At 66.6% G+C, this 57,671-nt stretch carries 47 protein-coding genes (2 of these 47 only partly in view); 21 read left to right on the top strand and 26 right to left on the bottom strand.

The window, feature by feature from the left end:
- From K7G82_RS04755 to K7G82_RS04740, 4 genes are all read right to left on the bottom strand, one after another.
- Nucleotides 1-1,156: the 5' portion of a TonB-dependent receptor gene (locus K7G82_RS04755; RefSeq protein WP_246623270.1), read on the bottom strand. 1,223 nt of this gene lie to the left of the window's left edge; 1,156 of the gene's 2,379 nt are visible here — the first part of the coding sequence; the start codon lies at nucleotides 1,154-1,156; its stop codon lies off the left edge, out of view.
- A 91-nt stretch (nucleotides 1,157-1,247) separates the two neighbouring features.
- Nucleotides 1,248-2,195 carry a FecR family protein gene (locus tag K7G82_RS04750; protein WP_222988695.1) on the bottom strand — a complete coding sequence of 316 codons (948 nt, stop codon included), beginning with the start codon at nucleotides 2,193-2,195 and terminating at the stop codon, nucleotides 1,248-1,250.
- 37 nt (nucleotides 2,196-2,232) lie between these two features.
- Complete coding sequence (locus K7G82_RS04745) at nucleotides 2,233-2,742, bottom strand: sigma-70 family RNA polymerase sigma factor (protein ID WP_222988694.1); 510 nt, start codon at nucleotides 2,740-2,742, stop codon at nucleotides 2,233-2,235.
- A gap of 101 nt (nucleotides 2,743-2,843) precedes the next feature.
- Entirely contained in the window at nucleotides 2,844-3,209 is a 366-nt protein-coding gene (locus tag K7G82_RS04740; protein ID WP_222988693.1) for a hypothetical protein, read from the bottom strand.
- 234 nt (nucleotides 3,210-3,443) lie between these two features.
- On the opposite strand from K7G82_RS04740, the gene K7G82_RS04735 reads away from it, so the two are divergent.
- The 3 genes from K7G82_RS04735 to bchE all read left to right on the top strand — a co-directional run bounded on the left by K7G82_RS04735 (nucleotide 3,444) and on the right by bchE (nucleotide 8,421).
- Nucleotides 3,444-3,980, top strand: a complete 537-nt coding sequence (locus tag K7G82_RS04735; RefSeq protein ID WP_222988692.1) for a carboxymuconolactone decarboxylase family protein — start codon at nucleotides 3,444-3,446, stop codon at nucleotides 3,978-3,980.
- Between the two features lie 90 nt (nucleotides 3,981-4,070).
- Nucleotides 4,071-6,626: a S9 family peptidase gene (locus K7G82_RS04730; protein ID WP_222988691.1), complete on the top strand. Its 2,556-nt coding sequence runs from the start codon at nucleotides 4,071-4,073 to the stop codon at nucleotides 6,624-6,626.
- Between the two features lie 253 nt (nucleotides 6,627-6,879).
- On the top strand, nucleotides 6,880-8,421 hold the full coding sequence (bchE, locus tag K7G82_RS04725; RefSeq protein ID WP_222988690.1) for a magnesium-protoporphyrin IX monomethyl ester anaerobic oxidative cyclase: 1,542 nt from the start codon (nucleotides 6,880-6,882) through the stop codon (nucleotides 8,419-8,421).
- On the opposite strand, the gene K7G82_RS04720 is transcribed toward bchE, so the two are convergent.
- Both K7G82_RS04720 and K7G82_RS04715 read right to left on the bottom strand, forming a co-directional pair.
- Complete coding sequence (locus K7G82_RS04720; protein ID WP_222988689.1) at nucleotides 8,409-8,876, bottom strand: SRPBCC family protein; 468 nt, start codon at nucleotides 8,874-8,876, stop codon at nucleotides 8,409-8,411. The two genes, bchE and K7G82_RS04720, sit on opposite strands and share 13 nt — an antisense overlap.
- Nucleotides 8,869-9,570: a DUF899 family protein gene (locus K7G82_RS04715; RefSeq protein ID WP_222988688.1), complete on the bottom strand. Its 702-nt coding sequence runs from the start codon at nucleotides 9,568-9,570 to the stop codon at nucleotides 8,869-8,871. The genes K7G82_RS04720 and K7G82_RS04715 overlap by 8 nt, the downstream gene beginning before the upstream one ends.
- Nucleotides 9,571-9,785: 215 nt before the next feature.
- Between K7G82_RS04715 and K7G82_RS04710 the strand changes: the two genes are divergently transcribed.
- Complete coding sequence (locus tag K7G82_RS04710) at nucleotides 9,786-11,081, top strand: O-acetylhomoserine aminocarboxypropyltransferase/cysteine synthase family protein (RefSeq protein WP_222988687.1); 1,296 nt, start codon at nucleotides 9,786-9,788, stop codon at nucleotides 11,079-11,081.
- A gap of 20 nt (nucleotides 11,082-11,101) precedes the next feature.
- Here the strand turns inward: K7G82_RS04710 and K7G82_RS04705 are convergent, their stop codons facing one another.
- From K7G82_RS04705 to K7G82_RS04665, 9 genes are all read right to left on the bottom strand, one after another.
- Nucleotides 11,102-12,133 (bottom strand): copper resistance protein B, encoded by a 1,032-nt coding sequence (locus tag K7G82_RS04705; protein WP_222988686.1) that lies wholly within the window; start codon nucleotides 12,131-12,133, stop codon nucleotides 11,102-11,104.
- A complete protein-coding gene (locus tag K7G82_RS04700; protein WP_222988685.1) occupies nucleotides 12,130-13,929 on the bottom strand; it encodes a copper resistance system multicopper oxidase in 1,800 nt (599 codons plus the stop codon). Before K7G82_RS04700 ends, K7G82_RS04705 begins: the two co-directional genes overlap by 4 nt.
- A 59-nt stretch (nucleotides 13,930-13,988) precedes the next feature.
- The gene (locus tag K7G82_RS04695) at nucleotides 13,989-14,552 is read right to left on the bottom strand and encodes an RNA polymerase sigma factor (RefSeq protein WP_425517246.1); all 564 of its coding nucleotides are present in this window, start codon (nucleotides 14,550-14,552) and stop codon (nucleotides 13,989-13,991) included.
- Nucleotides 14,549-14,989, bottom strand: a complete 441-nt coding sequence (locus K7G82_RS04690) for a periplasmic heavy metal sensor (RefSeq protein WP_222988684.1) — start codon at nucleotides 14,987-14,989, stop codon at nucleotides 14,549-14,551. Before K7G82_RS04690 ends, K7G82_RS04695 begins: the two co-directional genes overlap by 4 nt.
- The gene (locus K7G82_RS04685) at nucleotides 14,986-15,264 is read right to left on the bottom strand and encodes a hypothetical protein (protein ID WP_222988683.1); all 279 of its coding nucleotides are present in this window, start codon (nucleotides 15,262-15,264) and stop codon (nucleotides 14,986-14,988) included. Before K7G82_RS04685 ends, K7G82_RS04690 begins: the two co-directional genes overlap by 4 nt.
- A 92-nt stretch (nucleotides 15,265-15,356) precedes the next feature.
- Nucleotides 15,357-16,244, bottom strand: a complete 888-nt coding sequence (locus tag K7G82_RS04680) for a DUF6999 family protein (protein ID WP_222988682.1) — start codon at nucleotides 16,242-16,244, stop codon at nucleotides 15,357-15,359.
- Nucleotides 16,237-16,932: an iron-containing redox enzyme family protein gene (locus tag K7G82_RS04675; RefSeq protein ID WP_222988681.1), complete on the bottom strand. Its 696-nt coding sequence runs from the start codon at nucleotides 16,930-16,932 to the stop codon at nucleotides 16,237-16,239. The genes K7G82_RS04680 and K7G82_RS04675 overlap by 8 nt, the downstream gene beginning before the upstream one ends.
- Complete coding sequence (locus K7G82_RS04670) at nucleotides 16,929-18,068, bottom strand: thiolase family protein (RefSeq protein ID WP_222988680.1); 1,140 nt, start codon at nucleotides 18,066-18,068, stop codon at nucleotides 16,929-16,931. Before K7G82_RS04670 ends, K7G82_RS04675 begins: the two co-directional genes overlap by 4 nt.
- A 95-nt stretch (nucleotides 18,069-18,163) precedes the next feature.
- The gene (locus tag K7G82_RS04665) at nucleotides 18,164-19,387 is read right to left on the bottom strand and encodes a serine hydrolase domain-containing protein (RefSeq protein ID WP_222988679.1); all 1,224 of its coding nucleotides are present in this window, start codon (nucleotides 19,385-19,387) and stop codon (nucleotides 18,164-18,166) included.
- A 479-nt stretch (nucleotides 19,388-19,866) separates the two neighbouring features.
- Between K7G82_RS04665 and K7G82_RS04660 the strand changes: the two genes are divergently transcribed.
- From K7G82_RS04660 to K7G82_RS04645, 4 genes are read left to right on the top strand one after another with little or no spacing between them, the layout of a single operon-like run.
- Nucleotides 19,867-21,393, top strand: a complete 1,527-nt coding sequence (locus K7G82_RS04660; protein ID WP_246623268.1) for an MFS transporter — start codon at nucleotides 19,867-19,869, stop codon at nucleotides 21,391-21,393.
- Nucleotides 21,390-22,397, top strand: coding sequence for a serine hydrolase domain-containing protein (locus tag K7G82_RS04655; protein ID WP_222988678.1), 1,008 nt, complete (start codon nucleotides 21,390-21,392; stop codon nucleotides 22,395-22,397). Before K7G82_RS04660 ends, K7G82_RS04655 begins: the two co-directional genes overlap by 4 nt.
- On the top strand, nucleotides 22,397-22,894 hold the full coding sequence (locus tag K7G82_RS04650) for a GNAT family N-acetyltransferase (RefSeq protein ID WP_222988677.1): 498 nt from the start codon (nucleotides 22,397-22,399) through the stop codon (nucleotides 22,892-22,894). The genes K7G82_RS04655 and K7G82_RS04650 overlap by 1 nt, the downstream gene beginning before the upstream one ends.
- A 29-nt stretch (nucleotides 22,895-22,923) precedes the next feature.
- Complete coding sequence (locus K7G82_RS04645; protein ID WP_222988676.1) at nucleotides 22,924-23,277, top strand: hypothetical protein; 354 nt, start codon at nucleotides 22,924-22,926, stop codon at nucleotides 23,275-23,277.
- 153 nt (nucleotides 23,278-23,430) lie between these two features.
- Here the strand turns inward: K7G82_RS04645 and dacB are convergent, their stop codons facing one another.
- The gene (dacB, locus tag K7G82_RS04640; RefSeq protein ID WP_222988675.1) at nucleotides 23,431-24,906 is read right to left on the bottom strand and encodes a D-alanyl-D-alanine carboxypeptidase/D-alanyl-D-alanine endopeptidase; all 1,476 of its coding nucleotides are present in this window, start codon (nucleotides 24,904-24,906) and stop codon (nucleotides 23,431-23,433) included.
- Between the two features lie 195 nt (nucleotides 24,907-25,101).
- On the opposite strand from dacB, the gene K7G82_RS04635 reads away from it, so the two are divergent.
- The 4 genes from K7G82_RS04635 (at nucleotide 25,102) to K7G82_RS04620 (ending at nucleotide 31,937) form a co-directional block, all read left to right on the top strand.
- On the top strand, nucleotides 25,102-26,922 hold the full coding sequence (locus K7G82_RS04635; RefSeq protein WP_425517245.1) for an amidohydrolase family protein: 1,821 nt from the start codon (nucleotides 25,102-25,104) through the stop codon (nucleotides 26,920-26,922).
- Between the two features lie 77 nt (nucleotides 26,923-26,999).
- Nucleotides 27,000-28,913 carry a M28 family peptidase gene (locus K7G82_RS04630; protein ID WP_222989019.1) on the top strand — a complete coding sequence of 638 codons (1,914 nt, stop codon included), beginning with the start codon at nucleotides 27,000-27,002 and terminating at the stop codon, nucleotides 28,911-28,913.
- A gap of 182 nt (nucleotides 28,914-29,095) precedes the next feature.
- Complete coding sequence (locus tag K7G82_RS04625) at nucleotides 29,096-29,767, top strand: spermine/spermidine synthase domain-containing protein (RefSeq protein WP_222988673.1); 672 nt, start codon at nucleotides 29,096-29,098, stop codon at nucleotides 29,765-29,767.
- Between the two features lie 373 nt (nucleotides 29,768-30,140).
- On the top strand, nucleotides 30,141-31,937 hold the full coding sequence (locus K7G82_RS04620; RefSeq protein ID WP_222988672.1) for an ABC transporter ATP-binding protein: 1,797 nt from the start codon (nucleotides 30,141-30,143) through the stop codon (nucleotides 31,935-31,937).
- A gap of 18 nt (nucleotides 31,938-31,955) precedes the next feature.
- Here the strand turns inward: K7G82_RS04620 and K7G82_RS04615 are convergent, their stop codons facing one another.
- Both K7G82_RS04615 and K7G82_RS04610 read right to left on the bottom strand, forming a co-directional pair.
- Entirely contained in the window at nucleotides 31,956-32,648 is a 693-nt protein-coding gene (locus tag K7G82_RS04615; protein WP_222988671.1) for a pentapeptide repeat-containing protein, read from the bottom strand.
- 96 nt (nucleotides 32,649-32,744) lie between these two features.
- Nucleotides 32,745-33,893 (bottom strand): serine hydrolase domain-containing protein, encoded by a 1,149-nt coding sequence (locus tag K7G82_RS04610; protein ID WP_222988670.1) that lies wholly within the window; start codon nucleotides 33,891-33,893, stop codon nucleotides 32,745-32,747.
- Nucleotides 33,894-34,158: 265 nt separating this feature from the next.
- Between K7G82_RS04610 and K7G82_RS04605 the strand changes: the two genes are divergently transcribed.
- Nucleotides 34,159-36,084 (top strand): N-acyl-D-amino-acid deacylase family protein, encoded by a 1,926-nt coding sequence (locus K7G82_RS04605; RefSeq protein WP_222988669.1) that lies wholly within the window; start codon nucleotides 34,159-34,161, stop codon nucleotides 36,082-36,084.
- A 145-nt stretch (nucleotides 36,085-36,229) separates the two neighbouring features.
- On the opposite strand, the gene K7G82_RS04600 is transcribed toward K7G82_RS04605, so the two are convergent.
- The 5 genes from K7G82_RS04600 to K7G82_RS04580 form a co-directional block, all read right to left on the bottom strand.
- A complete protein-coding gene (locus tag K7G82_RS04600) occupies nucleotides 36,230-37,807 on the bottom strand; it encodes an ABC-F family ATP-binding cassette domain-containing protein (protein ID WP_222988668.1) in 1,578 nt (525 codons plus the stop codon).
- Nucleotides 37,808-37,931: 124 nt separating this feature from the next.
- A complete protein-coding gene (locus K7G82_RS04595) occupies nucleotides 37,932-39,029 on the bottom strand; it encodes an acyltransferase family protein (protein ID WP_222988667.1) in 1,098 nt (365 codons plus the stop codon).
- A 126-nt stretch (nucleotides 39,030-39,155) separates the two neighbouring features.
- Nucleotides 39,156-39,359 (bottom strand): hypothetical protein, encoded by a 204-nt coding sequence (locus K7G82_RS04590; protein ID WP_222988666.1) that lies wholly within the window; start codon nucleotides 39,357-39,359, stop codon nucleotides 39,156-39,158.
- 42 nt (nucleotides 39,360-39,401) lie between these two features.
- Complete coding sequence (locus K7G82_RS04585; protein WP_222988665.1) at nucleotides 39,402-40,508, bottom strand: NADH:flavin oxidoreductase/NADH oxidase; 1,107 nt, start codon at nucleotides 40,506-40,508, stop codon at nucleotides 39,402-39,404.
- Nucleotides 40,509-40,794: 286 nt separating this feature from the next.
- Entirely contained in the window at nucleotides 40,795-42,108 is a 1,314-nt protein-coding gene (locus K7G82_RS04580) for an SLC13 family permease (RefSeq protein ID WP_222988664.1), read from the bottom strand.
- A gap of 121 nt (nucleotides 42,109-42,229) precedes the next feature.
- Between K7G82_RS04580 and K7G82_RS04575 the strand changes: the two genes are divergently transcribed.
- A complete protein-coding gene (locus tag K7G82_RS04575; RefSeq protein WP_222988663.1) occupies nucleotides 42,230-43,108 on the top strand; it encodes a hypothetical protein in 879 nt (292 codons plus the stop codon).
- A gap of 12 nt (nucleotides 43,109-43,120) precedes the next feature.
- On the opposite strand, the gene K7G82_RS04570 is transcribed toward K7G82_RS04575, so the two are convergent.
- On the bottom strand, nucleotides 43,121-44,221 hold the full coding sequence (locus K7G82_RS04570) for an FAD-dependent oxidoreductase (protein ID WP_222988662.1): 1,101 nt from the start codon (nucleotides 44,219-44,221) through the stop codon (nucleotides 43,121-43,123).
- 153 nt (nucleotides 44,222-44,374) lie between these two features.
- On the opposite strand from K7G82_RS04570, the gene K7G82_RS04565 reads away from it, so the two are divergent.
- The 6 genes from K7G82_RS04565 to K7G82_RS04540 all read left to right on the top strand — a co-directional run bounded on the left by K7G82_RS04565 (nucleotide 44,375) and on the right by K7G82_RS04540 (nucleotide 54,986).
- Complete coding sequence (locus K7G82_RS04565) at nucleotides 44,375-44,941, top strand: RNA polymerase sigma factor (RefSeq protein ID WP_246623267.1); 567 nt, start codon at nucleotides 44,375-44,377, stop codon at nucleotides 44,939-44,941.
- 4 nt (nucleotides 44,942-44,945) lie between these two features.
- Nucleotides 44,946-45,926, top strand: a complete 981-nt coding sequence (locus K7G82_RS04560; RefSeq protein ID WP_222988661.1) for a FecR family protein — start codon at nucleotides 44,946-44,948, stop codon at nucleotides 45,924-45,926.
- A gap of 103 nt (nucleotides 45,927-46,029) precedes the next feature.
- Nucleotides 46,030-48,642 carry a TonB-dependent receptor gene (locus tag K7G82_RS04555; RefSeq protein WP_222988660.1) on the top strand — a complete coding sequence of 871 codons (2,613 nt, stop codon included), beginning with the start codon at nucleotides 46,030-46,032 and terminating at the stop codon, nucleotides 48,640-48,642.
- Nucleotides 48,643-48,682: 40 nt separating this feature from the next.
- Nucleotides 48,683-51,151, top strand: coding sequence for a S9 family peptidase (locus K7G82_RS04550; RefSeq protein WP_222988659.1), 2,469 nt, complete (start codon nucleotides 48,683-48,685; stop codon nucleotides 51,149-51,151).
- Nucleotides 51,152-51,270: 119 nt separating this feature from the next.
- The gene (locus K7G82_RS04545; RefSeq protein WP_425517244.1) at nucleotides 51,271-54,063 is read left to right on the top strand and encodes a TonB-dependent receptor; all 2,793 of its coding nucleotides are present in this window, start codon (nucleotides 51,271-51,273) and stop codon (nucleotides 54,061-54,063) included.
- 62 nt (nucleotides 54,064-54,125) lie between these two features.
- Nucleotides 54,126-54,986: a glucosamine kinase nucleotide-binding domain-containing protein gene (locus tag K7G82_RS04540; protein WP_222988658.1), complete on the top strand. Its 861-nt coding sequence runs from the start codon at nucleotides 54,126-54,128 to the stop codon at nucleotides 54,984-54,986.
- Between the two features lie 189 nt (nucleotides 54,987-55,175).
- Here the strand turns inward: K7G82_RS04540 and nagA are convergent, their stop codons facing one another.
- Together nagA and K7G82_RS04530 are read right to left on the bottom strand one after the other, a co-directional pair.
- Nucleotides 55,176-56,327, bottom strand: a complete 1,152-nt coding sequence (gene nagA / locus K7G82_RS04535; protein WP_222988657.1) for an N-acetylglucosamine-6-phosphate deacetylase — start codon at nucleotides 56,325-56,327, stop codon at nucleotides 55,176-55,178.
- A complete protein-coding gene (locus tag K7G82_RS04530) occupies nucleotides 56,324-57,364 on the bottom strand; it encodes an SIS domain-containing protein (RefSeq protein WP_246623266.1) in 1,041 nt (346 codons plus the stop codon). The genes nagA and K7G82_RS04530 overlap by 4 nt, the downstream gene beginning before the upstream one ends.
- A gap of 70 nt (nucleotides 57,365-57,434) precedes the next feature.
- On the opposite strand from K7G82_RS04530, the gene K7G82_RS04525 reads away from it, so the two are divergent.
- Nucleotides 57,435-57,671, top strand: the start of a protein-coding gene (locus K7G82_RS04525; protein WP_222988656.1) for an N-acetylmuramic acid 6-phosphate etherase. It continues 645 nt past the right edge of the window; only the first 237 of its 882 coding nucleotides appear in the window; it begins with the start codon at nucleotides 57,435-57,437; the stop codon falls past the right edge of the window.

The following is a 57,671-nucleotide window of genomic DNA, read 5'->3' as shown; positions in this document are numbered from 1 at the left end:
CGTAATTGAGGATCGCTGTCTGTCGCTTCGCCTTGGCGGGAAACAGCGGATCGCTTGCCAGAACCGGCCAGTTGGGTCGCTGGCCGAACGATGCCTGTTCGTTGCGCTGTTCGTAGCTTGCCGAGAAGCGGTGGCGCCCGCCCAATGTGCCGCCCAGCTTGACGAAGCCGAGCTTCTGCGTGGCGGCGGTGCCGTAGAGCGTCTCTCCGCCGCCATCCTTCATATTGTCGCGATCGACATGCGCACAGGATGCGATGATGCCGAGATCCTCGGTCAGCCGGCCGAACACCGTTGCGGAGAGCTTGTAGCCGTCATTGCTGAACCAGCCCGCCTTGGCGATCGCGCCTATGGATTGGCCGGGCTTCAGCAGATCGTCCGCATCGCGCGTGCGGAAGCGGATCGCGCCGCCGATGGCGCCGAAACCGGATGTCGCTTCGCCGGCGCCGGCCTTCACATCGACGGTGGCGAGCAGTTCGGGTTCGATCGAGACGCGGCCGATATGGTGGAACAGGGTGCCGCGCTGCGGTGCGCCGTCCACCGTGACGTTGAGCATATTGTCCTCGAGCCCGCGCACATAGATTTTCTGCGCGATCCCGACCGAGCCGCCGACCGCGACCGAGGGCACCTGACGGAACAGATCGCCCAGGTCGTTGGCCTGGCGGAACTCGATCTGCTCGCGATCGATCTCGACATCGGTCAACGCGCCGACGACGACGATCTGCTCGTCCGCGCCGCCGGTGTCGCTCTCCATGGGCGCGTCGATCGCACCGGCCAGCGGGGTGGGGGCCGCACGCGTCGCGGCGGGGCGGGGGGCGAGCCGAGGCGCCGGCGTTTGCGCGATGATGCGATAGCCGCCGCGTCCGTCGGACCGGGCCGAAAGCCCGGTGGATGCGAGCATGCGGGCGAGCGCCGCCGGGGTCGTGAAGTCCCCGCGCAATCCGGCGCTGTGCTTGCCCCGTACCAGCGCGGGATCGACCGAGACCACGGTGCCCGCCTGACGGCCGAGCCGCGCGAGCGCCGATCCGAGCGATCCCGCCGGAATGTCGAATGCGCGCGATGCCTGCGCCGCCTGCGCCGTGGCGGGGGCGCCTGCCGCCGCAAGAGAAGCGCTGGCGATCGCGGCCAGTGCCGCGCCGCGCATCGAGATCGAAACCATGGAAATCCCCTTGAAAACAGACCCGTTCGCAAGGTGGGACGGGCGAGCGCGGAAAAGGGGACAGGCGGCCGGCCAAAAAGACGAAAAAAGATCAGCGGGCACTCACGAACACGTCGCCATCGGGCCCTTGCGACACCGCGATGCCGGCAGTGCCGGCAATCGCCGACAGCGCGCGCGGGGCGTCGGCGAGCGGATAGCTGCCGGTGACGCGGATATGTGCAAGTGCTCGCGCATCGAACCGGATCGGGCGAGCGCGGTAACGATTGAGTTCGGTCAGCACATCGGCGAGCGGACGATCATCGGCTTCCAGCCATCCGCGCGTCCAGGCGGAGGCCTGGTCGGCATCGACCGCGCCGAGGCGGATGACGCGTTCCCCGCCTATCGCCGCGCGCTGCCCGGGGGCGAGCCGGATGCAATCGGCCATGGTCTCCCGCGAAGCGGGGCAGGCGCGGACATGCGATTCCACCACCGTCACCAATGTGCGATCGCTCTCGCGCTCGACGATGAAGGCGGTGCCGAGCGCGGTCACGCTGCCGTCGCGCGTTTCGACCTGGAAGGGGCGAGCGGCATCGGCGGCGACCGTCGCCATGATCCGTCCCCGGAACAGCCGGACATGGCGGGACGCTCCGGCTTCGTCGATGTCGATCGCACTGTTGGTATCGAGCATCACCGCCGATCCATCGGCCATGGCGACGTTGCGCTGTTCGCCCGGCGCGGTCCGGTGATCGGGGAAGAATGCACGTCCGGTGAAGCTGGTCGCGCCGAACCAGCCCGCCAAGATGATCGCGCCCAGCCCCAGCAGTCCGCCGGCCAGCCGCCGCCTCGGCCCTTTTCCCCGGGATTGTCCCGCCGCGCGGGTGAGGGCGATGCGCTCGATCGGATCCAGCCCGTCGAACCGGCTGTCGAATCCGCGCATGCGATCGAATGCCAGACGATGGCTGGCATGCTCCGCGCACCAGGCCTCGCATGCATCGCGCCGTTCGGCGGTCACGGCATCGGCGTCCAGTTCGGCCGCCCAGCGCGCGGCCTCGCGGATCACGGCCGCACTGGGCCTTTCGGTCGCGGCGTGCTGCATGTCAGGCGGGATAGGCGAATTCGTAGCAGGCGGCATAGGCCCGCGCGATGTGGCGCTTCACCGTGCGCTCCGAAATCTCCAGTTCCGCCGCGATCTCCGCATGGGACAGTCCATCCACGCGGCGCAGCAGGAACGCGACGCGCACCTGCGTCGAAAGTCCGCCGAGCAGCAGCATGATGCCGTCGAGAAGCTGGGTCGCGGCGGCGATACGCTCCGGCGTCAGTTCGTCTGTGTCGCCGTGCAGTTCGGCATGGGTGTCCAGATAGGCGCGCTCGATCTCGCGGCGGCGAACATCGTCGATCAGCAGCCGTCGCGCGATCACCGCGAGATAGCGGCGCGGATCGGCGAGCGCCTCGGCGGGGCGCCGCTCGATGATCCTGCAGAAGGTATCCTGCGCCAGATCCGATGCGCGATGCGGACAGCGCGTCCGCCGCCGCAGCCAGCTTTGCAGCCAATGTCCATGCGCCGCATAGACGCCGCCGATATCCAGCGCCGCAGCCCGATCAGTCATTCGCCAAAGCCGTCGCCATGTTGAGCATCACATGGCGCTGGTAACGAAATTGCGAGTCGTTAGCAATTCCCTGTGGAGACGTGTCCCGCCTTCAGGCCATGTTAGCTCCGCCTGACGCGCAGCAGCGCTAGAAGGGCGGTGGCGGCGATCACGATCGCGGCGCCCGCGAACATGCCGATCGATCCCCAGGGGTGAAAGGCATCGCCGGGATCGATCGGCCCGAAAAGCCAGTCCGGGGCGACGACGATCATCGGAAGCGCGCAGAGTATCGCCCAGCCGAAAAGCCATCCGCGCAGCACCGCGGCGACGCAGAGCGCCGCCCAGGCGAGGAAGGCGAAGAGGCCGGGGTGAAGGCCGACGAGCCAGGCGAGGTCGGGCGCGATGAAGGGAAGCGCCAGCAGGGCGGCGAGCCATGTCGTCATGGTCGCGCCGCGTGTCGAACCGGCTCGGGCGTCGGAACCAGCCATCCTGTCCCTCCTGCGGAGAACCTAGAGCGATTTGCAGTTCGATGGAATCATCGAACGACTCGAAAATCGCGGCAGAACAAAAAATCTGGAACATGCTGCGATCCGCTTCCGGCGGATCACAGCATGTTCAAGCGCCGACGCATATTTTCGCAACCATATGACAATGTGGGGAGGGGTGATTGAACTATGCGCCGCGCGGCGCATAGTGAATGTCGACCCGACGCAGGAGGTGTCATGCCGAGCATAGGCTATCGCGACGATTATGATGCCGATGCGGAGCCGATCGCGGCGGCGATCCGGGCCAGGCGCGGCGGGCGATTGCTCAATCTGGACCGGATGCTGTTGCACAGCCCCGGCATCGCCGCGGGCTGGAATGCGCTGATGGGGCAGGTCCGCGCCAGCCCGGCTATTTCGCCCCGCCATCGCGAACTGGCGATCTGCGCGGTCGCACGCATCAATGGCGCCGATTACGAGTTCCATCACCATCGCGGGCCGTTTCTGGATGCCGGCGGCCGCCAGGCGCAACTCGATGCGCTCGATGACGTGGCGAAGGCGGCCGCGAACCACATCGTGTTCGATGAGGCCGAGCGTGCGGTGCTTGCACTGGCCTGTGAGAGCAGCCGCCATGTCGGGATCGATGCGGAGACCATGGATGCGGTGCGGCTTCATTTTCCGGAGCCTGCCGCCACCTTCGAACTGATGATGGTGGTCGCCTCTTACAACATGGTGTCGCGGCTGCTGGTCGGGCTCGGGATCGAACCCGAAAACTGAGGCCGCGCAGGCATTTCTCCGATCATCAAATCATTGACGGCCGAGGTCCGCTCGGGCCTAATCGGGCGAAAGGCAAGGGCGGGGGATTTCATGCATCGCAGCTTTGTTTGGCCCATGGCGTCGGCGCTGCTGTTCGCGCCGGCCGCAGCCCAGGCCGCACCGGGCAATCAGGCGACCGCCGGCATCGCGGTGCCGGCGCATGCGCTGCGCGCGCCGGGCGGGGACCGCGCGGTCTGGATCAACGAGGAGCGCAATGGCCTCTGGCTCGTCGAGCGCGATGCCGCGAGCGGCGGATGGAGCGCGCCCCGGATCGCCTTCACCATCCGGGGCGGCGTCCGTAACCCCGTCTTCTCACCCGACGGCACGACGGTGGCGTTCGAGAATCCGCGCGGCGGCCATGTCACCGGCGGTTATGTTTCGGCGCGCCAGACGGAATGGAGCTATATCGCGACCTTCGATTTCCGCAGCCGTCGCATCGCGTATCTGGAACCCGCTTTTGCGCGAGACCTGGATCCGCGCTGGTCGGTGGATGGCCGGCAGATCTCGTTCACGCGCAAGGCGGCGGGACGGGCCGAGGCCCGGCTGACCGTCGCACGGCCCGGCGTGGAACCGCCGGCCGCCAGGCCGTCGCGCCATCCCGGCAGCTTCGCGATCGAAGCGGTGCTGGGCGCGCCGCTGGTCTATCAGCCCCAGGCCTCGGGCGACGGGCGCTCGATCGCCTATGTCGCGCGCGAAGGCCGCAAACGCGCGATCTATTTCAAGCGTCTCGGCGAACCGGCACGCGCGGTTGCGGTCTATCCCGACGATGACGGGCAGGAATTGTCGGACGTCGCGCTCAGTCGCGACGGCGGCGTGCTCGTCTATGTGCGCGGCGGTCCGGTCAACAACAAGGGGGAGGTGCCCAATCCCCGATCGACGACGCAAGCACCGTCGCGCCAGATCTGGCGTGTCCGCACCTATGGCGGGGCATCGCCCGAGCTTCTGGGAACGGGTGAGGATCCGCAAATCTCTCCCGACGACACACGCATCGTCTGGAGTGCCGAACGCGGGCTGGTAAGCGCGTCGTTGACGGGGGCTCTCGGGACGGGTGAGTTGCTGTTGTCCGGCACGGTCGCCAATCCGCGTTTCTCGCCCGATGGCCGGCGACTGGTCTTCGAGCGTGCCGGCCATATCGAATTGTTCGACCTGACGACGCGCGACCGGCGGACCGTGTCGAAACCCGCCGATGCGGTCGATGCCGGTCCGGTCTGGTCGCCCGATGGCGCCAATGTCGCTTTTCGCCGCGTGGTGGGCAAGCAGCCGACCTTTCTCGGCATCGGCTATGAAGGACCTTATGTTTCGGCCGAACCCTGGTCGATCTGGAGCAGCAGCGGCGATGCTGGCGGGGAAGATCTGGCGCCGCGCCGGCTGTGGCAGGCGCAGCCCGGCATGGGCTCTGCCTTTTACGGGCTGACCCAGGATGCGACCAACACCGGCATTCGCGCCGATCAGCTTTTCTGGTCGCGGAGCGGCCGGATCGGCTTTGTCTGGGAACGCGATGGCTGGCGCCATCTTTACGCGATCCCCGAACGCGGCGGCGATGCGGTGCTGCTGACGCCGGGGGAGGGAGAGGTCGAATCCGCCGCGCTGTCGCACGACGGTCGCAGCCTGGTCTACAGCCACAATATCGGCGATCTCGACCGCCGGCACTTGTCATCGGTGTTGCTGGATGGTGGCGCCCCCCAGCCGCTCACGACCGGCACCGCCAGCCAATGGGGCGCGACGCCACTGGCGGAAGGGCGGCTGGCCTATGTCCATGGCGGTTGGGCCGATCCGCCGCGCGTGACGATCCGCGACGTTGACGGCCAGAGCGCGGCGGAGGCGTCGCCCGCCATTCCGGCCGGCTATCCCGCGAAAGCGATGGTCGAACCGCAGGCGGTGAGTTTTCCGGGCACCGATGGCGAGATGGCCCATGGCCAGCTTTTCGTGCCACGCAAACCGCGCGGCTGCGGTGTCGTCTATGTCCATGGCGGCATCCGGCGGCAGATGCTGCTCGGCTATCACTATATCGACGCCTATTCGAACCTGTACGAGATGAACCAGTATTTCGCGGATCGCGGCTGCGCGGTGCTCTCGGTCGAATATCGCAGCAGTATCATGCGCGGCCATGCCTTCCGCAACGCGCCCGGCTGGGGCGATGCCGGCGCCAGCGAATATAAGGATGTGCTGGGCGGCGCGAACTATCTGAAGTCGCGCGCCGATCTGAAAGTGGGCAAGATCGGCATCTACGGCCTGTCCTGGGGCGGTTACCTGACCGCGCAGGCGCTGGCGCGCAATTCGGACGTGTTCGCGGTGGGGTTCGACATGGCCGGCGTGCATGATTTCCTGAAAGGCGGATATCCGCATTCGCCGATGGCCCATGCCGGCAAATGGACCTCGCCCGTCTATATCGCGGCGGGCGACGACGACCGGAACGTCGATTTCAACCAGTCGATGGTGCTGGCGGACATGCTTCGCGCCAAACGGCCGGACGTGAAGATGGTCGAACGCGTCATCCCCAATGAGACGCACGACATGTACCTGACCTTCGAGACGCTGACCGACCTCTATCGCGAAGGCGGCGAGTTCATGCTCGACGAACTGATCGTGGCGAAGGGGAAGAAGTGACGGGCTCGAACGAGCACGAGTGCAAGCGTCTTATCGTTCGCCTCTCCAGCTCATTGTCATTGCGAGGAGCGTAGCGACGGGCCGAAGGCGGCCGCAGGCCAACCAATCCAGCGGTTGATGCATCCCTGGATTGCTTCGCTCCGCTCGCAATGACGAAGCACGCCCGCACCTGCACAATCTCTCCACATCGCGCACATCACCGCTCGACCACCACCTGACATTCCCGTCGCGTCGCGGCTCAGGGAGGTCGGCAATGCGTATCGTGCTGGTCAATGTACCCCATCCCGCGATCGGCAGCCGCATTCCGCGCGAACAGCTCCCGCCTCTCGGGCTGCTGAGCGTGGGCGGGCCGCTTATCGACGACGGCCATTGCGTGACGCTGATCGACGGTGAGTTCGGCCCCATGCCGATCGCGGACCTGGCAAGGGCGGTGACGCGGCTCGCGCCCGACGCCGTGCTGTTCGGCCATTCCGGCTCATCGTCCGGCCATCCCGTCATCGCGCGCGTCGCGGCGATGGTGGCACGGGCGCTGCCCGCCGCGCGCATCGTCTATGGCGGCGTCCATCCCACCTATTTCTGGCGGGAGGTGCTGCGCGACGAACCCCATGTCCATGCGGTGGTACGCGGCGAGGGGGAGGAGACGGCGCGCCGGCTGATGCGTGCGCTGGAACGGGGCGAAACGCTGGGCGCGATCCCGGGCATCGCCTTCCGCAAGGGCGGCGTGCCCGTCGCGACCCCGGCCGCGCCGGTGATCGTCGATCTCGATGCCTATCGGGTCGGCTGGGAACTGATCGATCATGCGCGCTACAGCTATTGGGGCGGCAAGCGCGCCGTCGTCATCCAGTTTTCGCGCGGTTGCCCGCACCTGTGCACCTATTGCGGCCAGCGTGGTTTCTGGACGCGCTGGCGCCACCGCGATCCGGTGAAGCTGGCGGCGGAGATCGCCTATCTCCACCGCGTGCATGGCGTGGAGGTGTTCAACTTCGCCGACGAGAATCCCAGCGCCGGCCGCAAGGCCTGGCGCGCCTTTCTCGAAGCGCTGATCGCCGAGAATGTCAGCGTGACTTTGGTCGGCTCGACCCGTGCCGACGATATCGTGCGCGACGCCGATATCCTGCATCTCTACAAGAAAGCGGGTTTCGAGCGGTTCCTGCTCGGCATGGAGAATACCGACGAAGCCACGCTGAAACTGATCCGCAAGGGCGGCGCCACCTCAACCGATCGCGAGGCGATCCGGCTGCTCCGCCGACACAATATCCTGTCGATGGCGACATGGGTCGCGGGGTTCAGCGACCAGACCGACGCCGATCTGTGGCGCGGGCTGTGCCAGTTGATCTCCTATGATCCGGATCAGATTCAGGCGCTGTACGTGACGCCGCATCGCTGGACACCATATTATCGCGAGGCGAAGGATCGCCGCGTCGTTCAGCCCGACCGCACGCGCTGGGATTACAAGCATCAGGTGCTGGCGATGGAGCGGATGCCGTCATGGCGTCTGTTCCTGTGGGTGAAGGCGATCGAGGCGATCGCCCAGCTCCGCCCGCGTTCGTTGCGGCGATGGATATGGAATCCCGATCCGAAGATCCGTCACGCGATCCGCTGGTATTACCGGATGGGCCGGCGCGTCTGGATCCACGAGATCATCGGTTTCCTGTTCCGCGACGCGCGCCGTGACGACGGCCGCACCGTCGAGGATCATTTCGGCGAGACCCAGGATCATGAGGAGGAGGCATCCTCGGTGCCCCGGCGTGCGCGTCCGGCTCCGGCCACCGGCGCGCCGTTTCACTCGACATAGGCGGCGAGGTTGGCGAGCGTCGAGCACATCCCGGCCTCGTGATCCTCGGGGCTGATGCCGCCGGGTACATTTTCGCAGGCGATCGCGACTTCGGTGCCGCCGGGCACCCGTGTCAGGCTGGTCGTGATCTTCATCGTACCCGCGAAAGCGGCGTCATCGGACTCGAACATGACCAGTTCGACGACGCGCGCATTCGGCACGAGTTCGACAAAGCGCCCATCGACAATGTCGGCATCATTCGAACTCTTGCCATGCGCCGATCCGGCATCGTCGTAGGTCAGCGTCATGCGATAGCTGCCGCCTTCCCGCGCGTCGAAGTTGTCGAACCGGCCGGTCATGCCCGCGGGCGGCCGCCAAACCGTCAGCGCCGCCGGATCGACAAGTGCCCGCCAGATCGCCTCGGGCGTCGCGTGGATGATGCAGGATGCGCGGTCGATCCGCTGCAAATCAGTCATAGTCGAGCTTCGGATACCAGTCGCCGCCGCGCCCCTCCGGGGTGGTGTCGAGCAAGGTCCAGAGCGGATCGAGATCGGGGGCGCCGCGAGGATCCTGCCCCGGATCGGCCATGTCTCCGCCGATCTCGCCGCTCCAGAAATGACGGATCGTGCCGTCGCGTCGCGTGAAGACGGTATAGCCGGGCATGTCGGCATCCTCCGCGCTCACATAGGCGCGCGTGAAGTCACCGTCGCCGTCCGAATAGACTTTGAGCTGGTTCCAGCCGCGTTCCCGCTTGGCGGTCACCAGCCGTTCAATCGGCGAGCGCGCCACCATCGCCAGCGCGACGCGTTGCTCGATATCGGGCACCTTGCCTTCCAGCGAAGCCATGAACGACGTGCACATGGGGCAGGGGCGCTGGCGCTGGGGACCGAACATATAGCTGTAGATGATCAGGCTATCCTTGTTCCCGAACAGGTCGCTCAGCGTCACCGGCCCGGCCTCGCCGACGAAGCGGTAATCGCTGGGCACCTCGCCACCGGCGGGAAGCCGCCGCCTTTGTTCGGCGACCCGCTCGATATGGCGGCGCAGCTCGATCTCCTCGGCGAGCAGAGCATTGCGGGCCGCGCGATATTCCGCGCTTTCGTTGGGAAATTGCGCGGTGTTGCGCGCCGCCAGCTCTCTGGCCGGGATCAGCGAAGGCTCTGTCGACATCATCCGCTCCTGCAATCTGTTCTCATATAAGTTGATATCAACGTGATTTCCTGGTGTCAAAAGCGACCGGCGGCACGATGCGATCATCGGTACCGGCAATGCGGCCGGCGACGGATATAACGCCCGACTTCGGTTGAGGTGCCGGTGCTCCCTCTGGCGCCGCCGATCGTCTCGGGCTAACCCGATGCTTCGATCGATCAGCAGGAGAATGGATTGTGGCTGGAGGGAAATATCGCGCGGAAACGCTGGCCTTGCACGCAGGCTGGCGCGCCGATCCGACGACGGGCGCGGTGGCGCCGCCGATCTTCCAGACGACATCCTATCAGTTCCAGAGCGCGGAGCATGCCGCCAACTTGTTCGCGCTCAAGGAACTCGGCAATATCTACACCCGTATCGGCAATCCGACGATCGACATCCTCGAACAGCGCATCGCCGCGCTGGAGGGCGGCGCCGCGGCGCTGGCGGTTTCGTCGGGCCAGGCGGCATCCGCCTATTCCATCCAGAATCTGGCGCGGGCCGGCGACAATATCGTCAGCGGTACCGATCTTTACGGCGGCACCTACAACCTCTTCGCCAACACGCTGCGCGACATGGGGATCGAGGTCCGTTTCGTCGATCCCGCCGATCCCGATGCTTTCGCCCGCGCCACCGACGATCGCACGCGCGCCTATTATGTCGAGACCTTGCCCAATCCCAAGCTGGTTGTCTGCCCGATCGCGGAGATCGCGGCCATCGGCCGGCCGCTCGGCATTCCGCTGATCGTCGACAACACCGCCGCGCCGCTATTGGCCCGGCCGCTCGATCATGGCGCGGCGATCGTCGTCTACTCCACCACCAAATATATCGGCGGCCATGGCACCTCGATCGGCGGCATGATCGTCGATGGCGGCAATTTCGACTGGGAAGCCTTTCCCGATCGCCAGCCGCTGCTCAACACGCCCGATCCCAGCTATCACGGCGCGGTCTGGGCGCAGGCGGCCAAGCCGCTCGGCCCGATCGCCTATATCCTGCGCGCGCGCACCGTGCTGCTGCGCGATCTCGGTTCGGCGCTGTCGCCATTCAATGCCTTTCAGTTGATCCAGGGCGTCGAGACGCTGGCGCTGCGCATGCCGCGCCATTGCGAGAACGCGCTCAAGGTCGTCGCGTATCTCGCCGGGCGCAGCGACGTGACGCGGGTGATCCATCCCTCGCAGCAGACCGGCGAGCAGCGGGCGCGGGCCGATCGCTATCTGACTGGCGGGCTGGGTGCGTTGCTCGGCTTCGAGCTGGCGGGCGGCGTCGAAGCGGGGCGCAAGTTCATCGATGCGCTGAAACTCTTCTACCATGTCGCCAATATCGGCGATGCGCGCAGCCTGGCGATTCATCCGGCGTCGACCACCCACTCGCAGCTCTCGGCCGAGGATCAGGTCGCGACCGGGGTTTCACCCGGCTATGTGCGGCTGTCGATCGGGCTCGAGCATATCGACGATATCCTCGAGGATCTGGCGCAGGCGCTCGACGCGGCTGCGTGATGCCGGGTGAACGGGCCTGGTCAGAACCAGGCCCGTACGCCGACAACGAAACTGGTGTTCTCGACATCCTCGCCCGCCAGCCGCGCATAACGCGCGGTGCCGCCGACACGACGATCCCATGACACGCCGATATAGGGTGCGAATTCGCGGACGATCTCGTAGCGCAGCCGCAGGCCCAGCTCGACATCGCTCAACCCCGAGCCGACGCCGCTTGTAGGTACGTCCTGCAGCGCGAAATTGAATTCTGCTCGGGGCTGGAGGATCAGCCGCTGGGTGATGCGCTGGTCGTAATTGCCTTCGAGCCGGGCGAACAGGTCACCCTTGTCGGACAGGAACAGCGCGCCTTCCACCTCGAACCAATAGGGGGCCAGCCCCTCGAACCCGATCGCGGCGTGGGTGCGCGACGGGCCGGGGCCGATATCCTGGCGGACGCCGGCCTGGAGGTTGAAATAGGGGCCGATCGCGCGGCTATAGAGCGCCTGCACCTCGGCATCCTCCACGCCGTCGCCGAACGCGCCTTCGCCCTCGGTCTTGACGACCAGCCGGTTGATATCGCCGCCGAACCAGGCTTCGCCGCTCCAGCGGAAACCGTCCTTGCCGCCGCGTATCTGATATTCGGCGAGATCGATCATCACCTGCGAGAAGCTGCCGCCGCCATGCTCTTTCCTCAGTGCCGTGCGCGATCCCGTCATCGCCTCGGCGCCCCAGACGCTGTCGGCATAGTTGGGATCGGGCGCCGCGGGCGCCGGCGCGTTGCCGGCGGGAAGCGCGGTGCCGCCGTCGCCATGGCCGGGCATGGCTTCGCCCGCCGCCGGCTGCATGGCAGACATATCGTGCCCGGCATGCGGATCCGCAGCCGCCGGTGGCTGGGCCGTCATATCATGCCCGGCATGGGGATCGGCCGGGGCGAGGGGGCTGGCTGACTGCGCGTCGGGCTGCTTGCTATGATCCGCATGGGCGGACATGTCGTGCGCGCTATGATCCATCTGCGCGGCGGCCGGCGTCGCGGCGATCGCCAGCACGGCGGCGGAAAGCAGGAGGAGCGGCTTCATGCCGCGTCTCCCGTGCGGGGCCGCACCGTCACGACCTGCATCATGCCGGCATGCATGTGGTAGAGCATATGGCAGTGGAACGCCCAGTCGCCGACCGCGTCGGTGGTGACGTCGAACGTCACCTTGCCGCCGGGCTGGACCTGTACCGTATGCTTCCTGGGGGCGTATTCGCCATGCCCGGTCACCAGCTCGAAGAAGTGGCCGTGAAGATGGATGGGGTGGCCCATCATCGTGTCGTTGACCAGCGTCACGCGGACGCGCTCGTCCTTGGTGAAGGGGATCGGCGCCTTGACCTCGCTCAGCTTTTCCCCATCGAACGCCCACATATAGCGTTCCATATTGCCGGTCAGATGGATCTCCATCGCGCGATCGGGCGCGCGCAGGTCCGGGTTGCGCTCCACCGCCATCAGGTCGCGATAGACGAGCACGCGGTGCCCGACATCGGCGAGGCCCTGGCCGGGTTCGCCCGTGCGATCGATCGGCATCGGCGAGATCGACTGGACGGTCGGCGTGTCCTTGACCGTCGGCGCCAGCGACATGTCGCGCATCGAATGCTTCATCGCGGTGCCGCCCTGGCCGGTCGCGGCATTCGTCGGCGTGCAATGGCCCATCTCGGCATGTTCGGGCGGGCAGGCGTCGTCGCCGGCGGGCTGCGCGCCCATCGCGCCGTGATCCATGCCGCCCATGCCCATATCGGTCATGGTGGCGAGCGGACGCTTCCTGAGCGCGGGCATTTCCGTCGCCATGCCCGCGCGGGGCGCGAGCGTGGCACGCGCCAGGCCAGACCGGTCGATCGCCTCGCCGATCAGCGTATAGGCGCGATCCTCGGTGGGCTCGATGATGACGTCATAGGTTTCGGCGATCGCGATCTGGAATTCGTCGACGGCGACGGGACGGACATTGAGCCCGTCGGCCTGGACGATGGTGAGCTTCAGCCCCGGGATCCGGACGTTGAACGTCGTCATCGCGGAGGCGTTGACGAAGCGTAGCCGGACGCGCTCGCCCGGGCTGAACAGCGCGGTCCAGTTGTCGCGGGGGCCGTGGCCATTGACCAGATAGGTATAGGTCGATCCGGTGACGTCGCTGATATCGGTGGGGTCCATCCGCATCCGGCCCCAGGCCGTTCGTTCGGAGGCGGGCTGGTCCTGGCCCCTGATCAGTCCGGCAAGCGTCTGCTTCCGGTAATTGAAATAGCCGCCTTGCTGCTTGAGCTTGCGGAATATCAGATGGGGGTGGAGCGGGCTGTGATCGGAAAGCACGATCACATGCTCGCGATCGGACCGGATCGGATCCGGGCCGGCGGGATCGATGACGATCGGCCCGTAATGGCCCATCTGCTCCTGCAGACCGGAATGGCTGTGATACCAATAGGTGCCGGCCTGGACGATCGGGAACTCATAGGTGAAGGTCGATCGCGGCTTGATGCCGGGAAAGCTGACGCCAGGCACGCCGTCCATATGGAAGGGCACGAGCAGGCCGTGCCAGTGGATCGAGCTGTCCTCGTCGAGATCGTTGACCACCGACAGGCGGACATTGGTGCCCTCGCGCAGGCGGACCAGCGGGGCGGGGATCGTGCCGTTGATGCCGATGCCATGGCTTTCGCGGCCGTCGACCGTGATCATCTGGTGCGCGATGCGCAGCGCAATCTCGGTTCCCGATACGGTGGGAAGCGGGCGGACGATGCCCGCCGAAACCGGTTGCGCCCATGCCGGAAACCAGCCGGCAAGCGCGGCGGTGCCGCCGGAGATGGCCGCGCCGCGCAACAGCGTGCGGCGATCGATACTCGTGACTGTCATTGATCCTGCTTATGTTGTGAAACCGATTGGCGTCTGCGTGATGATACGCGCCCGGCGCCCTAACCCCTCAATATTTCCGACAATTTCGTGCGCGCGCGATAGACCCGCATTTCCACGGCCTTTTCGCTGATGCCGAGGATCCGCGCGGTCTCCGCCTGGCTCATATCCTCGATCATCCGCAGGATCAGCGGCTCCTTGAGCGAGGCCGGCAGCATGCGGATCGCGCGCATCGCCCGGTCCAGTTCCTGCGCGGCGCCCAGTGAATCGTCGATCGGAACGGTGCTGTCGGCAATCTCCTCGGCCTCGCTGATCGGCACCGCAAAGGCGAACAGCCGGCGGACCGCGCGGCGCCTGGCCCAGTCGCGGCATTTGTTGATCGCGATGCGCGCGATCCATGCCCGGAACGATCTCGATCCGTCATAACGGGCAAGCGCCGAAAAGGCGGCGACGAAGCTGATCTGCGTCACGTCGAGCGCTTCGTCTGCATCGCCGATATGGCTGCGGATCAGCCGATAGACCCAGTCGCGATGACGGGTCATCAGCACCCCGTAAGCGGCTTGCTGCCCCGCCATGGCGATCGCGGCCAGTTCCCCGTCCGTGCAGCCGGCAAGATCGGTGGTCACCTCTCCTTGGCCGTCAGCGCTTTCACCACCGCCGCATCGAATTTCGCGGCTTGTTCGGGGCGCAGCACGCCGCGCATCGCGAAGATATGCTCAAGCGTTTCCTTCTGGAGCTGGCCCATCGCCGTGTGCGAGCGGTCGACGGCAGCCGCCACCTTCGGGCCATAGCCATGCTCGGCCTCGATCGCGCTGGCGAGGCGCGCATTATCGGCGCGCAATTCCTGTTCGAGCGCGGCCTTGCGCGTCGCGAAATGCTTTTCGATCACGTCGATCTGCGCATGTTGCCGGGCGTCGAGATCGAGCTGGCTGTGCAGCAGGTCGTGCAGTTCGTTCTCGACGGGTCTTTGCGGAACCACATATTCGCGGCCGACGACCACGCCGGCGATCGCCGCGACGAAGGCGATCAGCGCGATCAGCGCGATACGGCGATAATCCTTCATCCCGCGCCGCCGAGCAGCGTGGAGGGGGCGAGCATGGGCGGCGCGCCGAGCGGCGAGATCGGCGCGGCCCTCACTTCGCCGCCGGGCAGCGCCGATCCCGCTATGCCGGCGACCAGCGCCATCACCGCGGCCATGCCGAACGCCTTGCCGCCGAGCGCGGGCATCGCCTGGGCGCGTTCGGCAAGTGCATCCATCACCGCCGCGTCGATGGCGGTCAGTCCGGGATGGACAGGGCCGTCGCGAAGCTGCGCGAGCATGGCGTCGATATCGGTCAAGCGGAAGTCTCCAATGTCATATCGTGCATACGCGGCGTGCGCCGTTTCCCCTCAGGATCATGACGGAAATCCCCGCGTCCGGCCAGATCGGGTCAGGCGGCGCCCGTCACCGGGGCCTGACGTATCTTCATTTCCATCAGGAAACCGTGCAGCACCTCCGTGGACAGCCCATGGAGCATCAGCCGGAAACCGGCGCGCAATGTGGAATGCGGCACCAGCGGATGGCGGTTGTTGATCATCGCAAGATGCTTTTCCTCGCCGGTCAGCCGCGCCGCATACAGCCCTACGGTCTCGTCGAGCTGGAGCGAATTGGATGCGCGCCAGAAATCGCGGTCGGTCAGCAGCATCGCATAGGCCGGGGTATAGAGTTCGATCGCGGTCTGCAGATCGATCACGTTGAGCCGGCCATGGGGCAGGGGATCGATCGCGATATCGCCTGTGATCGCGGAGAAATCCACGTGGTCGACGCGATCGATCGTCGTGCCCCGCCGCTCCATTTCCTGGTTCAATTGAATCAGGAAGTTGAAGATGTTCAGATCGTGTTTGAGGAACAGATTGTCCTTCACATCTGCGATCGTCCGTGGCGTCATCGGTTCGAGCGCGGGGTGGAAACCGGGCGTCGCATTGTCCGAGATGAAGCGCAGGATCTGCGCGCCGAGATGGAAATGGCGCAGGATCAGGCGATTGGCGTCGGGCGTCAGGAAATGGCGCATGCCGAACGCGATCGATCGGTGAAGCAGGCGCGGCGCGTGCGGCCAGCGCGGGGTGATGGTGTGCACGAGTTGCGCCAGCACGATCGCGATCCGGGCGAGGGGGCGGACGATCGGCAGCAGGAACTGCCGGCTGCGCGACGCCTGGTCGCGGATCAGCGCCGCCTTCGCATCCGGCGCGAACGGCAGCGATCGATCGAGCATCAGCGCCAGCCAGGGATCGGGATCGCGCGGATCATAGGATGCCGGATCCAGCCGGTTGTCAGACATTGTCCAGTTCCTCGAGCTGGAGGCGGTAGAGCCGCGCGACGATCTTGGCATGGCGCACGATATCGCCGGAAACCGTGGGGCTGGTGACAGCCAGTGTCAGTGCGTGATCGAACGTGTCGAGATGCCCGCCGTCATTCTCGCCATGATAGGCAAGAAAGCTCGTCGCCTCCTCGCCAAGCCCGAGTTGCGCGCGGATCGCCTCCGCCCAGGGTGTCGCGAGTTTCTCGCCCAGCCCTTCGATCACGAACATCGCGCCGAGCATGCCTAGCGGATCGGGCCGCGACGCCGCCTGATACATGAAGGCCGAAAGCGCTTCCGATCCGATATTCTTGGGCGCCATGCGGATATCCTCCGCCGTGCCGCCCGCCGCGACGTAATTCTGTTCGAGCAGGCGATAGTCGCGATGCTCGGCAACGGCGTGGCGCACGAACAGCGATCGCAATTCCTCATGATCGGGGCCGAGACTGGATGCGGCGCGGCTGATCCAGCGACTGCCTTCCACCACTTGCTGCCGCAGGTTGCGCAGCAGGCTGCGATACTCCTCGATCCGCAGCCGCCCGCTTGTCAGCCGCGCGATCACCGGCACCTGCACCAGCGCGCTTTCGAAATCGATCCAGACCTGGGCCAGGCCGCGATGCGTCGCCTGCACGAGCATGCGGTTCGCGGGGGCGTCGGGCGTATCGGTCATTGTCCATCCTCCATCACCGTCATGCCGGCATAGGCCATGATGCACTGGCCGCTTTCGGGCACGGCGCAGACGATCTTCTGCCCGCCGCGCAACCGGCCCGATCGCATCAGATCGTCGATCATCAGGAAGATCGCGGCGGCGCCGACATTGCCCTTGTCGTAGATATTGGCGAACCAGCGATCCTCAGGGATCATGCAGCCCGCACGCGTGGCGAGCGTCACCATCTCCTCGCGCAGGCTGTGCGCGGAGTAATGGCAGAGGAACCAGTCGGTCGCGCCCGGATCGATCCGGCCTTCGTCGACCAGTCGCATGAACTCGCCCATCCACACCGGCAGCATGCGGTGCAGCGCCTCGACATCCTGGCGGAGCTGGAACGCGCCTGCGCGCGCCGCTTCGCCCGCACTGTCATGCAAGCTCCAGGGCAGCAGCGCCCCGTCCGCGCCGCGCGCCGCACCACCCGTCATGCAAGGCTGGAAACGATCGGCGAACGAGCGCAGCGAGATCCAGTCGATCCGCAGTGACAGGCCGCGCGGGGCGGGGTGATCCTCGATCAGCAATCCGGCAGCACCATCGCTGAGCGTCCAGCGCAGGAATTCCGCGTCGCCCGGCAATGTGCCGTCCGCCTGCATCGTATCGGTGCCCAGATAATGGCCGGGGCGGAAATAGCGGCTGGAGAATTCGGCGCCGACCGCGATCGCCGCGCGATGCTCGCCCGCCGCGACCTGCAAGGCGGCGCTTTTCAGCGCCATCATCGAACTGGCGCACACGCTTTGCAGGCTCGCCAGCTCCATCGGCGGCAGTCCGGATTCGGCATGGACACCGGAGGCAAGGCCGGGGACGAGCATGTCGTTCTGCGTGGTCGCGGTGGCGAGGAAGCCGATCCGGCTCTTGTCGAGCCCGGCATCGTCGATCAGCGCACGCACCGCATTGCCCGCCAGTTTCGCGACGGTCCAGTCGGACGTGCCGTTCGGGCGGATCGCATAATGGCGATGGCGGATGCCGTTCTGGCGCAGGGTGAGGCGGCCGAACCGTTCGGCCTCCGGGGAAAGCCGGCCGATATAATCGGCCATCTCGTCATTCGCGATCGGGCGGCCCGGAAGGCATTGCGCGGTCGCGGTCACATAAGCGGGTTGCATGTCGACAACTCCATGATCGCCCGGCGAATCGCCGGACGGTCTGAAAATGTCATTTTATTGATCATCGTTCAATTAAATTATTATACACTGTTCAATTAATGCCTTGAACCCGATTTGCCCTGCGCCAATGCTTCCTCGACCGGTGTGAAGGCCGATTGTGTGCCCGCCAGCATCGGTACATCGGTCGCGAAATAGGCGGTGCCGGTGCCGTGTGCGCGGTCGATCCACAGGCCGGAACGCAGTGCATAGGCGTCGCCGGCATGGCCGAGCCGCCGGACGCCGTCGCCGAACGGATCGTCACGGCATCCGCTGGCCTTGGTGGCGAGGAACGTCACCGCCAGGCCGTAGCTGCAATAGAAGCCGCCAAAAGGCGTGCCGGTGGAGGGATCGCTGCCGGTTTCGCCATTGGGATTCTTCGGATCGCCGTTGAAGGTCCAGAGCGGGCGTTCGAGCTGTGCGACCGAGCGGGGCGTCAGCAGCCTCACGCCATCCACGGTGCCGCGCCCGATCAGCAGCCGGCCGATCTTCGCCAGCCCGCGTGCCGAGATACGCAATCCCCCTTGGGGCGAGAAGATCGCGCCATTGGCGCCCGCGCGCCAGCGCGTCAGATCGCAGCTTCCATCGCTGGCCGGGGTGACAGGGCAGGCGGGCCGAGCGCCCCGATGATCGTCGCGAACCGGCTTGCCCGCGCGGTAGAGCACCACCGCCCGCGCCGCCGCCGCATCCGAGCAGCCCGCGAAATTATAGCAGGCGTCGATCCTGAGCGGCGCCAGCACCAGCCGGTCCATCAGCCGATCGAAGCGTTCGCCGGTCGCGCGTTCCATCACCGCCGCCACCACCGGAAAATTGAGATTGGTATATCGGAAGAATTCGCCCGGCGGATGCGCCGTGTCCCAGGCCCTGGGATCGGCAAGCACCGTCCGCAACTCGGCATCGAGCGGCAGCACATAGTCGACGCCGTCGGTCAGTCCCGATCGATGCGACATCAGCAGTTTCAGCGTGATCGGCCGATCGGGAAAGGCTGGATTGCGCAGTGTCCAGCCGAGCAGTTCCGAGACATCGGCGTCCAGGTTAAGCTTGCGCTGTTCCACCAGCCGCATCACCGCGATCGCGACAACCAGCTTTGAAATCGACGCGACGCGCACGGGATCGTCGGCGGTGATGGCGCGGCCGGCGGCGATATCGGCAAGGCCGGTCGCCGAGACCCCGGTTTCGCCCTTGCGATCGAAGGTCACACGAACAGTGGCGACGGGGTGTGCGGGTGGTGGCGCAGCGTCCATTGCTTGTGCGGACAGCAGGAGAAGGGGTGCCAGTACCATCGAGAAATTCATCGCCCGGCCGACCCGGCATGTGCCGGGCCGGTCGGGCGATGCCCCCTTATAAGAACTCGTTTCGCAGCCAGGCGCTCAACGAACGACCGTACGGTTCGGCTGCATGCATGCCGCCGATGCGCTGGTTCGTGCCTGGATGCCGGGGGGCGATCATGCTCTCGTGCGCGACTTGCCCGATCAGGCTTTGTCTGTGCGACGACGAGGCAAGCATATGAAATTCCCCCAGAACCTCGCCTTCTTCCGAAGCGGGCCCGGCCATTAAGGAACAAGAATGTCAATAACGCGCCATAGTTTCTGTTTGTGGATATATAACCTATCGACATGGGTTGGCAGCTGATCCGGCGATGCGCGGGGCGCCGGACGATGCCGCGCCATTGACCTTTGCCTTGCCACGGTCAAGCGTGTGCCCGGGATTCCTCGGGGGGCTGTGATGACGCCAATCTGTTTCGGGCGCAGGGTTCGCGATCTTGGCTGATCCGGTCGACGTGCAAAACGCCCATAGGTCCGCGCCGGTGGCGATCCCGCCGGGCTTCGGCCGCATGGCGCTTTACGTGCTGCTCGGCTTTTCCGCCGGCCTGCCGTTCTTCATGTTCTCGACGATCCTCGGGCTGCGGCTTCAGGCGCATGAAGTGGGGCTGGTGGTCATCGGCTTCTTCGCCTGGGTGCAGTTGCTGCCCACCTTCAAATTCGCCTGGGCGCCTTTGCTCGATCGTTACGATATCCCCGGATTCTCGCGCTTCTGGGGCAAGAGGCGCGGCTGGATCATGCTGTCGCAGCTCGGCATCCTGACATCGATGATCGCCATGGCGCTCACCGCGTCGGACGAAAGCCTGCCCGTCACAGCGCTGTTCGCCGTCCTGCTGGCCTTCTGGACGACCACGCTGGAGGTCGCGGCCGATGCCTGGCGCATCGAACTGGCGCCGACGCGCGAGGAACAGGGGCCGATCACCGCCGCCAATCTCTGGGGCTATCGCAGCGCGATGGTCGCGGCGGGCAGCGGTGCGCTGCTGATCGCCGATCGTTCGGGCTGGACGGCGTCCTATCTCGCCATTGCCGCCGCCGCCTTCGTTCCGCTGCCGATCCTGATCGCGATGCGCCCCGATCCCGGCCATGGCGGCGGGCGCTGGACGGCGCTGGCGACGGGGTTGCTCGCAAGTGCCGCGATCCTGCTCGGCGCGCTGCTGCTGACCGCCGCCGTCGGCTGGGTCGTCCTCGGCATCGCCGAACAGATCGGCATCAGCGCACAGACCAACGTCACGCCCTATGTGCTGGTCATCTGCATGGTGCCGTTCCTGATCATGGCGGCAGCGGTGCCAAGGATCCGCAAGCTGCCGCCAGATTCGGCGGTCAGGCAATCGGCCGCGCTCGGCCCCTATGTCGATTTCTTCTGGCGCTATGGCTTCGGCGCGCTGGTGCTGATGGCGTTTGTCTCCATCTATCGCATGGGCGACGTGCTCGCGCTCAACCTGTCCAAGCCGATGATCAAGGAACTCGGCTATTCGCTCACCCAGATCGGCCGGGCGGACAGTCTCGTCGCGCTGATCGCCAGCATGATCGGCGTCGGGCTCGGCGGGTGGATGGTGATCCGCTGGCGACAGGGTTTCACCTTGGCGATCGGCGCCTTCTTCGCCGCGCTCGGCAATTTCGGCTTTGTCTGGTTGGCGCATCAGCCGCCCAATGAGGCGCTGCTCTACATCGCCACCGCCGCTGACCAGTTCGGCAACGGCCTGGCGGGCGCGGTGTTCGTCGTCTATCTCTCGCTACTGGTGAACCCGCGCTATCCCGGCGCGCAATATGCCTTCCTGTCGGGCTTCGCCTTCCTGCTGCCGCGATTGCTGTCCGGCGCCGGCGGCGCGATCGTCGAAGCGCTGGACAAGGCCGGCCATAACGGCTTCGACATTTTCTTCCTCATCTCGGGCGTGGCGAGCCTTGCCGCCATCCCGTTCCTTCCCCTGCTTGCGCGGATCAAGCCGCGCCCGGACGACATGACATGATCGACGCCGCCTTCGCTCCTGCCGCCGCCGCCATCGCCGACGGCCGGATTCCCTGCGCGGCGCTCGGCATCGTCGCCGCGGACGGCCGGCGCTGGACCAGGTTCGCCGGCATGGCGGCGCTGGAACCCGAACCCGAGGCGCTGACCGGGGATCACTGGTTCGATCTCGCTTCGGTTTCGAAAGTGGTCGCGACCACCACCATGATCCTGACGCTGGTCGATCAGGGACGGATCGATCTCGATCGGCCGCTGACCGACGTCATTCCCGATCTGCGCCAATATGACGTCGCCAATGCGGCGGAACGCAAGCTCACCTTCCGCGACTGTCTGGCGCATCGCAGCTTTCTGCCCGCGGTCGAACCGATCTACACCTATGGCGACGATCCCGCCCGGTTGCGCGCCTTCGTGCTCCAGCGCGAATGGCGGCACGGCCCGCCGGTCTATTCGGACATCAATTTCATCCTGCTCGGCATCGCGATCGAACGGATCACCGGCAGGCCGCTCCGTGAATGGCCGTTGCCGCCGGGCCTGTCCTACGGCCCGCCGCCGGGGCCGGCGGTCGCGACCGAGCATTGCCAATGGCGCGGCCGGGTGCTGAAGGGCGAGGTGCATGACGAGAACGCCTTTGCGCTGGGCGGCGCGCCCGGCCATGCCGGGCTGTTCGGCACGCTCGGCGGCGTGCTCGATTTCGCGCAGGGGCTGCTCGACGGCAGTGGCGCCAGTCCGGCCATGCTCGCGGCGATCCGCACCCGCGTTCAAGGGGATCGCACCTGCGGCTGGGAACGCCGCTTCGCCGGCTGGTCGGGCGGAGACGCCTGTTCGGATGAGACGATCGGCCATACCGGCTTCACCGGAACCGGCCTGTGGGTGGATTTCGATCGCGGCCTCGCCTGGACCCTGCTCACCAACCGCGTTCATCCGACGCGCCACCGCGACAGCGGCATCTTCGTGCTGCGCCCGGAAACCGGCGATGCGGTGATCGCGGCCTGGGACGGGGCGGGCTGATGCTGATCCGCGATGAAGATCCCGCTGATGTGCCCGCGATCTCTGATGTCGTCGAGCATGCCTTCGGCCAACCAAGTGAGGCGCGGCTGGTGGAACGGCTTCGCGCCGATGGTGATGCCGCGATCTCGCTGGTTGCCGTGGTCGACGGTGCGGTGGCCGGGCATGTGCTGCTTTCGCCGATGTCCGCGCCGTTTCGTGCGCTGGGATTGGCGCCGGTATCGGTTTCACCGGCGTATCAACGCACGGGCATTGGCCGGGCACTGATCGATGCGGCGATCGATCGCGCGCGAGTGGAGGAATGGGATGCGATCTTCGTGCTCGGCGATCCGGCCTATTACGGGCGTTTTGGCTTCCGTGCCGATCTCGCGACGGGTTTCGCTTCACCCTATGCGGGGCCGTATCTGATGGTGCTGCCGCTGGCGGCGGCGCTGCCCGTGGCCGAAGGCGTGATCGACTATGCACCGGCTTTCTCGGCGATGGAGCAGGATGGTCATTGATCGGCGGCGGTCTGCGGCTAGAAGCGTGCATGGCCAAAGCTGACCGTCTCGCCCGTCTCGACGAACGCCGTATCGAACTCGAGGAAGAGTATCGAACCGCGCTGATCGACGCGCTTCGCGTGACCGCGGCGGGGCGCTGGGGATTGTTCGATCACAACAAGGACAAGGCGGCGCGTGCGGCCGCCGCACCGGTCATCGAGCAACTGGCCGAGATCGGCGAGACGATTGACGATATCCGCGATCAGTTCGGCATGCCCCCCTTCGAACTACAACAGGAATTCCTGGCGTCGCGCGGGCCGGTGAGCCCGAGCGCGGTGGGAGAACCGAAACAGGCGCAAGCGTGGCTTGATCGGCTGGGGGCTTCGGATCCTGCAAAGGGGTGAGCAGGGGCGGTCACTGCTGATGTGTTTGGTCAACAGAGGACGCTGTCATCCCCGCGAACGCGGGGATCCAGCTTCTTCTTCTTTTTCTGATACTTCACGGAATAGCGGGATCCCCGCTTTCGCGGGGATGACGGTGAAAGAGAGTGTCGAAACTCAATTCTCCGCCGCGATCATCTCCAGGGCCGCGTCCATCGTGCCTGTGGCGGCAACGCCCTGTGGCATGTCGTTGGCGAAGATCGAGAAGCTCAGCGTCTTGCCGCTCCTGGCGACCATATAGCCCGACAGCGCTGAACTGGCGTTGAGCGTGCCCGTCTTGGCGAACAGCTTGCCTTCCAGCGCGGTGCCCTTGAACCGCTTGGAGAGCGTGCCGTCGATGCCCGCGATCGGCAGGGTCGTCCGCCAGGTGGCGCCCCAGGGCTGGGCGGCGATCCAGCGCAGGAAGATCGTCATGCCGCGCGGTGCGACGCGGTTATAGGTCGACATGCCCGAACCATCGGAAAAGTCGTAGGCGGTGCGCGGTACGCCCGCTTCGGTCAGCATCGCCTGCACTGCCGCGATGCCGTCGGCGCTCGATCCGCTGCCGACGGCATAAGCGACGCGGCGCAAGGTGAGTTCCGCATGGAGATTCTGGCTGACCTTGTTGGTGTGTGTCAGATCCTCGATGAACGGCGCGGGGGCCAGCGTGGCGAGTGCCTGGCGCAGCGGCGGTTTCGCGGCGGGCGCGCCGTCGCGAACCGTCGGGTCGTCGCTCGGCATCATCGGGCGGTGGCGAACCTCGACGCTACCCTTCACGCGCACGCCGCGCGCTTCCAGCATGCGTTTCAGCCGCCACGCCGCGAAATGCGCGGGATCGTCGACCGCCAGCCGCATCTGCTCGGGCTCGGCGCCGGTCGCGATCGTGCCGGTCACGCGCACCGTCCGGCCATTGGGCTCGCGGGTGAAGGACAGCTTCGTCTCGCCCGCAGCGACCGTGGTCGCCCTGTTCTCGATCTCGTAATAGGGTTCGATCTCGATCTTGGGCGCCGCGCCGATGACGGCCGGCTTCACCAGCATCGGCAATTCATTGTCATCGATGGTGAGCGCGGAGGCGGCGGTGCCCGATCGCGTCTGGATGTTGTTCCAGGCCATGCCCGCGCCCCAGCGCTGGTCGGGATAGATGCTGTCGTCGCCGATCACGTTGCGCACGGTGCGCGTGCGTGCGGCGACCGCGTCGGCCAGTGTCGAGAGGCAATCGACGGTGCAGTCCGCCGCGCTCGACATGCGTGCGTCGCCGCGCCCTTCCAGGATGACGTCGCTTTGCCCGCGTGCCGCCGGCTCGATATGCACGGCGGTGCCGCTGGCTGCATCGGGCTGGTCGAAGCCGGAAAGGCGATGGAAGGCGAGGGCGGTGCTGTACATCTTGGTGTTCGATGCCGGGATGAAGCGGTCGTCGGGCGCGATCGCGATCAGTTCGCGGCCATTCTCGTCGGTGACGACCAGGCCGAAGCGCGTGCCGGGCCCGATCTCGGCCAGCCGCGCCTCGACGCGCTGTTGAAGCGTTTGCGGCGCGGTCTGCGCCCAGGCCGGGGCGGTGGTGCCGAGGATGAGGAACAGCGAAGCGGCGCGGCGCGCATTGAGGATCGTCGTCATGGGTGGCGAGCCTAGGGCGAAGGCCGCGCCTATGCCACTGGTTGCATGCCATACAGAGCTTTGCCCGCATCATAACCGGCATGCATGGCGACGTTGCCGCGCGTCCGATCGGCCTTCAGACTGGAGCCCATGACGAAACGAACGGGTTTTTGGCCGCGCCTGTGCGCCGCCGGGCTGGCATTGGCGTTGCCGGTCATGCCGCTCAAGGCCGACGGGAAAGCATCGCCCGCGCAGGGCGATATGCTGATCCGGGGTGGGCGGGTGTTCGACGGCACGGGTTCGGCCGCGACGGTCGCCGACATATTGGTGCGCGGCGATCGCATCGTTGCGGTCGGGCCGAGATTGTCCGCCAAGGGTGCGCGCGTGATCGATGCGCGCGGCTTGACCGTACTGCCCGGCTTTCACGATCTGCACACCCATTTGCGCTCGCCCGCCTTTTCGGCGCCCGACGATCTTGGCAAGGCTTATGCCGAATATCTGCTGAGCGGCATCACCACCGCCAATGATTTCTCGGTTTCGGGCGAGATGCTCGCGCCGATCCGCGAGATGACGGGATCGGGGGCGGTCGCCGCGCCCAATCTGGAGCTTGCGATCCGCATGGGCGTGCCGGGCGGCCACGGCACCGAATATGGCTGGGGCAATTTCTTCACGATGAAGGCGGCGACACCGCGCGCCGCGCATCTCGCCATGGCGAAGGCGCTGCCCTATCGGCCCGATGTCATCAAGGTGTTTGCCGATGGCTGGCGCTATGGCCGTTCGCCCTCGCTCAACAGCATGGACGAGCCGACCCTGGCCGCGATCGTCAAGGATGCGCATGCCGCCAATATTCCGGTGATCACCCATACGGTGACGATGGAGGGCGCGCGCATCGCGGCGGCGGCGGGCGTCGACGCGCTGGGGCACGGGATCGGCGATGCGCTGGTCGACGACGAGCTGATCGCACTGATGAAGCGCAACGGCACCGCCTATGTGCCGACATTGGTGGTGTACGAACCGCAGCAGGATCGCAGCTTCGTGCCCGGCGAATGGCGAAGCCTGCGCCCGCCCGAACGCGCGCGGGAAGAAGCGCGGATGGCGGCGCCGATCGAGGCGATCCCGCCGCTCGAGGCGAAACGCTGGCAGATCATGCAGGAGAATGTCCGCCGGCTGAAGGCCGCGGGCGTCCGCATCGGCATCGGCACCGATGCCGGGATCGGCGGCGTCTATCACGGCACCTCGGCACTGCGCGAGATACGCTGGCTGGCCAGGCTGGGCTTCACGCCGGCCGAGGCGCTCGCGGCGGGAACCAGCGTCAGCGCCGGCATATTGCGCGCGGGCGAAGCGCATGGGCGGATCGCGCCCGGCCAGCGCGCCGATCTCGTGCTGACCGGCGGCCGCCCGGACGAGCGGATCGACGATATCCATGATGTGCGCCGTGTGTTCGTCGCCGGCCGGGATATGGCGCTGACGCCGCTCCGCACGCTCGTGACCGGTGACGCGCCGACGCCCTTGCCTGTGACGAAGATGGCCGGACCGATCGAGACGGGGCGAGGCCCGGCCGGGCGCACCGATCTGGATACCTTGCCGGTCGAAAGCACCGAGCCCGGCGTCGATCACAGCCATCTCGATCATGTCCGCCCCGGCGCGGAGACGGGCGAGGCGGGCAGGCCGCTGTTCCTTGTCGCGCAGATGGGGGCCGCGCCCCGGCCGTTCGCGCAACTCATCCTGCCGCTCACCAGGGGAGCGGTGCAGCTTGCCGATGCGCGCGGCTTCACCGGCATCGCCTTCGACGCGCGCGGGGCGGGGGCATATCAGATGCTGTTCGACAGCTATGCGATCCAGCCGGGCGGATGGTTCCGCGCCGGGTTCGAGGCCGGACCGAAAAGCCGGGAGATCCGCATCCCCTTTGCCGCGTTCGCCAGCACCGGCAAGGATGCGGTGCTCGATCTGGAGAAGCTCAGGGCGCTGATCGTCCGGCTCGACGGTGAACCGGGCGGCAAGGCCTGGCTCGAAATCGGGAATGTCCGTTTCTATTGAGCAAGGTGCTCGTCCCCTATCGCCGACCGTGCTAGCTGGATGACGAACCATTTCGGACGAGGCCTGCCGTGCTGCTGATGATGACGCTGCCTCTGATCGCTGCTCAGGTCGTGTCGCGCACCGTGGAAATCCCGGATGAGGACACGCGCGCCTGGTGGCGTGCGACCGAAAGGCTCTCAGGCGACGATCTGGAAGGGCGCGACACCGGCTCGCCCGGCCATGCCCGCGCAGCCGAGATCGTCGCCCGATCGTTCGAACGCAACGGGCTGAAGCCCGCGGGCGAGAACGGCACCTGGCTGCAGACGCTGCGGCTCGACGAAGTGGCGGTGGCGAAGCCCGGCACCAGGATCGCGGCGGGCGGCGCCACGCTGCGTTTCCTCCACGATATCACGCTCCGTCCGAGTGCGGGCATGCCGCGCACGTTGAACGCGCCGATGGCCTTTCGCGGCTATTGCGGCGCGGATGCGCTGGGGGATGTGCGCGGCAAGGTCGTGCTTTGCTATGGCTGGCGTCGCGCCGGACTGACGAGCGCAGCCGAGCGCCAGGATGCGGTTGAAAAGGCTGGGGCGGCCGGGCTGATCACCATCGCCGATCCGGGCTTCACCGTCGAACCGACACGCTGGCCCGCCGCCTATGCGCGGACGATGACGCTGCCGGGCGAGGCGGCGCCAGCGGGCGATCGCATGCTGGTGGCGACGCTCAATGCCGATGCGCTGCCGCGCGTGCTGGGCAAGGGGGCGGACGCGGCCAGGATGATCGCCGATGGCAGCGCGGGCCGGCCGCTCGCCAATGCGGACCTTCCCGGCCGGCTGGTCGCGCGGTTCGATGTGCGGACACGCGCGCTGGCCTCCGCCAATGTGCTTGGTCTGTTGCCGGGAACCGATCCCGTGCTTCGGAACGAGATCGTCGTGCTTTCCGCGCATCTCGACGGCTATGGCCATGGTGAGCCCGTCGACGGCGACGGCCTCTATAACGGGGCGCTCGACGATGCGGCCTATGTGGCGCTGCTCCAGCGACTGGCGGAGCGGCGGGGCGGCAAGGGTTATCGCCGCTCGATCCTGCTCGCGGCGTTCACCGGCGAGGAAAAGGGGCTGTTCGGCGCACGCCATTTCGTCGCGCATCCGACGGTGCCGCCGGGATCGATCGTCGCCAATATCAATCTGGACCAGATCCGCCCGATCTTCCCGCTCGATCTGCTCACCGTCCACGGGCTCGACGATAGCGGGCTGGGCGATGCCGCCCGCCGCGCCGCGAACGCGCTCGGCATCGCCGTGCAGCGCGATCCGGAGCCGGAACGCAATTTGCTGCGTCGCGCCGATCACTGGCCCTTCATCCAGGCGGGCATTCCGGCGACCGGTTTCGTCTTCGGCTACCGGCCGGGCACGGAGTCCGAAGCGCGCTATCGCGAATGGTATCATCGGCGCTACCACAAGCCGCAGGACGACGTGACCCAGCCGATGGACTGGGCGGCCGCCGCCAAATTCAACCGCTTCTTCTACGACATGGTCGATATCGTCGCCGATGCGGATCGGAAGCCGGCATGGCGCGCGGACAGCCCTTTCCGCCCCGCAAGCGCGGCCATCACCACGGCGCAAGCCTGTCCGCCCGATGCGGCGGCGGTCGCCGCGGTGACGCAGGCGATCCGCGGCCTCTATGTCGCGCTCGCCCGCGAGGATCCTGCGCGTTTCGCCGAAGTCACCTCACCGACATTCTATGCCTATGATGCGGGCGAGCGCTTCAAGGGTGCCGAACTGCTCGGCCTGGTTCGCAAGGGGCGCCAGGCCGGCATGGATTTCGAATGGAATCCCGGCATGATCAACGCGCATGTCGCGTGCGATATGGCATGGGCGTCATGGGAGAATGTCGGTCGCGCCGGTCCGGCCGCCGCCATGGAGCCCGTTACCTGGCTCGAATCCGCCACGCTCAGCCGTCGCGACGGGCGATGGACGATCGAATTCCTGCACGCCGGGCGGGCGAAGAAGCCGAATTGATGCCGGGATGCGCCGCGTTCGCACCATCGCATCCCGGCCAAGCCCGCGCGGCGCTTGAGCGTCCCAGGGTGCGGATGCGTCAGCATCCCTGCACCCTGATATGCGACAGCCCGAATTATCTGGCCAGCCGCGCACTTGCCGGGCAAAGGGGCCGGATAACCGATCGATCCGGAGCACGCATCATGACCCCACGCGAATTGATCGGGACCGCACAGGTTCCGGGCGGCGAGGAATTGCGACTGTTCCGGCGCGGCGCCGATTTCATGATCGTGCTCGATCGCAACGAATTGATGAACAGCCGGATGAGCGGATCCGAAGAGGCATTGGCGACGATGACGTGCGACCGGCTGACGGGGCGCAAGGCGCCGCATCTCCTGATTGGCGGCTATGGCATGGGCTTCACCCTGCGCGCGGCGCTGGCGCGGCTGGCGGGCGATGCGCGGTTGACCGTGGCGGAACTTGTGCCGGAGATCATCGCCTGGGCGCGCGGGCCGATGGCCGAACTCGCGGCGGGTTGCCTGGACGATCGGCGGGTGAACCTTGTCGAAGACGATGTCGCCGCCGTCATCCGGCGTGCATCGGCAAGCTATGACGCGATCCTGCTCGATGTCGACAATGGTCCGGACGGACTGACGCGCGACGAGAATGACCGGCTCTATTCCGCATCCGGGCTTGCTGCCGCGAAGGCGGCGCTGCGGCCGGGCGGTATCCTCGCGGTCTGGTCCGCCGGGGCCGATGCGGCCTTCACCCGCCGGTTGGGTGGAGCGGGATTCCAGGTCGAGGAAGCCGTTGTCCGCGCACGCAGCAACGGCAAGGGGCCGCGTCATGTGATCTGGTTCGGGACGAAACGGTAGCGGCGATACGACGGGGATATCCGCTTCTCGACAGGCTCGAACCTGCGCTCGAAGCAAACGGTTGAAATCCTCCGTTTGCTTCGAGCAGCGTCGAGCGAAGCCGAGACGCGACCGTCGAGAATCTGCCGGGCGTCTTCACCGATGCCCCGTTGCCGAATTCGATCATCGCTGCTACGAAACAACCGTCTCAACGCAAGCAGAGGGAGGGACATTGATGACAATATCGACCGTTCACTTCCCTCTCGGCAGGTACAGGACCACGGGCGCGCTGCGCCATTAGGTCCTGAAACCTCCCTGATCGCGGCCATCCGCCGCCAGGCTTCCATCCGATAGACTTGCATTGGAGACGGCGCGTTCGCGCCGGTTGACGAATATGACCGATCAATCCCGCAAGGGCGCGCAGAATAATGTGCGCGCCGTCCTTGCCTTCGCTTTCCGCCACTGGGCCGCGCAGAAGCTGCGCATCGCCCTGGTCTGCGGCTTTGTCTGTTTCGGCGTCGCGCTCGAAGTGCTCGTGCCGATGATCGCCGGCCGCCTGGTCGATGCGCTTTCCGCGGGCGATCGGCGCGGCGTGCCGCTGCTGTTCGCCGCGATGGTGTCGCTCGGCATCGGCACCGTCGTGGCGCGCCACCTCTCGATCGCGGTGATCGTACCGTTCACGCTCAGGATGATGAGCGACGTCGCCGAGCAGGCGTTCCGGCGCGTCCAGCGCTTCTCGACTGACTGGCATGCCAACAGTTTCGCCGGTTCGACGGTGCGCAAGATCACGCGCGGCATGTGGGCGATCGACATGCTCAACGATGTCGTGCTGATCCATATCCTCGGTTCGCTTGTCGTGCTGGTCGGCACCATGATCCTGCTGGGGCTCCACTGGCCGCTGGTCGGTCTCGTCATGGGGCTGGGGGCCATCGCCTATATCGTGCTGACCGTGCTGCTCGCGACGCGCTGGGTCGCGCCCGCGTCCACGCTCTCCAATGCATGGGACACGCGTATGGGTGGGCTGTTGTCCGATGCGATCGGATCCAATGCCGTGGTCAAGGCCTTCGGCGCCGAACTGCGCGAGGAGGATCGGTTCGCCCGGCTGGTCGGCAAATGGCGCAATCGCACGCGGCGGACCTGGATGCGCAGCACCTGGTCCGGCACGATGCAGCTCGGCGTGCTCTGGATGTTGCGGACGATGGTCGTCGGCGCGGCGGTGTGGTTGTGGTGGCGGGGTGATGCCACGCCCGGCGACGTCACCTATGTGCTCACCAGCTATTTCGTGCTGCACGGCCACCTCGCCGATATCGGCTATCACGTCCATCACCTCCAGCGTTCGGTGAACGAGATGGAGGAACTGGTCGAGATCCACGATCAGCCGCTGGGGATCGAGGATCGCGCCGATGCGGAACCGATCGCGATCACCGCCGGCGAAGTGCGCTTCGACGACGTGACCTTCCGCTATGGCACGCATGTGACGCCGCTTTACGAGGGCCTCTCGGTCACGATCCGGGGCGGCGAGCGCGTCGGTCTGGTCGGCCATTCGGGATCGGGCAAGACCAGCTTCGTCAAACTGATCCAGCGGCTTTACGACGTCACCGGCGGGCGCGTCACGATCGACGGGCAGGACGTGTCGCATGCCACCCAGCAGTCGCTGCGCTCGCAGATCGCGATCGTCCAGCAGGAACCGATCCTTTTCCATCGCAGCCTTGCGGACAATATCGCCTATGCAAGGCCGGACGCGACGATGGCGGAGATCGAGCGGGCGGCCGAGCTGGCCAATGCACACGACTTCATTGCACGGCTGCCCAAGGGCTATGCCACCCTGGTCGGGGAACGGGGCGTGAAGCTGTCGGGCGGCGAACGCCAGCGCGTGGCGCTGGCGCGCGCCTTCCTGGCCGATGCCCCGATCCTGATCCTCGACGAAGCGACGTCGAGCCTGGATTCGGAAAGCGAGGCACTGATCCAGCAGGCGATGGAACGGCTGATGCACGGGCGCACCGCGATCGTGATCGCGCACCGGCTGTCGACGGTGCGCACGCTCGATCGCATCCTGGTGTTCGATCAGGGCCGGATCGTCGAGGACGGCGATCATGCCGCCTTGCTCGAGAATCCGGAGGGGCGCTATCGTCGGCTGTTCGATCGCCAGTCCGGCGCGGTACGCGACGAACCCGAGTTCATCGACGCGTAAGCGCCGTAGGAGGGGCTATTATCGCACGTTCAGGCCGAGCTCGGCGAGAAGCTGGCCGGCCTGTTCGCGCGATATGGTGGCGCCACGGAATTGCGCGGCGTCGAACAGGCGGAGCCCGCCCAGATCGGCGCCGCGCAGATCCGCCTCCTCGAAGCGGCAGCCGGCCATATTGGCGTCGCGCAGGCTGCACCCGTCGAAGAATGCGCCACGAAAATCGCTTTTGCGCAGATCGGCCTGGCTGAAATCCACCTTGAGCAGCGTCTGCTTGCGGAAGGAGAAGGACGGCAGACGCGCGTTGATCAGCAGCGTTTCCTCGATCGCCATGTCCATGGCGCGGGCTTCGGTCAGGTCCGCGCCCGTCAGCTTGCACCCCTTGAAGCGCGCGGCGTTGAGCAGCGCGCGCCGCAGCGCGGCATTGTTGAGATCGCAGGCGTCGAAGCGCGCTTCGGCCAGATCAGCCCCGACCAGATCGGCAAAGGCGCCACGGCAGCCCTGCCAGCGTGTCTTTTCCAGCTTCGCGCCAGACAGTTTCGCCCGGCGCAGATTGCAGCGTTCGAATTGCCATCCGGACAGGTCGAGCCCGGACAGATCGGCGTCCTCGAGATCGCAATCGACCAGATGCGATTGCCTGGGACCGATCAGCGCCTCCACATCGGCGCGCGCAAGCGTGCGCCCGGTGACGGCGCGTTCGGCGAACAGGTCATCGATCATGCCGCCTCCTATCGGGCCGGCATGATCGATCCAAGCGGAAAGGGGGGGAATCTCCACTGTCATTCCCGCGTTCGCGGAAATGACAGGATAAAGAGGCTACACCCCGTCGATCGCGCCCTTGAGCAACGCGGCGACGGCAGGGCCGGATTGGGTGCGGTCGCCGTCGTTGCAGGCCGAGAACGCCACCCGCTTGCGCGCGAAATCGACGATCACTTCGGCATACCAGCGATTGTTCGATCCATTGTGCCAGATCTCGCCGCCCGGGCGCACCACCCAGCCCATCGCGTAATTCTCGGTATAGGGCGGGGTGTGCAGCGTCTTCCAGCTTTCGGGCTTCAGGAAGGATGCGGGCATCTGCAGATGTGCGTTCAGATATTTGACCATGTCGGCCAGCGTCATATGCACCAGCCCGGCCGGGCCAAGCACCGCCGGCAGGTCGGCAGGCAGATCGGATCTGTCGAGCGGCACCGGGGTCAGCGTCTTGGGTTCGCCGAACAGCGTATGGCCCAGCGGCTGGTCGAGCTTGCCGGGGGTACCCGGCGCGCCGTAACCCGCCGAGGACTGGCCGAGCGGCTTGAAGACATGGGCGGCGAGCAGCTTCTCCCAGCTCTGCTTGTAGATCACCTCCAGCATGGCGCCCGCGATCACATAGCCGCTGTTCGAATAGAGCATCTTTTCCCCGGGCGCGGCGACCGGATCGTCGGCGAGCGCCAGCGCCGCGTAGCGCAGCCGGTCGGGGCGCGGATCGGCGGGATTGAGGACGGGAAACTTCACCATCTCCGTATTGGTGATGCCGCGCGGCAGGCCCGAATGATGGCTGCACAAATGGCGGAAGGTGACGGGCTTATAGACGTCCTTCATGCCGGGCGCCGTGCTGCCCAGAACCTCGCCCACACTGGTATCCCAACTGATGCCGCCTTTTTCGACCAGGCGTGCGACGAGCGTCGAGGTGTAGGATTTGGTGATCGATCCGATATGCCAAAGATCGTTGGTGGTGACCGGCGTTGCGGCGCCGAGCGAGCGCAGACCGTCGGCGACGAGTATCGCCCTGCCGCCATCGGCGGCGCGGGCGCCGCCCAGTGCCGGGATGCCGCCCGTCGCGCGGAGCTTCGCGAGTGCGGCCGGCGTGAAGCCTTCGAGCGTCGGCTGCGGCGCATCGGCCGCGAAGGCGCGCATCGGCAGCCCCATCAGCCCGGCGACGGTCGCCAGGCCCAGAATATGTTCGCGCCGCGATTGTCGGATCATGTCTCACTGCTCCCCAAATGCTTCATGCCGGCGGAGATCGCATCGCCGGTGGCTGGTATCCCGGCTTCGCACCGTATCGGACCGCGCCCAGATTTGGTCTGATCGGGATCGTATTATCCCATTTGGAAAAGTGTCAATTGATTTCCGGCCCGATCCTGATCAATGATCCGGAATCGAAAATCGGCGTTGAACGGGGCGTTCTGCTCCCGTAGCGCCGGCCACGGAAAACCGGCGGCCGCGACCGCCCGGAAGAGGGATGCATGACATGAACAAGATGATGACGGCCTTGCTCGCAACCGCGGCGATGGGATTGCCCGCCTCCGGCGCTTATGCGGCACCTGCCGCGCCGTCATCCTATGACGTCATCATCCGCCATGGCACCGTTTTCGACGGTACCGGCGCGGAAGGCCGTGTCGCCGATATCGGCATCGTCGGCGATCGCGTGATCGCGATCGGCGATCTGTCGCGCGCGAAGGCGGCGGTCGAGAAGGATGCGACCGGCCTTTACGTCTCGCCCGGCTTCGTCAGCGTGCACGATCACAGCGCGCCGACATCCTATGCGCGGCCGGAAGGCATATTGACCCAGGGCGTCACCACCGCGATCGCCAATCCCGATGGCGGCGGCGAGCTCGACCTCGTCAAGCAGCTCGATGTCCCGCTCGGGCTCAATTATGGCGGCTATATCGGCTTCAATTCGGTATGGGGCAATGTCGTCGGCTTCGACAATCGCCGCGCCACGCCCGACGAGATCGATCGGATGAAGGCGCTGGTGCTCAAGGGGCTGGAGGACGGCGCCTTCGGCCTGTCCTCGGGCCTCGACTACAAGCCGTCCTTCTGGGCGACGACGGACGAAGTGATCGCGGTCGCCAAGGTGGCGTCGGGCGCCTGGCGGACCAACTTCACCAATCACGAGCGTGTCTTCCCAGGCAATGGCTACAGCTCGATGGCGGGGATGAGGGAGACGCTGGAGATCGGCGAGAAGGCGGGGCTGATGCCCGTCATCACTCATATGAAGCTGCAGGGCCGCGACAATGGCAAGACGGTGGAGGCGATCGCGCTCGCCACCGACGCCAAGAAGCGCGGCGTCGATGTCGGCATGGACGCCTATCCCTACACCTATGGCTCGACCAGCCTGGAACAGTTGACCATCCCGTCCTGGGCGCAGGAAGGCGGGCGCGACGCGATGCTCAAGCGCTTCAAGGATCCCGCGCTCCGCGCGAAGATCATCGCGGAAACCAACGAGCAGATCGATATCCGCTGGATGGGCCCCAAGGGCGTCTATATCGTCGATATCGAGAAGCGGCTGCCCGTCGAGATGGCGGCGCGCGGCAACATCTCGGGCGGCGAGGCGATCGTCCAGTTGCTCGAAGAGGGCAATCGCCGCGTATTGCTGAGCTTCGGCACCGAGGAGGATCAGGCGGCCCTGCTCAAGGATCCGCTCCAGGTCGTCTCGTGCGACTGCGGCGCCAATACCTCCAAGGTCGGCCATCCCCGCAACTGGGGTTCCTTCCCGCGCTTCCTGGGCCGCTATGTGCGCGAGCAGAAGCTGGTGGGCTGGGGAGAGGCGGTGCGCAAGATGACGGCGCTGCCCGCCGCGATGGTCGGCCTGTCCGAGCGCGGCTATCTGCTGCCCGGCATGGTGGCCGACATCACTGTGTTCGATCCGAAGACGGTGATCGACCGGTCCACGGTGGAAGCGCCTACCTTGCCGTCGGTCGGCATCCAGGCCGTGCTGGTCAATGGCAAGCTGGCGCTCGACGACGGCAAGATGGTTGACGGCACCTTTGGTACCCGTCTTGTCCGTTCGCGCCACGAACCGTCGCGCCCGATGAATTTCGATATCGCACGCAGCGTATCGGCGACGGGCAAGGTGAGCGGCACCACCATCGCGATCAACCTGGCCCAGGCCGCCGGCGCGGCGGCCCCGACGGGCAAGGTCAGCGTGAAGGGCCTGCCGGGCGGCACGCTCGCCTTCACGCCGAGCATTCTGCAGACCACCAAGGGTTGGGCGAGCATCACCGGCACCGGCAAGCGCGGCAAGGGCAAGGTGGAAGCGATCACGCTCCAGCTTGAGCAGGCCGATCCGTTCGGCGGCGGCAAGCCGACGCTGACGGTGCTGGCCGATGGCAGGCCGATCCTGGAAGGCGCCTTGCCCGATGGCGCGATCCTGGTGGCCGAGGGTGGCAGGTAAACACCAGTCGTCATCGGCCTGACCTCGTTGTCGCCCCAGCGAAAGCTGGGGCCCATACGATCCTCGAAACGTGGCGTAGCTTGACGTATCCTATGGGTTCCAGCCTGCGCTGGAGCGATGGCGAAGGTGCGCGGGTCGTTCCGGATCAGCCTAGAACCACCCGCCGCGTGATCCCGATCGCGTCGAGAAACGCCTCGTCATGGCTCACCACCAGCAGTGCGCCGTCATAGCCGCGCAGCCCGGCCTCGACCGCTTCCATGGAGGCGATGTCGAGATGGTTGGTCGGTTCGTCGAGGATCAGCAACTGCGGCGGCTTCGGGCCGCCGAGCACACAGGCAAGCCCGGCGCGCAGCATCTGGCCGCCGCTCAGGGTGGAAACGATCTGAAGCGCCGCGTCCGCCCGGAACATGAACCGGGCGAGCGCAGCGCGGCAGGTGTTTTCGTCGCGTTCGCGGGTGATCCGCGCGAAATTGTCGCGGATCGAGCTGTCGGGATCGAGCAGGCTGACCGTCTGGTCGAGCATGGCGAAGCCGGGCAGGGTGCGTATCGTTCCCGCCCATGGCGCGAGCTTGCCGGTGACGAGCGCGAGCAAGCTGGTCTTGCCCGATCCGTTTTCACCGACGATCGCGACGCGTTCCGGCCCGCTGATCGCCAGTGAAAGATCGCGCAAGATCGGCCGGCCCGGTTCGTAGCCGGCGGTGACCCCGTCCATGTCCAGCACACTCCGGTTCGCGGGAAGACCCGATGGCGGAATGACGACCGACATCGTCTTCAATATCTCGATACGCTCACGGGCGGCATCGGCGATGTCCGCCGCGTGTGTGCGCTGGCGTTGCGCCAATCGGGCATTTTCTCCGCTACTGTCCTCGGCCCGATCCTTGCGTTTGCCCAGCAGGATGCGGGGCAGGTCGCCCTTCGCATTGCGGCGTCGGCCCGCTGCGTCCTTGCGTGCCTTGCGCTCGATGGTGTCCTGCACCTGCCGTTCGACCTGCGCGATCTGCTTCTCGGCATCGGCCAGGTCGCGCTCCGCCGCTTCCAGCTCGGCCTGTTTGCGCTCGCGATACTGGCTCCAATTGCCGCCATAGCGCGTGGCGCCGAGCGTGGTCAGCTCGACGATCGCATCCATGGTTTCGAGCAGTTCGCGATCATGGCTGACGACGATCGCGCCGCCCCGCCAGCCGGCAAGCAGCGCGATCATTGCCTCGCGCCCGGCACGGTCGAGATTGTTGGTGGGTTCGTCGAGCAGCAGGAAATCGGGTTCGGCGAAGATCGCGCCGGCCAGGCTCGCGCGCGTCCTCTGGCCGCCCGACAGCGTGGTGAGCGGCGTATCCGCCTGCGCATCGAGGCCGACCCGGCCGAGCGCGGACTCGATCCGCTCCTCGATCGTCCAGTCGGCATTCTCCAGATCCTCGATGTTTGCGCCGCCGCGCTCCGCCCGCCGCAGCAGGGCAAGCGCATCGGTGGCGCCGAACAGGTCTGCGACGGTTTCACCGTCTTCGACGCGGACCGCCTGATGCAGCATGAACAGGCTGCCGGTGATCGAGAGACTGCCCGATTGCACGGGCAATTGGCCCGAGATCAGCCGAAGCAATGTCGATTTGCCGACACCGTTGCGACCGACAAGGCCGGCGCGTTCAGGGCCGAAGGCGAGATCGAGATTTGAAAGGACGCTACGCCCGTCAGGCGTGGACCAGCTGAGATTGGATAGGGTGATGGCAGGCATATGGATGTTCCCCGAGGGCAAGGCGATTGGGCTTTGCTGTCAGGTTGAAATCCATGATGGACGCGCATCCTCAGTTGGTGGTGCACCATCAACTAGGCGCGGTGACGCGTGCTTTCAAGCCCGGTCAGACGCGCAGCCGCCATCCGCGCCGAAGCAGCAGCAGCGTGATCGCGATCGAAAGCGCGCCGCCGAGCAGGGCGTAGAGCAGGGATGACCAGCCTGGCGGCAGGCCGAGTGTCGAGAGCGCGTTGAAGGCCAATGCCCAGATCCGTTCGTCGCCGACACGGAGGACGAGCAATGCCGTCAGCAGCGCATGGACGACGTAGAGCGTCAGTGCGTCGCGACCGAGTGTCGCCGTCAGTTGCGCCCATCGCTGCACCTCGAGCTTCGGCCATATCGCCCGCAGCGCCGCGAGCATGGCCAGGCCGATGCCAGCGGTCAGCAGCGCGAAGCTGGGCGTCCATAGCGCCTTGTTGAGCGGCCAGAACAGCAGCGCGCCACGCGCGAGGATCAGGCACAGCACGGCGGCGGCGAGCGTCGTGACCACGGATCGATCCAGCCGCATCGTTCGCCGCTGGACCGCGACGCCGATCAGCGCGGTGGCGATCGCCGACAGCGTCGAAAGCGGCCCTTCGGGATCCCAGGTTTCGCGAAACAGCCGTCCCGGCAGCAATGCGCGATCCAGCCAGCCGCTCAGGCCCTGGCCCGGCGCCATGCTCGCCGCGACTTCGCCGGGCGCGGGCAGATGGAGCAGCAACCCGTGAAGTGCGAGCAGCATGACGGCCAATATGGCCGGTCCGATCCAGCTTCGTGTGACACGGCAGGTGAGTGCGCAAGCCAGATAGACGATCGCGATCCGTTCGAGCACGCCGGTGAAGCGGATCGATGCGAGGTCGAGGCGCGCAAAGACGATCCCGCCGATCAACGCCCCCAGAGCCAGCCCGATCAGATAAAGCAGGATCGAGCGGCGCAGGATGCGCCCCATGCCCGCCGGCGAGTCGCGCCGGTCGAATGCGAGCGGCAGCGCAAGGCCGGATGCGAGAAGGAACAACGGGAAGACGAGATCGGCGAAGGTGAAGCCATTCCATTCGGCATGGACGAACGCGCCGAAGGCCGCTTCGCCCGATCCCTGGAGGTTGACGAGTATCATGCCCAGCACGGCGATGCCGCGCAGCGCGTCGAGCGCGCCGTCGCGTTCCGCGCAACCGTTCGATCCCCGCACGCGCCTCTCCCCCGACAGGCGGGCCGTTCAGGCCCTCGAGCGTTTCCACATTGCGTGGAAACGGTCCTGTTTTTCGCGGTCGCATTCTCCGAGCCATCGACCGTAAACGGTCAACTGGGAAATGCTCTATTCGTCGATCAGGTCCAGGTAGCTCACCACGTCATTGTCGGTCGCGATGAACAACCCGTCCTGAAGCTCGCCGGGCTGTTGCGCCGCGATTGCGAGCGCTTCGCCGAGAGTGCCGTAGAACAGGGTCGTCGCCGCACCGCCCTCCGTCTCCCCATCCAGGTGATAGAGGCGCACCGATACGCTATCCGAAACCGTTCTCATGGATGGACGATGCAGCGGATCGGCGCGGATCGCAATGCGCGGTCATCCATTCTCGAACAATGTCCTGAACTGGCGCGGCTGCGAACGGAGATACTGGTTCGGCGCAGTCACCTGGCCGCCCAGCGCGGCCGCCGCATGCCAGGGCCAGCGCGGATCGTAGAGGATCGTTCGGGCCAGCGCGATCATGTCGGCATCGCCGGTCGCGACGATCGCTTCGGCCTGCTCGGGATCGGTGATCAGACCGACCGCGACCACGGGCATCGACACCGCCTGCCTGACCGCGCGCGCCAGCGGCACCTGGTAGCTGGGGCCGACCGGGATCTTCTGGGCAGGGTGAAGCCCGCCGCTCGAAACATGAATGGCGGCGCAACCGCGCGCTTCCAGCGCCTGCGCGAAGGCGATGGTCTGATCGACATCCCAGCTGCTTTCGACCCAGTCCGTGCCCGAGACACGCATCGTCACCGGCCGATCGGCGGGAAAGGCCTCTCGCACCGCATCGAAGATCTCAAGCGGGAAGCGCATCCGGTTCTCGAGCGAGCCGCCATAGTCGTCATCGCGCCGGTTCGACAGCGGCGACAGGAATTCATGCATCAGATAGCCGTGCGCGCCATGAAGCTGGATCGCATCGATGCCCAGCCGGGTGGCGCGACGGGCTGCCGCGACGAAAGCGTCGCGCACCCGGTCCATGCCAGCCCGGTCGAGCGCGACCGGCGCATTCTCTCCTTCGGCGAAGGGGATCGCGGATGGAGCGACGGTCTGCCAGCCATGCGGATCGGCGGGCGCGATCTGTCTGCCGCCCTTCCATGGCAGATCGGTCGATGCCTTGCGGCCCGCATGCGCAAGCTGGATCGCGATGGGCATGGCGGACCATTTGCGAATGCCCTCCAGCGTCCGCGCCATCGCGGCCTCGGTCTCGTCGTTCCACAGCCCGACATCGGCCCAACTGATCCGGCCTTCGGGCAGCACCGCCGTCGCTTCGATCGTCAACAGCGCCGCGCCGGACAGCGCGAGCTGGCCCAGATGGATCAGGTGCCAGTCGGTCATGCAGCCGTCCTCGGCCGAATATTGGCACATCGGCGCGATGACGATGCGATTGGCAAGGTTAAGCCCGCCGATCTCGATCGGCTGGAACAGTCGGGGTTGGCTCACAATGATCTCCGAAGGGGGCGTCGATGCGCGAGGAAATGAGCTGTCCGCGCTGTCGTTTCAATGGTTGCGCAGGTTTTTAGAGTCTGTTTGGAAATGCGCGGAAGAGCGCATTTCGAAGGCCGTACCGCCCTTCACAGGCATTCCAACGATGCTTCGCATCGCCGGAACCTTGGCCTGTTCCGCCTGCTCCCCCACCCGACCTCCCAACGGCAGTATGTTATGGGAGGTCGGGTGGGGGAGCGGGCCGGTGCAGCAATGCGCCTTAGGCGCATTTCCAAACAGACTCTCAGAACGGAAAGAATGCGGTGATCGCGATGATCGCCACCGCATAGGTCAGCAGGTTGAGCGGCAGGCCGACGCGGACGAAATCCATGTAGCGATAGCCGCCCATCTGATAGACGATCACATTGGTCTGGTAGCCGAAGGGCGTGGCGAAGGCGGCGCTGCCCGCCATCATCACCGCGACGATGAAGGGGCGGGGGCTGACCCCCAGGCTTTCGGCGAGCGCCACCGCGACCGGCGTCACGAGCACGGCCACCGTCGCGTTCGAAAGCAATTCGGTCAGCAGCATCGTCGCGCCGTAAAGCACGATCAGCGCGGTCAGCGGCCCGAACTCCTGCATCGATCCGACCAATGCGCCGGTGGCCGTGGCGGCCAGGCCGCTTTCCTCCATGGCGATGCCGATCACCACCATGCCGGCGATCAGGATCAGGATCTGCGGGCGCAACCCGCCATAGGCCTCGTCCGCCGTGATCACGCGCAGCAGGATCAGCAGTACCGCGCCGGCAAAGGCGGATGCCGCGATCGGCGCGATGCCGAGCGCGGCGGTTGCGATCGCGCCGACGAAGATCGCCAGCGCGATCGCGGCCTTGGCGGGCTGGAAGGGGCGGGGTTCCGCGAAATATTCGGCATGGCCGACCTGTGCGTCGTCGGTATCGATATTCTCGGGCACGGTGGCGCGATCGGGGGCGGTATCGGGTTCGTCCAGGCTGCGGCGCATCAGCCGGCCGCTGAAGAGGAACAGGTAAAGCCCGCCGGCCAGCGCGATGGGCAGGCCGACCGGCGTGATCTCGAACATGCCGAAGCGCGGCTGGCCCGCATTGCTCGCCATGTCGTCGACCAGCAGGTTGGTCGATGTGCCGATCAGGGTGCAGCAGCCTGTGAGCACGGTGATATAGGAGAGGGGCATCAGATAGCGTTTGGGCGACAGCCTGAGCGTGGTGGCGACGTCGCGCACAACCGGCGCGCCGAGCACGACGATCGGTGTCGAGTTCAGGAAGCAGGACACGAGTCCGATCGCGCCGAGCAGCAGCCAGAGCCCGGCGGCGCCCAATCGCTTGCACATGCCGACGGCGGCGGCGATCGCGCGATCGAGCAGGCCGGAGAGTTCGAGCGCATAGGCGATGACGAACAGCGAGGCGAGCGCGATGATCGCCGGGCTGGCAAAGGCGCCCTGCACCTCGACGGGGCGCACGACCCCCGTCATCAGCAGCACCGCTGCGCCGGAGAGCGCGACGACGTCGGCGCGCACCTTGTCCCAGATCAGCGCCGCGACGACTGCGGCGAGGACGACAAGCGTCAATATCTGGTCGGCATTCACCGGCGATCTGCCATTTTCAACCGCGTTTCGATGGCCTTACGCAACATGACCCTTTCTGCCCCACACAGCCTCATGATCCGAACGGTCTGGAGACTGTCGCAGGATTTGCTATCAAGTGCGAATGAAAGAGCCAAGCCTGCGCGCCAGTCGCCTCGCGATCGCGGGGAGTATTGTCGGCATATTGCTCGTCGGCGGGGCGGGATTCCTGCTAGGGCGGAACACGTCCGGACGTGATCAGGTGCCCGCCGCACCGCCTGCGCCGGTGCCTCAGCCCGTGGTGGCGCCGGCCGATCCCAAGCCCAATGTCCTCGATCGCGCCGGCCTGATTGCGCTGGCCGCCGCCGCCGTGGATGCCGAAGCGGCGGGAGCGCCGCTCCCCGAACGGGTCATCCAGTCCGATGGCCGTCGTTTCCTGGTCAACCTGCCCTTTGGATGCGGAGGGCCGGCGCCGGCGGCGAGTGAGGCGCCGATGCGCTGGCGGATCGACGCCAAAGCGCTGCGCATCCATGTCGAGCCCATATCCTTGCCCGTCATGGACTGGCTGCAGCCGGCGCCGGGCGAGGTGGAGGCGGCGGCGGAAGCCTATTGGATCGCGCGGCCCTGGACGTCGAGCGAAAGCTGCCCGGCACACGCCGTCGGGCAGGAGGGGCTGGATGCGCCCGTGCCGGAGGAGACTCTGGCGCTGGCGCAATTCCATCTGGTCGAAGGGCGGCGACAGGGGCGCCGCGCCGGCCAGCCGCTCGAAACCGTCCAGCGCGTGACCGGAGAAATGCCCGATCTGTCGCAAGGGCTGCGATTGCGGATCAGCGGCCGGATCGGCAATGTTCCCGGCCGGAACAGCCCGGTTCTGTGCCGCCGGCCGGCGGACGCCGGACAACGCCCCGTCTGCCTGATCTCGATCGTCACCGACGAGATGGCGATCGTCAATCCCGCGACGGGCGAGACGCTCGCGACCTGGAGCGTCGATCGCGCCGACGCGGTGGGCCGGCGCGGCGATTGACGGGCGGGGTCTTCAACAGCGGAAAGCGTCGAAGAATTGCCGGTGTGATTTCAGGATGCGCTCGGCGGTCGCCGGATCGGGCGTAAGCGACCAATTGTCGAGTTCGAAGGTGCCGCCGAGCATGATGCCGTCGGGGCGCGGGAACATATAGCCCGCGCGTCCGGCAAAGGCGTAGCCGATCTCGGGCTGGGGCAGCAGCACGGCGAGTTGGCCGCGCGCCGGGCGCAGTTCCTGGTCACCGACCAGATCGCGCGCGCCCAGCCCCGTGCAGTTGAAGACGAGGCGTTCGGGCAAGCCGCCGATATCGCCGGTGCCGAGCTTGCGCACCTCGATCCGCCCGCCCGCGATCTGGATGTCGCGCAGCATCTGGCGCAGGAAACGCCCGGTTTCGACATAGAGTGTGATGTAGCGCCCGGCGGATTCGACCGGAAAAGGATGCTCGTCCGCGCGAAGAATACGGTTTTCGGGCGGGAACGTGTCGAACAGCGGCGTCTCCGGCTGGGTCCGCTCGGTATAGGTGGGCAGCCAGTGGATGCCGTAATCGTCGCCGACCATGATCTGGAAGCGGCGCCAGCTATAGTCCGCCGCCGCAAGATATTGCCGGCGCCATTCGGGCGTCACGGCATCCTTGTCGAACAGGCCGAAGGGATGCCATTGCCCGCCCGCGATGTTCGATGTCGTGTCGGGTGGCAGCGCGTCGGCATAGATGGTGACGGCATGGCCGGCTTCCTGTGCAAGCCGTGCGGTGGTCAGCCCCATGATGCCGGCGCCGATCACCGCGACGGGCCCCTTGTGCCCGGGCAGCCCCAGGTCGACCGCCAGCTTCGAACTTCCCCAGCTCAGCGTGATCCCCGCGCCGCCATGACCGTAATTATGGACGAGCTTCGTTCCGCCCATCTGCTCCGCGCGAACCACGAAGCCCGATGCGCGATAGGGTCGCAGGCCGACGAGATGGCGGATCACCCGTTCCGGCGCGACATTCACCCGGGGCAGGCAGACCGGCTTGGTGCTGGCGCTGGCGACGCGGGCGGGCGTGCAACCGGCGGTCAGCAGGCCGGCGCCGCCGAGCGCGCTCGAGCCCAGGAAGCTTCGACGGGTAAGTGAAGGAATCATCGGCTGAAACTAGCCGCCGGACTGGTCTGTGCAAGGCGCGATGCCGCATGGCACACAGGCTCGTCGAAAATATTTCGCGCATCTCTCCGGAAAAACTCCGGCCATGTGTCTATGCTGGATCGGCCGGGAAATGCGCGGTGGCGAAGGGCAGGCATGGAGGATCGGGACCGGCAGGCACGGATCGCGGAATGGGTGACACGCACCGTGCTGCCCTGCGAGCATCTCGTGCGCGCCTGGCTGGCGCGGTCGCTGGTCAGCCAGTCCGACAGCGACGACCTGATCCAGGAGGCTTATTGCCGCCTCTCCAATGTCGAGGCGTTCGAGCAGATCGCGCGCCCCGACGCATTCTTCTTCCAGACCGTCCGCAACCTGCTGCTCAACCATATCCGCCGCGCGCGGCTGGTGCGGATCGAGACCGTGGCGGAGCTCGACGAGCTGGGCCTGGCCGACAACGCGCCGTCGCCCGAACGCGTGACGGGCGCGCGACGCGATCTGGAGCGCGTGCGCGCCTGCATCGCCGATCTGCCCGAACGCTGCCGCCGGGTGTTCGAACTGCGGAGGATCGAAGGGCTTTCGCAGCGGGAGATAGCGGAACGGCTGGGGGTGAACGAGAATGTCGTCGAATATGAAGTGGCGCGGGGATTGAAACTGGTGGTGAAGGCATTGCGCGCCCGTGGCGGCGATATGGCGGATTTTTCGCGTGCGGGCGCGGTGAGGTGAAGCGATGACGACACGGCAAAGCGCGGAAGCGATCGAGGACGAGGCGGCCGATTGGCTCGCCCGTATCGATCGCCATGGCCGCACGCCAGAGCTGCAGGCCGAACTCGAGCACTGGCTGGCGGGCGATACGCGACGGCGCGGGGCATTGCTGCAGGCGGAAGCCGCGTGGAACCTGCTGGTCGGCGATTTTCCGGTGCTGGAGCGCGAGGATGGCGGGGCGCCCGCGCCGATAGCCTCCGGCATGTTCAGCCGGCGCCGCCTGATCGTTTCGGGTGGTGCGGCTGCGCTTGCGGCATCGGTCGCGGGGGGCGTGCTGCTGATCGGGCGTGGCGAGGACTATGATACCGCGATCGGGGAAATCCGCCGCGTGCCGCTTGCCGATGGCTCGGTCGCGACGATCAACAGCGACAGCCGGCTTTCGGTCGCGCTCGAGGCGGAACGGCGGATCGTTCGACTGAATGAAGGTGAGGCCTGGTTCCAGGTCGCGCATGACAAGGCGCGCCCCTTCATCGCCGAGGCGGGGCGGATCCGGGTCCGCGCGGTCGGCACCGCCTTTGCCGTGCGCCGGCGCGAGGATGGCAAGGGCAGCGTGGGCGGGGCCGAGATCCTGGTGACCGAAGGTGTGGTGGAGGCCTGGGCCGACGGTGCGGAGGGGCAGGCGATCCGGCTGACGGCGGGGCAGCGCGCCTTTGTCGCGGATAACGCGGCCGTGACCGGCCGGGCCGACGCCCCCGCCGAGGTGACGCGCGCGCTCGCCTGGCGCGCCGGGCAGATCGACCTGGCGGGAGAGAGCCTCGCGCATGCCCTTGCCGAGTTCAATCGCTATAATGGTGTGAAGCTGGTGTTGACCGACAGGGCGCTCGCCAATGAACCGCTTTACGGCGTATTCCGCGTCGACGATCCGCAGGGTTTCGCCGACGCGCTGCATCGCGGTTTCGATGTGCCCGTGAAGGTGGAGGGGAACGAGATCCGGATCGGCGGATAGAAGATTGCAGAAAAATGACGGCCGGTCCCCGGAAAACCGTCGCTCGACTGTCTAGGCCCCGGAAGCGGCAAGGCCGCAAGGGCAAGACAGGGGGAAAGCAGGGATGACGATCGCACGGAAATCGGGGGCGCATGTGGTGCGCCGCGCATGGCTGGCGGCCGCCGCGAGCATCGCGCTGTCCTGTGCGGCGCCGGCCATGGCGCAATCGCGCCCCTTCGACGTGCCGGCGCAGCCCGCGATCGAGGCGGTTTCGGCGCTGGCGCGTCAGGCGGAAGCGCAGATCCTGCTGCCCGGCCGTATCGCGCGCGGCGTGCGGACCAATGCGGTCACCGGCGACATGACGATCGAGCAGGCGCTGCAAAGGCTGCTCGCGGGCACCGGCCTGTCGGCGCAGAAGACCGGGGCACGGACATGGACGATCGTCCGGAGCGCGGCGTCGGCGGGAAACGCGGTGGCGGGGCGCGCAGGCGATGAACAGGCCGCGCTCCCCGAACAGGAGGAAGGTGCGGAAATCACCGTGACCGGCACGCGCATCCGTGGGGCGGCGACGCCTTCTCCGGTGATCCAGTTCACGCGCGAACAGGTGCGCGATGCCGGCTTCACCGAGCTTGGCCAGGTAATCCGCAGCATTCCGCAGAATTTCTCGGGCGGGCAGAATCCCGGCATCGGCCTGGGTGCCGGCGGCATCAACAACCAGAATATCTCGTCGGGATCGGCGCTCAACCTGCGCGGCCTGGGGCCGGATGCGACGCTGACTTTGCTCAACGGACGCCGCATGTCGTATAACGGCTTCGTCCAGGCGGTCGACGTCTCGGTGATCCCGGTGGGGGCGCTCGACCGGATCGAGATCGTCGCGGACGGCGCATCGGCGATCTACGGATCGGATGCCGTGGCAGGCGTTGCCAACATCATCCTGCGGCGCGATTTCGACGGCGTCGATGCGACGGCGCGCTTCGGTCTGCCGACCGATGGCGGCGGCGAGCAATATCAACTGGGCGCGACGGCGGGCACGACCTGGGCGAGCGGCGGCCTGATCGCCGGCTATGAATATACCGATACCAGGGCGATCTTCGCGGATCAGCGCAGCTATACCGGCTATATGCCGGATCCGAACCTGATCTATCCCTCGCGCCGGCAGCATAGCGCGATCGTGAACCTGCATCAGGACATCGCCGATTTCCTCGAGTTCAGCGTCGACGGACTCTACACCCATCGTGCATCGACGACCGGCCTGTCCTCCCAGCCCGCACAGTTCGTCCGCCAGGCGGTGGAATCCACCATCTATGCGGTCTCGCCCAGCCTGAAGGCGCGCCTGCCCGGCGACTGGTCGGTCACGCTCGGCGGCAATTACAGCCGCGACAAGACCGAGTTCGACGCGAGCTATTCGATCTACGCGATCGATCTGCAACTCCAGTCCCGGGGTTGCTATTGCAACGAAAGCTATGCGGTCGAGGTCGATGCGGAAGGGCCGCTGTTCCACCTGCCGGGCGGCGACCTGCGCGTTGCCGTGGGCGCCGGATATCGGCGCAGCGATTTCGACTATATCTCCTACACAAGGCTGACGCGCGAAAGCGGCCGGCGCAGCAGCCGCTATGCGTTCGGCGAGCTTTCGATGCCGTTGATCGGCCCCGACCAGGGCATATCCGGGATCAACCGGCTGACCGCGACCGCCGCGCTGCGTTACGAGGATTATGGCGAAACCGGCAGCATCACCACGCCCAAGCTCGGGCTGATCTACGAACCGATTCCCGATCTGAGCCTGCGCGCGTCGTGGGGGAGATCGTTCAAGGCGCCGACATTGCTCCAGCAATATTCGGAATCGATCGTCTACCTGATGTCGATCGACGAATTCGCGGGCGTGAATTATCCGGCGGGATCGACGGTGCTGATGTCCTATGGCGGCAACCGCGATCTCAAGCCCGAGCGCGCCGAGACCTGGTCCGCGACGGCGGCGGTTCATCCGCGCGCGCTGCCCGGATTGCGGATGGAATTGAGCTATTTCAACGTCGATTACCGCGATCGCGTCGTCCAGCCCGTCACCTTCACCGAACGGGCCTTCATCGATCCAGCCTATCGCCAGTTCCTCACCCTTGGCCCGTCGGCCGCGGCGCAGAGCGATCTGATCGCGGCCTCGGCAACGGGCATCACGTACAACAGCGCCGGCGAGGATTATGATCCGACCAAGGTCGTCGCGCTGCTCCACAATCTCTATACCAATGCGGCGCGGTCCAAGGTCAGCGGCGTCGATCTGACGGCATCCTATGGCTTCGATCTCGGCGCAGGCCATGCGCGGCTCAGCGGATCGGCGACCTGGCTGAAGGGCAGCCAGCAAAACAGCGCGAGCGAAGCCGCTTTCCGGACGGTCGGCATCGTCTTCAACCCGCCGAAATTCAGCGCACGCGGGGGGCTGGTCTGGAACCGGGGCGGATTGACGCTCGCGGGCTTCGTCAATCATGTCGGCAGCGTCACCGACGATACCCAGGCGCCGCCCGCGCCGACGGGATCCTTCACCACGGTCGACGCCAATCTGCGCTACCGCACCGATCCCGGACGCTCGATCCTCTCGGATGTGGAACTGGGCCTGTCGATCCAGAACCTGTTCGACAAGAGCCCGCCCCGGATGACGCCGATCGTCGACTATGTCGTGAACTATGACTCGACCAATTATTCGGCGATCGGCCGCTTCGTCAGCCTGTCGGTGACCAGGCATTGGTGAACCGCGCATAGCGCGAAGAACGGTTTTCGGGAGGTTTCCGATGGTCAACGCCATGCGTTCGGGCATGTTGCTGCTCATGTCCTGCGCCTTCGGCGCGGCGCATGCCGCCAAACCCTATGATGTCGACGACATGCTGGCGGTGGAGTCGATCGGCGGTGTCCGGTTCGACCCATCGGGCGAACGGCTCATCTACGAGCGTTATGGACCGTTCGATCGTCAGGCCGATTTCGGCCAGCAGGACGTGATCGGCGAACTGCGGTCGAAGATCCAGATCGTCGATCTGAACGGGACGGGTGCATCCGCGCCGCTGTTCCCACAGGATCCGGCGGGCGGCTATACGATCAGCGGGCTTTCCCCCGATGGCCGACGCCTCGTCTTCCGGCATGCCTCGCGTACCGGTGCCAGAGCGGGGATCGTGCCGCTTGCCGGGGGAGCGGCGCGGGAATTCGATCTTTCGCCGACCTATAGCCCGATCCAGTCGCTGCCCTGGATCGGACAGGGCGTCGTATTCTCCGCCGAACCGGCGGGTGAAGTGGCGGCCGGCGGAACCGCTGCCGCATTTGCCGGGCTCTGGGCGCGGCGCAATCGCGGCGACGCGCCGACCGCCGGCGTGATCGGCAGCGGTCGTTTCACCGCCTTTCCTGAAGCCACCGGCGGCCTCGTCCTGGCCGATGCCGGCACGGCGCGAACGGCTCCGCTGGCGTCCGGGCGCTTTTCGGCCTGGCACGCATCCGCCGACGGCTTGGTCGTCGCGGCGCTGCGCGAGGAGCGGCTGGCGATCGATCCGGCGCGGCGGATCGAGCATGGCGCGAATATGGGGGGCATCCAGCGCCGGTTGCTGATCCTCGATCCACGCGCGGGATCCGCGCAAAAGCCGGATGAGCCCTGCGCCGGCTGCGATGTGCTTGCATCCTCGTTGAACTGGTCGGCCTCCGCGCCCTTGCTGTCCTTCGTCGCGCGCGACGAGGGCCGGGGCTGGGACACCGCCCGCTACAGCATCTACGATCGTCGCAGCGGCCGGGCGTCGATGGTGGATCTCGGCGCGCTCAAGCCACATGCCGGCCGGATGGGCTTTGCGCTCGATGTACAATCGGCGTGGATCGGCGATCGACTGGCGATCTTCGCCGAACCCGCCGAAACGCCGCCGGGCAAGCCAGGACGGGCGGACTGGTATCTGATCGGCCAGGGGAAACCGCGCAATCTGACCGCAGCTTTCGCAGGCGCCGCGCCGACGCTGATCGGGATCGGCCGGGAGGCCCTGATCGTCCTGCATGATGGAGAGGCCTGGGCGATCGACCCGACGGGCGGGCGCCGCAATCTGACCGCCACGCTCGCCGAACCGGTGCAATCCTGGCGCCCGGTCGGGCCGTTCGGTCCGGTGCCCGAACAGAATCTCCAGCCGAGCGACAGTGTCACCCTGCGGCTCGCCGCCGGTGGCGCCGGCAAGCCGGAGCGGCTGATCTTCATCGACCTGATGACCGGCCGGATCGATACCGTCGCCGCGTCGCTGCCGGGCGGGGAATTCGTCGCGGCGTCGCCGGCCGGCCGGCGCGCGGCCCTTATCGAACGCGACCGCAACATGACGTTGCTCTCGGTGGTCGGCACCGACGGGTCGCGCCGGGAGGTGGCGCGACTGAACGAACATCTGCGGCAAGTGGTGGGCGGCACGCCGGTCCGCATCGATCACAAGGGACCGAGCGGCGATGCGCGCACTTCCTGGATCCTGCTGCCGCCCGGCTATCGCCCGGGCACGCCGGTCGCCACGATCGTCAATGTCTATCCGGGCTCGTTCTTCTCCGGCGAAACGTGGAGCAAATGGTCGCTCGACGATGTTCATGCGCTCAACGATCATATCCTGGCCGCGCATGGTTATGCTGTCCTCTACCCTTCGATTCCGGTCGATTACGATCAGGTGCCGCGCGATCCGCTGAAGGGCCTGCCCGAACAGATATTCGCCGCCGTCGATGCGGCCGTCGCGCAGGGCTATGTCGATCCCGGCCGCCTCGGTGTGCAGGGGCAGAGCTATGGCGGCTACACCACCGGTGCGCTTGTCGGGCTGACCGACCGGTTCAAGACCGCGGTGGCGCAGGCGGGCATCTACGATCTGGTCAGCAGCTATGGCCAGTTCGTCATCGATCTGCGGCTGAAGGCGGAGAAGGCCGGGCTCGATCTGTTTTCGACCAGCCTGATGGAAACTGGGCAGGGCGGGATGGGTGCGCCGCCCTGGGCCGATCCCGAGCGCTATCTGCGCAACAGCCCGCTGATGCATGTCGAGAAGATCAGGACGCCGATCATGCTGATGACCGGCGACCTCGATTATGTCTCGACGACCCAGACCGAGGAATTCTTCACCGCGCTGACCCGGCTGAACAAGGATGCGGTGATGGTCCGCTATTATGGCGAGGATCATGTCTACAATTCGCCCGCGAACATCCGCGACATGTGGCGCAGGATCTTCGACTGGTACGACAGGACACTGGGACCGCCTGCCGCGCTGCCGGTGAAATGATCGCGCTCGGCGAACGAGCGCCGGTTACAATTTGCGACAATATCGCGCCAATCCTGCCATGATTTGACGACAGGTGCCCCCTAGTTCGGCATGAACCGAAGAGCATTCAGGGGCCTGTTGTGATCAAGCGTAAATCCGTCGCGTTCCTTTCCCTCCTGCTGGGCGCCGCCCCCGGCGCCTTGATGGCGCAGGGGGCCGATCCCCAGCGCGCGCCTGCCGCTACGCCGGCGCAGGCCGAAAGCACCGACGACATGTCGGACGAGGAGATCGTGGTTTCGGGCGTGCGGCCACGCGGATCCGTCATCGGCACGATCGAGCCCGAACAGCGGCTGAGCCCCGCCGATATCCGCGCCTATGGCGTGACCTCGGTCTCCGAACTGATCACCGAACTGGCGCCGCAGACCAATGCCGCCGGGGGCGAGCCCGTCGTGCTGCTCAACGGCAAGCGCATCTCCGGCTTTTCGGAAATCCAGGATCTGCCGACCGAAGCGATCGCCCGCGTCGAGATCCTGCCCGAACAGGTTTCGCTGAGCTATGGCTATTCGCCCAACCAGAAGGTGGTGAACATCGTCCTGCGCCAGCGCTTCCGTGCGATGACGGGTGAAGTGCGCGGCGGCGTATCGACCGATGGCGGGCGGGAGAATGGCAGCGTCAACACGGGGCTCCTCCGGATCCGTGGCGACGATCGCTTCACCGTCGATCTCAAATATTCGCGCGCGGCGGACCTGCTCGAAAGCCAGCGAGACATCATTCCGACCGCGCCGGGGCGCCCCTATTCGCTTGCCGGCACGATCACCTCCGCGCTTGCCGGGGGCGAGATCGATCCCGCGCTGTCGGCGCTGGCCGGCCAGACCGTCACGACAGCCACCGTGCCGGGCAGCGCGGCCACGGCGGCGCCGTCGCTCGCCGATTTCGTCGCGGGCGCGGGCATCGCCGATGTCGACGATCTCGGCCGCTATCGCACGCTCAGCCCGGAGACCGAGAATTTCGCGGCGAATGCGACCTATGCGCGGGCATTGGGCGGCGTTTCCGCATCGCTCAACGGCCGGCTGGAACTGAGCGACAGCCGCTCGCTTCAGGGCTTGCCTTCGCTGGCGGTGACGCTGCCGGGCGCCAATCCCTTTTCGCCTTTTGCCGGCGATACGCGACTGTTGCGCTATCTCGATCAGGATGGCGCGCTGGCGCAGCGCGTGCGCGGCACCACCGGCCATGTCGGCCTGACCTTGAACGGCCGGATCGCCAAGGGCTGGCAATGGTCGTTCACCGGTGCCGGCGATATCTCGGACACGCGCACGCGCACCGATCGCGGCATCTCCACCACAGGCATCCAGTCGCTGCTCGATGCGGGTGATCCGGCACTCAATCCCTTTGGCGCCTTGCCCGCCAATCTCCTGGCCAACCGGCTGACCGACACCGCGCAATCCAGGTATCGCGCGCTCAGCGGTGATCTGCTCGTCAGCGGATCGCTGTTCGATCTGCCCGCAGGCACGGTCACAACGTCGATCAAGGCGGGCGCTTCGGCCAATGGCTTCAACAGCCGCTCGATCCGATCGGGCACGCCCTATGCGCTGGACTATTCGCGCGAGATTGCGAGCGGTCAGATCAGCGTCGATGTGCCGCTGACCAATCGCAGCCGCGACGTTCTGGGCGTGCTCGGCGACATCTCGGTCAATATGAACGCCGGCGTTCAGGAGCTTTCGGACTTCGGCACACTGTCGACGCTCGGTTATGGCGCGCGCTGGACGCCGATCGAACAGGTCCGCCTGCTCGTCTCCGCCAGCCAGGATCGCGCGGCGCCGACGGGGCAGCAGATCAACAACCCGCAGGTGGTGACGCCCAATGTGCCGGTGTTCGATTATGCACGCGGCGAGACGGTGTTCGTGACCCAGATTTCGGGCGGCAATGCGCTGCTGCGCGAAGGCGTGCGCGATCAGTTCCGCATCAACGCGACGGTCAAGCCGTTCGAGAAGCTCAACCTGACCCTGACCGCCAATTACCTCAACAGCCGCACGAGCAATCCGATCTCCGCCTTCCCGTCACCGACGCCGGCGATCGAAGATGCCTTCTCGCAACGCTTCATGCGCGACGCCGATGGCGCGCTGATCCAGATCGATTCGCGGCCGATCAATTTCCTGCGTTCGCACAGCGAAAGACTGCGCTGGGGCTTCGATCTGTCGATTCCCGTCAAATCGGCGATCCAGAAGAAGATCGAGGCCTGGCGCGCGGCCGGCGCGAAGCCGGAGGACCGGCCCGAGGAGTTGCGCGCGCTGTTCGGCAATCGCCGGCGCGAGGAAGGCGGCACGCCCGGTGAAAGTGGCCCGCGTCCCGAAGGTACGCCGGGCGAAGGCGGCCAGCGTGCCGGCGGCGGACCGGGCGGTGGTTTCGGCCGGATGCGCTTCGGCGGCGGTCGCGGCGGGCAGGGCGGCGGTGGCCGCATCCAGCTCGGCCTTTATCACACCTGGCATCTGACAGAATCGATCCTGATCGCGCCGGGCGTGCCCAAGCTCGATCTGCTCGACGGCGATGCGGTGGGATCTTCGGGCGGACAGCCGCGTCACGAGATCGAGGCGCGCGCCGGCTATACCAATAACGGGCTCGGCGCACGGCTCAGCCTCAACTGGGAAAGCGGCACGCATGTCGATGGTGCGCTGGGCGGCACCTCGCGCCTGGAATTCGGCGATCTCGCGACCGCCAATCTGCGCCTGTTCGCCAATCTCGGCCAGATGCCCAAGCTGGTGACGGCGCATCCCTTCCTGCGGGGCACCCAGGTGACGCTGTCGGTGAACAATCTCTTCAACAGCCGCCGCTCGGTCACCGATGCGACGGGCGCGACGCCGCTGCGCTATCAGCCCGCCTATCTCGATCCGGTTGGCCGCAGCGTCATGCTGAGCATCCGGAAGCTCTTTTTCTAGGACGGGGCTGCACGGAGCAGCTAGAGCAAGGACATGCTCATCACGAACCGATCGTCGCGCTTATGACCCATTATCTCGGCATTGATGCGGGCGGCAGCCATTGCCGCAGCCGGCTGGTTGACGAAAGCGGCGCGATTCTGGGAACCGGAGAAACCGGGCCGGCCAATGCCAAGATCGGCATGGATAGGCTGTACGCCACGCTGCGCGACGCCGCCGATCAGGCGATCGCGGCCGCCGGCCTTGACGATGCCGCCGTGGCCGGGATCCGCACGGGCATGGGCATCGCCGGCATCCGGCGGCCCGGCGTCCGCGCGGCGCTGGCCGAACTCGACTTTCCCTTCGCCTCTGTCGCGTTCGATACCGATGGTGCGATCGCCAATATCGGCGCGCATCGCGGTGGCGACGGCGCGGTGCTGGTGATCGGCACGGGCAGCATCGCGCAACTGCGCGTCGGCGGTCGCGATTTCTCGATCGGCGGCTATGGATTCCCGATCTCCGACGAAGGCAGCGGCGCCGCGCTGGGCTTGAGCGCGATGCGCCATGCCTTGCGCGCGCTCGACGGACGGACCCAGCGCACGCCGCTCAGCACCGCCGTCAGCGAGCGCTTCGGCCACGATACGCTTCAGGCGGTGGCCTGGATGGATGAAGCGACGCCCAAGGATTATGCGGCGCTCGCGCCGTTGGTGATGGATTATGCCGAGGCCAACGACGCGATCGCGCGCTCGATCGTCGAAGACGCCGCGCTCCATATCGAACGCTTCATCGAAACCATCTTCGCCCAGGGCGCGCCGGCCTGCGCGCTTGCCGGCGGCCTCGCGCAGCGCATGCGCCCGTGGCTGCGCGCACGCACCGTCGCGCAATTGAGCGAACCGCAGGGCGATCCGCTCGACGGCGCGCTGCTGCTGGCGGGGTTCGGGCGGTAGAGCCGATCTAAACCCGCCCGTCACCCCAGCGAAGGCTGGGGTCTGCCGACCAGAAGGCGTCTTGCCCTCCATGTCATCCCCGCGAATGCGGGGATCCAGCTTCTTCTTCTTTTTCCGGATGCTTCACGGAATGGCTGGATCCCCGCGTGCGCGGGGATGACAGGTTTATCGTGATGGAGTGGGGGAGCCTCACTCCCCCAACGCCGAAACCGCCCCGCCGATCCATGTCCGCACCACCCGCCGATCCTTGTCCAGATGCACCAGATCGGCCGCCAGGCCGGGTGCGATCGCGCCGGTGCGGTCGGCAAGGCCCAGAAAGGCGGCGGGATTGCCGCTGGCGGCGCGCGACGCCTCGACCAGCGAAAGCCCGATCCAGTCCATCGCGTTGCGGAACGCCTCCGCCATGGTCAGCGCCGATCCCGCCAGCGTGCCGTCCGGCCCCCGGCAGATGCCGTCGACCATGTGGATCTCGCGCCCCATCAGCGTGAAGCTGGGCAGGTTGCCGCCGACGGGCGGCATCGCATCGGTCACCAGCATCACGCCGTCGATGCCGCGCGCACGCACCGCGATCGTCATCGCGGCGGCATGAACATGATGGCCGTCGACGATCAGCCCGAAACGGCTTGCCTGGTCCTCGATCGCGGCGCCGACCATGCCCGGCTCACGGCTGCCGAGCTGCGTCATCGCGTTGAACAAATGGGTGAAGCCGTGCAGGCCCTCGACGAGCGCCGCACGCGTCTTGTCATAGTCCGCCATGCTGTGCCCGGCCGCGACGATCACCCCGCCATCGGCGAGCGCGCGGATCGTGCCTTCCGGCGCCAGTTCCGGCGCGATGGTGACCAGCCTTTTGCCGGGGCCGGCCTGCGAGAGCAGCGCGATCGTATCGGCATCGAGAATACGGAATTTCGACGCATCATGAATGCCGCGCTTGTCGGCATTGAGGAACGGCCCTTCGACATGGATGCCGAGAATCCCGGGCTCGCCCGCCGCGATCGCCGCATCGACGGCATCGATCGCCTCGCCGACCACCGCCAGTTCGTCGCTGATCAGGGTCGGCAGCAATCCGGTGGTGCCATAGCGCCGATGCGCCGCCGCGATCGCGCGGATGCCTTCCACCGTCGGCAGATCGTTGAACAGCACGTCTCCGCCGCCATTCACCTGCACGTCAATGAAGCCGGGCAGCAGCCAGCCGCCGTCCAGGTCGATCGTCTCGATGCCGGATGTCAGGCTGCGTTCCGGCACGACCGCGGCGATATGCGGCCCGTCGAGCAGCAGCGCATAATCCTCGATCACGGCATCGGGCGTGACGATGGCCGCGCCCCTGAGTGCGATCCGCGTCATAATGTGCGCGTCACCTTGGCAAGATAGGGCGGGCGATCGGGATCGCGGCCGCGCGCGAGCGACAGAGCGTTGGCGAAACCGTAAAAGGCCTGGATCATCGCGATCGCGCCGAGCACCGGATGCGCGGCTTCAAGCGAAGGCAGTGCGATCGATGCACCGGCAAGATCCTCTTTTGCACCGGCCGCGATCACCGTTGCGCCGCGTTCGGCGAAGCTCGCGATCCGCTCGGCCAGGCCGGCGCGCGCCGCGTCCGCCGGGCCGAAGACGAAGACGGGATCCGCCGCCTCCACCAGCGTCATCGGGCCGTGCGCGACTTCGGCGCTGCTGAACGCTTCGGCATGAAGGCCGGAGGTCTCCTTGAATTTGAGCGCGGCTTCGCCCGCGATCGGGAAGGTCAGGCCTCGGCCGAGCACGAGCAGGCTCGTGGCATCGACAAGCGGCGGGATCGCCGCGCTCCAGTCGAGCGCCGAAGCGGCGCGCAGCGTATCGCCGATTCCGTCGAGCGCCGCCAGCAACGCGCCGTCGCCGCTCCATTCCGCAGTCAGATGCGCGAGCGCTGCCAGTGCCGCGATGAAGCTCTTGGTCGCCGCGACGCTGCTTTCCTGCCCGGCATGAAGCGGCAGCAGGATATCGGCCATTTCGGCGAGTGGCGAGGTTTCGTCGTTGACGAGAACGATCAGCAGGGCGCCGGCCGCCTGCGCTTCCTGCGCCGCGCACAGCAGATCCGGGCTGCGCCCCGATTGCGAGATCGCGATCATCGGCGTGCCGGCCAGGCGCGGTGAGGTCGCATGATAAAGCGCGCCGATCGATGGTGAATGGCTGAGCGTCGGCAGTTTCAGCCGGGTTTCGAACAGGACCTTCGCGAACCCCGCCGCCTGGTCGGAGCTGCCGCGCGCCAGCGTTGCGGCAAAGGGCGGATCGAGCGCGCGGAGGCGTTCGGCGGCGGCCTTCACGGCGTCGCGGTTGCGCGCGATCTGGCGCTCGCAGACCGAGGCGGCTTCGCCGGCCTCGCGGATCATCAGGCTTTCGACAGGCATATGTCTTCAATAGCGATGGCGCGCGCGACGCCAATCATTATTAGAGACGATCAGCAATTCAGGAGACGAGATGTCCACCGAAACCGTCGATCCGCGCTTCGTCGATATCGACCTCTGGCCCACCGAAACGGCGGTGGAAGCGATGCTGGAGGGGCAGTTGGCCGCCGTCGCAGCGCTGAAAAGCCAGGTCGGCGCACTTGCGCGCGCGAGCGACGCGGCGGCTGAACGGCTCAATCGCGGCGGGCGGCTCGTCTATGCCGGCGCCGGCACGTCGGGGCGGATCGCGGTGCAGGACGGTGTCGAGCTG

Origin of the sequence: Sphingomonas colocasiae (assembly GCF_019880585.1) — a bacterium.
Classification (GTDB): Bacteria; Pseudomonadota; Alphaproteobacteria; order Sphingomonadales; family Sphingomonadaceae; genus Sphingobium_A; species Sphingobium_A colocasiae.
The sequence above is the reverse complement of the archived record's forward strand: the minus strand, read 5'-3'. Positions and strand labels throughout refer to the sequence as shown.

What these genes read in the sequence shown, in the direction of transcription:
- K7G82_RS04575 (WP_222988663.1), top strand. Translation starts at nt 42,230, where the DNA reads ATGAAAGAGCCAAGCCTGCGCGCCAGTCGCCTCGCGATCGCGGGGAGT.
- K7G82_RS04540 (WP_222988658.1), top strand. Translation starts at nt 54,126, where the DNA reads ATGACCCATTATCTCGGCATTGATGCGGGCGGCAGCCATTGCCGCAGC.
- K7G82_RS04665 (WP_222988679.1), bottom strand. Translation starts at nt 19,387, where the DNA reads ATGGTACTGGCACCCCTTCTCCTGCTGTCCGCACAAGCAATGGACGCT.
- K7G82_RS04550 (WP_222988659.1), top strand. Translation starts at nt 48,683, where the DNA reads ATGGTCAACGCCATGCGTTCGGGCATGTTGCTGCTCATGTCCTGCGCC.
- K7G82_RS04675 (WP_222988681.1), bottom strand. Translation starts at nt 16,932, where the DNA reads ATGACCGATACGCCCGACGCCCCCGCGAACCGCATGCTCGTGCAGGCG.
- K7G82_RS04605 (WP_222988669.1), top strand. Translation starts at nt 34,159, where the DNA reads ATGAACAAGATGATGACGGCCTTGCTCGCAACCGCGGCGATGGGATTG.
- K7G82_RS04635 (WP_425517245.1), top strand. Translation starts at nt 25,102, where the DNA reads ATGCCGCTCAAGGCCGACGGGAAAGCATCGCCCGCGCAGGGCGATATG.
- K7G82_RS04620 (WP_222988672.1), top strand. Translation starts at nt 30,141, where the DNA reads ATGACCGATCAATCCCGCAAGGGCGCGCAGAATAATGTGCGCGCCGTC.
- K7G82_RS04715 (WP_222988688.1), bottom strand. Translation starts at nt 9,570, where the DNA reads ATGTCGACAGAGCCTTCGCTGATCCCGGCCAGAGAGCTGGCGGCGCGC.
- K7G82_RS04655 (WP_222988678.1), top strand. Translation starts at nt 21,390, where the DNA reads ATGATCGACGCCGCCTTCGCTCCTGCCGCCGCCGCCATCGCCGACGGC.
- K7G82_RS04650 (WP_222988677.1), top strand. Translation starts at nt 22,397, where the DNA reads ATGCTGATCCGCGATGAAGATCCCGCTGATGTGCCCGCGATCTCTGAT.
- K7G82_RS04590 (WP_222988666.1), bottom strand. Translation starts at nt 39,359, where the DNA reads ATGAGAACGGTTTCGGATAGCGTATCGGTGCGCCTCTATCACCTGGAT.
- K7G82_RS04615 (WP_222988671.1), bottom strand. Translation starts at nt 32,648, where the DNA reads ATGATCGATGACCTGTTCGCCGAACGCGCCGTCACCGGGCGCACGCTT.
- K7G82_RS04570 (WP_222988662.1), bottom strand. Translation starts at nt 44,221, where the DNA reads ATGATTCCTTCACTTACCCGTCGAAGCTTCCTGGGCTCGAGCGCGCTC.
- K7G82_RS04565 (WP_246623267.1), top strand. Translation starts at nt 44,375, where the DNA reads ATGGAGGATCGGGACCGGCAGGCACGGATCGCGGAATGGGTGACACGC.
- K7G82_RS04730 (WP_222988691.1), top strand. Translation starts at nt 4,071, where the DNA reads ATGCATCGCAGCTTTGTTTGGCCCATGGCGTCGGCGCTGCTGTTCGCG.
- K7G82_RS04700 (WP_222988685.1), bottom strand. Translation starts at nt 13,929, where the DNA reads ATGACAGTCACGAGTATCGATCGCCGCACGCTGTTGCGCGGCGCGGCC.
- K7G82_RS04740 (WP_222988693.1), bottom strand. Translation starts at nt 3,209, where the DNA reads ATGGCTGGTTCCGACGCCCGAGCCGGTTCGACACGCGGCGCGACCATG.
- K7G82_RS04625 (WP_222988673.1), top strand. Translation starts at nt 29,096, where the DNA reads ATGACCCCACGCGAATTGATCGGGACCGCACAGGTTCCGGGCGGCGAG.
- K7G82_RS04680 (WP_222988682.1), bottom strand. Translation starts at nt 16,244, where the DNA reads ATGTCTGACAACCGGCTGGATCCGGCATCCTATGATCCGCGCGATCCC.
- K7G82_RS04560 (WP_222988661.1), top strand. Translation starts at nt 44,946, where the DNA reads ATGACGACACGGCAAAGCGCGGAAGCGATCGAGGACGAGGCGGCCGAT.
- K7G82_RS04630 (WP_222989019.1), top strand. Translation starts at nt 27,000, where the DNA reads ATGATGACGCTGCCTCTGATCGCTGCTCAGGTCGTGTCGCGCACCGTG.
- K7G82_RS04735 (WP_222988692.1), top strand. Translation starts at nt 3,444, where the DNA reads ATGCCGAGCATAGGCTATCGCGACGATTATGATGCCGATGCGGAGCCG.
- K7G82_RS04645 (WP_222988676.1), top strand. Translation starts at nt 22,924, where the DNA reads ATGGCCAAAGCTGACCGTCTCGCCCGTCTCGACGAACGCCGTATCGAA.
- K7G82_RS04705 (WP_222988686.1), bottom strand. Translation starts at nt 12,133, where the DNA reads ATGAAGCCGCTCCTCCTGCTTTCCGCCGCCGTGCTGGCGATCGCCGCG.
- K7G82_RS04600 (WP_222988668.1), bottom strand. Translation starts at nt 37,807, where the DNA reads ATGCCTGCCATCACCCTATCCAATCTCAGCTGGTCCACGCCTGACGGG.
- K7G82_RS04530 (WP_246623266.1), bottom strand. Translation starts at nt 57,364, where the DNA reads ATGCCTGTCGAAAGCCTGATGATCCGCGAGGCCGGCGAAGCCGCCTCG.
- K7G82_RS04690 (WP_222988684.1), bottom strand. Translation starts at nt 14,989, where the DNA reads ATGAAGGATTATCGCCGTATCGCGCTGATCGCGCTGATCGCCTTCGTC.
- K7G82_RS04670 (WP_222988680.1), bottom strand. Translation starts at nt 18,068, where the DNA reads ATGCAACCCGCTTATGTGACCGCGACCGCGCAATGCCTTCCGGGCCGC.
- nagA (WP_222988657.1), bottom strand. Translation starts at nt 56,327, where the DNA reads ATGACGCGGATCGCACTCAGGGGCGCGGCCATCGTCACGCCCGATGCC.
- dacB (WP_222988675.1), bottom strand. Translation starts at nt 24,906, where the DNA reads ATGACGACGATCCTCAATGCGCGCCGCGCCGCTTCGCTGTTCCTCATC.
- K7G82_RS04720 (WP_222988689.1), bottom strand. Translation starts at nt 8,876, where the DNA reads ATGACTGATTTGCAGCGGATCGACCGCGCATCCTGCATCATCCACGCG.
- bchE (WP_222988690.1), top strand. Translation starts at nt 6,880, where the DNA reads ATGCGTATCGTGCTGGTCAATGTACCCCATCCCGCGATCGGCAGCCGC.
- K7G82_RS04610 (WP_222988670.1), bottom strand. Translation starts at nt 33,893, where the DNA reads ATGATCCGACAATCGCGGCGCGAACATATTCTGGGCCTGGCGACCGTC.
- K7G82_RS04555 (WP_222988660.1), top strand. Translation starts at nt 46,030, where the DNA reads ATGACGATCGCACGGAAATCGGGGGCGCATGTGGTGCGCCGCGCATGG.
- K7G82_RS04745 (WP_222988694.1), bottom strand. Translation starts at nt 2,742, where the DNA reads ATGACTGATCGGGCTGCGGCGCTGGATATCGGCGGCGTCTATGCGGCG.